Here is a 57,671-nt window from a genome sequence, read left to right on the forward strand (position 1 = left end):
CTCCAACGAGATTCCACCGGTCCTCGGAACGCACCCAGTCGATCTCGATAAACGCAAGTTGCGTGCGATGCCCGTCTACCACTTCTCCTGGGTTCGCCTGATCTCGCTCGCAGTGGCGTCCAAGGAGGTCCACGGCATCGAGGATGAGGAGCAGGCTTGGATCCTCGGCGAACTCATCCGGTACTTGGAACATGAGAACTCCGGTGCTCTGGAGTTCGAAGACATGGGGGGTAGTTGGACCGCTGTCACCGACGCCGTGCGAACCGGCATCGTCCGACGGGGCGATGGTGACGTCGCTGACGTCGCAGCGAAATTCGACGGCCTGGTCCGTTACATGGCGCTCAAGTTGGGGCAGAAGTTGCGCGTCGATGTCGAGCCGATGTTGTCGCAGCGGGAGCGTGCGAATCCCAATGTGAGGACTGAGGCACTGGCGCGCGAGTTGGCGGAGGACCACACGATGTCAGCGAAGATTCGAATCCCGGGTACGGCGGCAGATCTAGAGTTTCGCTGTGACATGCGAGCGAGAAGGGTTCATGTCTTCTCCAACGTGCCTGCGTCGGGACATGCGCGAAACGAGACTCGCGTTAATTGGCTCCTCAGGCCACTAGCCGAAACATCTGGCGACGTGATTATCGAAGCGCACGCTGCTCGTCGGCAGCATGCGGCAACGATTGCGGAGTTCCGAGAAGACCCGAAGGATGCTCTGCCCGAGGCGTTTCCCGAAATCAAGAGCTTCACAGTTTCTCGGGTCTACGACTTGGGCATGAGTCGACGCACCTCCGCCAAGACGTCGTTCATCAACTCCGTGATCGCTGCGGTTGACGACTTCTACATCAATCTCCTACAGCCTCAGAAGGTGTGGACACGGCCTGCGCCCAGGTACAAGCCGATCTCACGCCCCGGCCAGGAGGAGGAGACCTACTCGTCCGAGGAGATCTCGGGTGCCGGTACGAATGAGAGCGACACGATGGAAGTAGAGGTCTGACGATTCGGCGCATTAACGGCACCGGAGCACGCCAGCCGTCAGTTCGTGGGTAGGACGCGAAATCCGCCGTAACCTCAGCGGCACCCGCCTGTTAGCGTCGTCGCCCGTGACTGAGATGACACTGCTGCCCACCACCGCCCGCCGTCTGGACCTGCGCGCCGCCACCCTGCAGACCAAGGGACGCATTCCGTCCCTGGTCACTGGGCTGGTGCGGGACTCCCACCTGGTCTGGTCCGCCGCCCGGGGAACGTTTCCCGAGCACGCCGACCCAGGTGAGTTGCAGTTCCGGATCGGGTCGATCACCAAGACTTTCGTCGCCGTCGTCGTACTGCAGTTGCGCGACGCCGGCGCGCTTCGGTTGACCGACACCGTCGACCAGTACGTGCCCGGCACCCCGTTCGGCGATCGCACCCTCACCGAACTGCTCACCCACACCGGCGGGCTGGCCGCGGAACTTCCCGGCTCGTGGTGGGAACGGTCACCGGGGGTGGACCGGCAGGGCCTGCACGAGGCGCTGGCGCAGGGCACCGTGCTGGACCGGCAGGGACGCCATGTGCACTACTCCAACATCGCCTTCGCGGTGCTGGGGGAGGTGATCGCTGCGGTCACCGGCCGCTCCTGGGATGAGGTGCTCACCGCGCAGGTCCTCGGGCCGTTGCAGATGGACAGCACGACGACGTCGGCTCGCTCTCCCTTCGCCACCGGGTACGCGGTGCATCCCTATGCCGACGTGCTGCTGCCGGAGACGATCCAGGACACCGGGGCGATGGCCCCCGCGGGGCAGTTGTGGTCCACCGTGGGTGACCTCAGCCGCTGGGCGGCCTTCCTGGCCGGGGACACTGCTGACGTGCTCCACACCGACACCCTCGATGAGATGTGTGAGCCGACCGCACTGGCGTCGGGCTCACAGTGGGCCAGCGCCCGCGGGCTTGGGGTGCAGGTGACCCGTAGAGCGGGGCGGCTCCTGGTCGGCCACGGTGGCTCGATGCCCGGTTTCCAAGCCGGCGTGCAGGTGGACCGGGAGGCCGGGCTCGGTGTGGTGACGCTGATGAACTGCACCACGCCCGGCGATGTGGAAGGGCTGGACGACCCCTTCGACATCGTCGAGGACTGTGAGCCCCGCCTGCCACAGGAGTGGGTGGCTCGCGCCGATGTGCCCGCGGATGTGCTGGCGTTGACCGGGTCCTGGTTCTGGGGGACCTCCGAGGGGACGGTGCGGGTGCTTGACGAGGGCTGGATCGAACTGCAGCGCGTCTCGGGGATGACCAGCACCAGCAGGTTCCGGCCCACCGGCACCGACACCTGGGTGGGCCTGGACGGTTACCACCGCGGGGAGGCCCTGCGCGTGCGACGTGCAGCCGACGGCGAACCCCAGACTCTCGACGTCGGCACCTTCGTCTTCACCCGCCGGCCCTACGAGCCCAGCGAGTTCATCCCCGGCGGGCTGGACGGCGGCGGCTGGCCCGTCACCTAGCGCTGCCCAGGCGTCGTGACCGGTGGTCGGTACAGTCGAGGCGATGTCGAGTGACCATGACGCAAACAGGATCTCCCGCCGCAAGTTGTTGGGCTCCGTGGGGGCGGTCGGCGTGGCCGGCGCGGGCGCGCTCGGAGCAGCGGCACTGATGCGCTCGCGATCCGAGCCTCCCGGCTTGGACGACCCCGCCCCCGAGCCCGCGCCCCGGGGGGTGTACATGCAGGCATGGGAAGGCACCGGCGGCTTCGACCAGGGCAGCCACGACGGCACCGCGGTCGATCCCGACGGGCGCCTGGTCCTGACCTCGCCCACCGGCACGGTGGAGTACACCGACCCCCACACCGAGGTGGCCCGCACCTACGACACCGCCACCTGGACCTCCCCGGAGGTCCAACTGCCGTTCGCTGGCACCGAGGTGATCCCCTCTTGGAACGCGCGAACGCCGTCGGGCACGTGGGTGGAGGTAGCCGTCCAGGGGATCACCGACTCCGGTGAGCGCACCGACTGGTACGTGCTGGCCCGCTGGTCCCGGGGCGATGACGCCCCCGACATCCAGCGCGGTACCGTCGAGGGGCAGCGCGACACGCGGGCCGGTGTCAATGTGGATGTGCTGGCGATGCGGCACAACCACACCTTGACCGGACTGCGAGTGCGGGCCACGCTGCACCGGGTCGCCGGCGCCGCGCAGACCCCTGAGGTCGCCCTGCTCACCGCGATGGCCTCGGCGATTCCCGACGAGCGGGCGGTACCGGTCAGTGAGCCGGGGGAGGCCGCCGGGATCGTGCTGGACGTGCCCGCCTACTCACAGCACCTGCACAAGGGTCACTACCCGGAGTGGAACGGGGGAGGGCAGGCCTGGTGCTCACCGACCTGCACTGCGATGGTGCTGGACCATTTCGGCCTGGGCCCCGATGCCGAGGAGACCGGATGGGTGGATATCGAGGGGGAACAGCGCCCCCAGGTTGACCACGTCACGCGGTATGTCTTCGACTACACCTACGGGGGCGCCGGGAACTGGGCGTTCAACGCGGCCTACGCCGGAGAGCGGGGCGCCCGGGCCTACATCACCCGGCTGCGGTCACTGCGCGAGGCCGAGGAGTTCATCAGCGCCGGCATCCCCCTGGTCTGCTCGATGTCGTTCACCGAAGCCGACCTCGACGGCGCCGGATACGGGACGAACGGGCACCTGCTGACGATCGTAGGGTTCGACTCCGACGGAGACGTCGTGGTCAACGACCCGGCCTCCCAGGACGAGGCCGACGACGGCAAGGTGCGCGTCACCTACCGCCGCGACCAGTTCGAGAGCCTCTGGCTGACCACGTCGGGCGGCCTCGTCTACGTCATCGCACCCCCGGGCCACGCCCTGCCCGAGCCCGTGGACGCGGCGGAACCGAACTGGGTCTGAACCGGCTGGCACTCACGGCATCCTTTGGCCCACACTGCAGGCCGCGGCTACGCGCCTCATCTCACGGTGATCTGGGGCCGTCCCGGCTCCAGTTCCAGGTGGGCTGAGACCAGGTCACCATCGTCGATCTGCTCAGCCCGTCGTACCGCCACCTTCACCGGCAGTGCGTACAGGCCTTCCTTGGGGAACATGGAGGTCTGCCAGGTGGTGGCACCGATGCGCGCTCGGACGGGGATCGCCCCCCAGCCGTAACTGACGTCAGCGGCCACGGCGTGGATGTCGGCACTGATCGGCTCGGGTACGGTGATGAAGTAGAACGGGGCGGGGCCGCGCCAGTACCAGATCTCGCCCTCGAAATCCCAGGTCATCACTGCTCCTCGACCGCTCAGTCTAGGCTCGCTGCGGCACGCCCGCGATGGGCATCGGGTGTCAGGTGCGCACGACCATCGCCCGCACGCGGTTACCGCCGTCCTCCCACTCGCTCACGCGTCTCCAGTTCGCTTCACGGAGGCGCTGGTCGATGAGCTCCTCCCAGGTGGCCGGGCTCAGCCGCGCGGGCAGCGACAGTACCTCCACCTCGACGCGAGTGGAGGGGATGGTCACCGAGATCTGGCCGGGGGGTTCGTGATGCTCACCCCCGGGCGACTCGGAGTCCACGGCGATGATGCGCTGGGCATGCTCGGCCGCGACCGACCAGATCTCGCCTTCGGTGGCTACCGATTCATAGCCCCCCGTGCCCTCGATCTCATTGCCCGCGCCGTCGCGCTCGACCGTGTAACTGAAGGTGGCCTCGAAGACGGCGTCAACGTCGACGTCATCGGTGTGCTCGGCCAGTGCCGGAACCAGTGACTGCTCGATCGCTTCGGCCCTGGTCCGGTACCGCTTCGGGTGAGACACGCTCCTGCCTCCGTACGCAGGTGGACCGGTGGTGGCGGGCCAGCCCGGCCGGGCACCCGCCACCACCGCATGGTTCAGCCCGCTTGCTCGATCCTGGACTGATTACTCGAGTGGGCAACCTCGATCTTGCGAGGCTTGGCTTCCTCGGCCACCGGGATCGTCAGCGACAGCACCCCATCGGCGTATGAGGCGTCGATCCGGTCCACCGACACCCCGCTACCGAGCATCAGTTGGCGCGCGAATGTGCCGGTGGGCCGCTCCCGCGCGAGCCACTGGGTCTGTTGGTTCTCCGCCTGTCCGCGCTCAGCACGGATTGTCAGCGTCTGGTCCTCGACGTCGACATCGATCGAGGACGGATCGACCCCGGGAAGGTCCATGTTCAGAACGAACTTGTCCCCATCGCGATACAGGTCGATCGGCATCGCATTGCTGCGTCCGGAGGACATCACTTGTCCCAGCGCATTGCTGAATACACGGTCCATCTCGCGGAACGGGTCGATTCGCGTTGCCATCACCATCACCTCCGAGTGGATACCCGGGCCCGGACCTTCCAGGCCCGATGAAGACGACCGTTGTCACGGCCGATTTTAGCACTCTCATGCCGAGAGTGCTAACGGCTGGTGCTCACGAATTGGGGTGACACGGGTGCGACCATGGGGTGATGACGACATTCGACGAACTGCTCGCCGAGGGTGCGGCGGTACCCACCGAGGGCTGGGACTTCAGTTGGTTCGCCGGCCGGGCCAGCGAGGAGCGCCCGCCCTGGGGCTACGCCGGACTGGTCGCGCAGCGATCGGGCACCGCGCGGGCGATGCTCGACGTCCAGACGGGTGGGGCCGAGGTGCTCGCGCAGATACCGCACGTCCCACCACTGCTGCGCGCCACCGAGTCCTGGCCCCCGAACCTCGACCTGGCCCGCCCACGACTGACGGCGCTCGGGGGCCAGGTGGTGCAGGTGGAGGACACCGAACCGTTGCCGTTCGACGACGGCACCTTCGACCTGGTGGTCTCCCGCCACCCCACCGTGGTGCTCTGGGAGGAGGTCGCCCGGGTGCTTCGTCCAGGCGGAACCTACCTGTCCCAACAGGTGGGGAAGGCCAGTGTGCACGAGTTGTCGGAGGCGATGCTGGGGGACTTCGAACCCTCCGACGGACGCAGTCCGGAGCGAGCGGTGGCCGCCGCCGAAGGGGCCGGGCTCCGGGTGCGGGACCTGCAGACCGCCCGCCTACGGATGGCCTTCAACGACATTGCCGCCGTGGTGCACTTCCTGCGCAAGGTGATCTGGATCGTGCCGGGGTTCACCGTGGAGGCCTACCGTCCGCAGTTGGAGCTCCTGCATGAGCGCATCCAGGCCGAGGGCCCGTTCGTGGCGCACAGCACCCGGTTCCTGATCGAAGCGGGCCGGTAGCCGTGACGGTGGTGCCCAGTGGAGGCGCAGTGCCCTCGTCCGTGGTGGCGCGGGCCGAGTGGCGGTAGCGTGGGGGCCATGAGCATCGCCACCGCCACCCGCGTGGAGCGGGCCGAACTGTTGGACTTCATCCGCCCCCGGCACCGGGTCACGCTGATCACCCACAAGGCCAGCGGAGGGCTGCAGGTCTCGCCGGTGAGCGCGGGAGTCGACGAGGCCGGCCGGGTGGTGATCGCCACCTACCCCGAACGAGCCAAGACCACCAACGCACGGCGCAACCCGCAGGTCTCGATGCTGGTGCACTCCGATGAGTGGAACGGGCCCTACGTGCAGGTGGACGGGACGGCCGAGGTGCTCGACGTACCCGAGGCCGTCGAGCCACTGGTGGAGTACTTCCGCAGCATTTCGGGGGAGCACCCGGACTGGGCCGAGTACCGCGAGGCCATGGTGCGCCAGGGCAAGTCCCTGCTCCGCATTGAGATCACCGGCTGGGGTCCGATCGCCACCGGTGGCTTCCCACCCGGGCGGGAGCCGGCAGGCGGGTAGGCACTCCTCCGGTACCCACCTACGCAACTCCGATAGTGCATGAGCGCAGCCGGCTGGCGCGGTTGCGGTGCGTGACTAGCACGTTCCCCACCGGTGAGCGAGTCCATTTCCCCGGACCCCCGGGCCCCGGGACCGGGACGTCCGGTGGCCCCTGGAACGCGTAAGTACGCAGATCAGGCACAAAGTCACGGTGGCATCACGCCCAGCCGGGGGGAGTGACGGCTAGGTCTCACTTCGGTAACGATGCGGACACGAATGCCGTCACCTCGAACAATCCCAGCCCCTGGCGTGTGTACGCTTCCCCTGTCCATGGCGGATGCAAAGTGCTCGTCGGACCCACGAGGTCCAGCCGGAAGCGGTCCGGGGCGAGTCGCTCCTTGCCATTCATAGGAGGAACATTGAAGACCAGGCGCTTTACGGCGGGAGCTGCGATAACCGCAGCGACCGCCCTCGTGCTGGCCGCATGCAATGGCGGTACCGGTGACGACCCAGACACAGAGCCCGATGACAGCGACGACAACGGTGGCGTGAGCGAGGCTGCTAGCGCGATCACCATTGGCTGGAACCAGACGTTCTACGAGTACAACAGCAACTCGCGGACCGGTAACGCCGCCGCGAACAACAACATCCTGTACCTGATGAACGACGGATTCCGCTACTTCGACGGCGACCTGGCGTTGCAGCGGAATGAGTCCTTCGGCACCTTTGACATGGTCGAGGAGACCGAGGACTCCATGACCATGGAATTCACCCTCTCCGATGAGGCGTACTGGTACGGCGGCGAGGAGCCGGTCGAGATCGACGCCGCTGACCTGATGTTGTACTGGGCGGCCCACTCCGGTCAGTTGAACACCGAGACCGACGCCGACGCGGTCCGGGAGGAAGTCCAGGGAGAACTGCTCGAGGAGTTCGGCGAGGAGAACGACGACGGCGAGCTCGAGGTTCCGGCCGAGTCGATGGAGGAGTACCTCGCGGCCGTCGAGACCGAGGTCTCCGAGCGACTGGCTGACGACAACGAGGTCTACTTCAACTTCCCCCTGACCACGTCCGTCGGGCTGATCGAGGAGACGCCGGAGATCATCGCCGACGGTAAGGGCGTGACCTTCGACTACAACCAGCCCTACGTGGACTGGGAGTACAGCTTCGGTGTGGGCGTCCCCGCGCACGTCGTCGGGATGCGGGCGCTGGACATCGACGACCCGCAGGAAGCCAAGGACCGGGTGATCGCTGCGATCCAGGATGAGATCACCGAGGACCTGGCGCCGATTGCGGCGTTCTACAACACCGGCTTCCAGTTCGGCGACACCCTGCCGGACGACGAGTTGCTGTACCTGTCCTCGGGTGCGTACCTGATGACGGACTTCCAGCGGAACCAGTACGTGACCCTGACGGCCAACCCGGACTACACCGGGGAGTTCCCGGCCGCGATCGAGGAGATCACCGTCACCATCTCCGGTGACCCGATGACCCACATCCAGGCGCTGCAGAACCAGGAAGTGCACCTGGTCCAGCCGCAGGCCACCCCGGACACGCTGGCTGCCCTGGAGAACCTCGGCGATCAGGTCGGGATCTTCAGCGGTGACGGTCCCACGTACGAGCACATCGACGTCATCTTCGACAACGGTGGCCCGTTCGACCCCGAGACCTACGGTGGCGATGAGGACGTTGCACGCGACATCCGCAATGCCTTCTTCAACCTGGTTCCGCGCCAGGAGATCGTGGAGACCCAGGTCCAGCCGATCAACCCCGAGGCCGAGGTGCGTCACTCCTACACCCAGGTCCCCGGTTCTCCGAACTATGACCAGATGGTTGAGACCAACCAGATGGAGCAGACCTGGCCGGTGGAGACCGACCTGGACACCGCGGTCGAACTGATCGAGGGCACCGGTGTGGAAACGCCGATCCCGGTCCGGTTCATGTATGACCCGTCCAACTCACGCCGCGCGAACATCTACGAGCTCGTCCGCGAGTCCGTGGAGCGTGAGGGTCTGTTCGAGCTGGTCGACGCCGGTGACGTCAACTGGGGATCGCTCCTGGCTGACACCACCATCTACGACGCCTCCCTCTTCGGGTGGCAGTCCACCTCCACCGCGGTTGGTGCCGCTGGTCAGAACCACGTCACCGGTGGGGTGAACAACTTCGGTGGATTCTCCAACGAGCGCGTGGACGAGATCTTCGCCGAACTGAGTTCCGAGACCGATGCTCAGGCACAGGCGGATCTGCTCGCCGAGGCCGAGCAGATCCTGGTGGAGGAAGCGTTCGGCACGGTGATCTTCCAGCACGAGCTCATCGCGGGCTACGACGCACGGCTGCAGAACATCGAGCCGATCGCCTTGGCACCGACCATCTTCTGGAACTACTGGGAGTGGGAGCTCACTGAGTGAGTCGAGGGTTCCTTCTGAACTCTGACTCCTAGGTAGACACCGCAAGTACGTGGGGGCATCGGGCGCCCTACCGGCCCCGATGCCCCCACACTTGTGCGTACCCAAACCGACCCATGGCTGGTTCGGCTGGGGTACCGTCATCGCCTAGAATCCACCGCAACTCACCCCGGCCACTGCCGACTGCGAGGTCCAGTTTTGCTGCAGTTCATAGTCAGACGAGTGCTGATGGGATTGCTCATCCTGCTCCTGTCGTCCTTTCTGAGCTACATCATGATCGACCTCGCCGTCGATCCGCTCGAGGACCTGTACACCAGCACCGACCCTGACGCCCCGGCACAGATAGAACAGCGCATCGAGATGCTGAACCTCGATGCCACGGTGTTCGAGCGATACGCGACGTGGTTCGGCGCGTTCGTCACCGGTGACCCGGGTGTGTCCTGGGAGACCGGGCAGCCGGTCGCCGACGAGTTGCGCGGTGCTGTGATCGGCACCCTCCATCTCGTGACCGCCGCGACCTTCCTGTCCATCATCCTGGGCGTGAGCGTCGGGATCGTCTCGGCGCTGCGTCAGTACACCAGCTTCGACTACATCGTCGTCTTCTTCTCCTTCGTGCTGTACTCCCTCCCGGTGTTCTGGGTGGCGGTACTGCTCAAGCAATGGGGCGCGATCGGCTTCAACGACTTCCTGGCCGACCCGCACCTGTCCCCGACCACGATCGGCATCGTCGCCGTCATCGGGGGTGCGTTGATCTCGATGGCCATGGCCGGATCGCGGATCACCCGTCTGATCAGTTTCGTCGTCGGCGCCGCAGCCGTTGCGGGGATGCTGTTCTACCTGCAAGGCAGCGGCTGGTGGAACGACCCACACATCGGTCCCGCGCTGCTCATCCTGAACGGGCTGGGTGTGGCCTTCGCTATCACCCTGCTATCGACAGGTCTGGAGAACCGACGGGCGCTGTTCACCTCGCTGAGCGTCGTCGCGTTGACGCTCGCGCTCTACCTCCCGGTGCAGTGGCTGTTCGATGTCACCGATGCCGCCGAGATCACCGGCGCCCCACTGATCGCCGGTCTCGGCTTGGTCTGTGTGGCCGTGGGTGCGCTGGTCGGGCGGTTCTGGGGCGGACCGGACTGGAAGCAGTCGGCACGTACCGGCGGCATCGTCGCCGCCATCATGGGCGCCATGGTCTTCCTGGACCGGATCATGCAGGCCTGGCCCTCCTACAACGCCAACCCCCGGATCTCCGGACGCCCGATCCGGACCTTCCAGGAACGCACACCGGGATTCCAGGGGGACTTCTGGGAGTCCACCCTGAACCTGTACGGCCACCTCATCCTGCCGACTCTGGCCCTGATGCTCATCTCCTTCGCCTCCTACACGCGTTACTCGCGGGGGTCGATGCTGGAGGTGCTGAACCAGGACTACATGCGCACCGCCCGCGCGAAGGGGCTGGCCGAGCGCACCGTGATCATGCGGCACGGCTTCCGCAACACGCTGATCCCCCTGGCCACCCTGGTCCCGGTGGACGTGATCGGTCTGCTCGGCGGCGCGCTGATCACCGAGCGAATTTTCGCCAGACCCGGGATGGGCACGATGTTCCTGGCGAACCTTGAGGCCAACGTCATCGAACCGGTGATGGCCTACCTGGTGATCGTGGCCGCGCTGGCGATCCTCGCCAACATGGTGGCCGACCTGATGTACGCAGCCCTTGACCCACGAATCCGGGTGAACGCCTGATGACTCGCAACGACGTTGACAACCCCGACGTACCGGAGGACGCCTCCGGTGCCGGTGAGGGCGCGATCGAACTGCGCGAGGCCATCGGCAAGTCCCAGGGGCAGATCGTCCGGGAACGCTTCTTCCGCCACCGCGGCGCGATGGCCGCGTTGATCATCCTGGTCGGGATCGTGATCCTCGGATTCTCCTCGGTCGGATTCTGGTTCGTGCCCGGCTGGTGGGAGTGGGCCCCGGGGCAGCGCCCGGATCCGGACGTGCACGGCTACCGCATCTTCCACGAGGGCGGCCGGCCCACCATCACGATGCCCTGGAGCGAGGAGGGCTTTGGTATCGGCCCGCACCCGTTCGGTCAGGACGACATCGGCCGCGATATGTTCGCCCAGGTGATGCGAGGGATCCAGACCTCCACGATCGTCATGGTGATCATCGGCATTGCCGCCACCTTCGCCGGTGTGGTGATCGGTTCCGTCGCCGGCTTCTTCCGTGGCGCAGCGGACCAGGTCCTGATGCGGATGACCGACCTGGTGATCACGCTGCCGACGATCGCCCTCGGTGCCGTGCTCGGCCGGATCGTCGGCGCGGCCGACCCGGTGCCGCTGGCACTGGCGCTGGGTGCGGTGACCTGGACGGGCCTGTCCCGACTGGTGCGTGCCGAGTTCCTCTCGCTGCGGGAACGGGAGTTCGTCGACGCGGCCCGCGTCGCCGGTGCCTCGAACGTGCGGATCATCTTCAAGCACATGCTGCCCAACGCCATGGGTGTGATCATCGTGGCCGTGACGCTGCTGATGTCCTCGGCGATCTTGCTGGAGACCTCGCTGAGTTATCTGGGCTTCGGTATCACGCTGCCGAACGTCTCCCTCGGGCTGCTCATCAGTGAGTACGAGACGGCCTTCGCCACCCGGCCCTGGCTGTTCTGGTGGCCGGGCCTGTTCATCGTCGCACTGGCCCTGTGTGTCAACTTCATCGGTGACGGGCTCCGGGACGCGTTCGACCCGCGCCAGCGACGCATCCCCTCGGCCCGCAAGCTTGCTGCCGCCGAGCGGAAGCTGGAGCGCCGTGAGACCAAGGACACCAACGTGGCGGCGACGTCATGATGGTTCCCGCCCGGCCACGCAGCGGGCTCGAGCAGGTGGAACATGGCGTGCTCGCCGTCGTCGGCCCGGGACTGACGCGGATCGTGCCCCGCGGTAACCCGGCCAGGACCGGCTCAGCCGGTCAGCACCATGATCGCCACCGTCAGCACGACCACCCCGAGCACCCCCAGCTCGCGGGTGTTCCACCCCGGGGTCGGCCGGACCGGCTCGTGCGTGGGCCGGTCCTCCAGGTAGCCGGCCGCGGTGAGGGAGTCCAGCCGCTGCCCGATCACCAGGGCCACGGCGGCCGCATTGTGACCGGTCTCCAGGGAGCGGCCGGTCTCGGCCTCACCCGTGGCCATCTTCGTGCGGGGGCGGCGCAGGCGTGTTCCCATACCACTCGAGGCGGGGATCGCCCAGGAGGAGTACGTACCCTCGGTTGTCTCCACCGACAGGGCCCACCGGCTCTCCACGCCGCGAAGCGTGGGCCAGGGCACATGCACCCGCCGCACGATGTTGACCACGGTGATGCCGCCGTCGGCCACCTCGACCTTGGGATTACCGAACAGCACCCACACCAGACCGCCACCGATCACGAGGAACGGCAGCGCCTGCCACAGTGCGTCGATACCCCCATCGATGAGGCTGTAGATGAGCACCACCACGATCAACGCTCCGGCCAGGACGGTCAGGACGCGTGCGTAGAGAGTGCGGAACGTGTGCGTGGGACCCATGGCACCATCGTGGCACCGAACCGCCCGGAGCGGAGCATCGCCCACTCGGCGCCGTCGCGCCGTGATGGATGGAAGGAAGTGGCGTGAGTACACAGACCACCAGTGAGGCACCCCTGTCCGCGACGGGTGATGCGATCCTGACCGTGCGCGATCTGAGCGTGGACTTCTTCGTCGAGGGCGAATGGCACACGGCCGCGAAGAACATGACCTACGAGGTCTACCCCGGTGAGGTGCTCGCCATCGTGGGTGAGTCCGGCTCGGGCAAGACCCAGTCGTCGATGTCCCTGTTGGGGCTGCTGCCTCCCAACGGCCGCTCCTCGGGCTCGGCGAAGCTGGGCGACCAGGAGTTGGTCGGGATGCCCAACAGCAAACTGCAGAAGGTACGCGGCATGGAGGCCGCCGTGATCTTCCAGGAGCCGATGACGGCGTTGAACCCCGTCTACACCGTCGGCTTCCAGATCGTGGAGACCCTCCGCACCCACCTGGGCATCGGACCCGCCGCCGCGAAGGCCCGGGCGATCGAACTGCTGGAACTCGTGGAGATGCCCGCAGCGGCCACCCGGTACCACTCCTACCCGCACCAACTCTCCGGTGGTCAGCGTCAGCGTGCCATGATCGCCCAGGCGCTGGCGTGTGACCCCCGGCTGTTGATCGCCGACGAGCCCACCACCGCCCTGGACGTCACGGTGCAGGCCGAGATCCTGAAGTTGATGCGTGACCTGCGGGAGCGGATCGACTCGGGCGTCGTCCTGATCACCCACGACATGGGTGTGGTCGCCGACATGGCCGACCGGATCCTGGTGATGCGCAACGGTGAGATCGTCGAACGCGGCACCGCCGCGGAGATCTTCGACGCGCCCAAGCACCCCTACACCCGCCAGTTGCTGCGCTCGGTGCCTCACCTGGGGTCGAGCGCGCACGAGCACACGGCGGTACGCCCTCCGGCCACCACCACCGAACGCGCCGAGCCGCCCGCTGACGGAACGGCCGCGCAGGGCCCCGCCCCGGCGATGCTGGCCGAGGGGCTGGAGATCACCTACCCCAAGCGCGGTCGCACCCCGGCGTTCAAGGCCGTGGACGGCGTGGACCTGAGCATCGCCACGGGCGAGGTGGTGGGCCTGGTCGGTGAGTCCGGTTCCGGTAAGACCACCATCGGCCGTGCTGCGGTGGGCCTGCTTCCGGCGTCGGCTGGACGGTTGGAGATCGTGGGCACGGACATGGTCGGTGCCAAACCGCGCGACCTCAAGCCGTTGCGCAGCAAGATCGGGATCGTCTTCCAGGACCCGGGCTCCTCCCTCAACCCGCGCCTTCCCATCGGTGAGTCCATCGGGGAGCCGCTGTACCTGCACCGGGGGATCAAGGGCAAGCAACTGGCTTCGTACGTAGAGGATCTGCTCGACCAGGTGCAACTGCCCAGGTTCATGCGCAACCGGTACCCGCACGAACTCTCCGGTGGGCAGCGCCAGCGGGTGGGTATCGCGCGGGCGCTGAGCCTGGAGCCCAAATTGCTGGTCGCCGATGAGCCCACCTCGGCACTGGACGTGTCCGTGCAGGCGACGGTGCTCAGCCTGTTCCAGGACCTGCAACGTGAGCACGGGTTCGCGTGCCTGTTCATCAGCCACGACCTGGCGGTGGTGGAGATGCTCTCCAGCCGGATCGCGGTGATGCACCACGGCAAGCTCGTGGAGGTCGGACCGGCCCCGCAGATCGTGAACAACCCCCAGGACCCCTACACCCAGCGGCTCATCGCGGCCGTACCGGTGCCGGACCCGGACGAACAGCGCAAGCGCCGCGAGACCCGCGACGCCCTCCTCGACGCCGCAGCGGCCGAGTTGGCGGCCGAGGAGGCGGCGGAGGAGGCGCGGAGCCAGGGTACAGGGATCGACGATCTGCGCGGGGGCGCCCGCGATATGGGGCGTGGCGGCATCTGAGGGTGGCGTCGGTCCGGTCCGGACGCTGATGTGATGTGTTCGGCGTCGCCGGCGGCATCCCGGCGCGCGGAACGAGGTTGATCTCCCGGTAGAATTGTGTGTTGGCGCCGCGTCCTACCTCCGGTGCACCAGCAACCCAACACCGGATCGAGGCCTGACCTGATGCCCACCCGCTCGCGCACCGATCTGCGCAATATCGCCATCGTCGCCCACGTCGACCACGGTAAGACGACCCTGGTCGATGCCATGCTGCGCCAGTCCGGCGCCTTCGGCGCACGCGGCTCCGATGAGGTGCGCGTGATGGACTCCGGGGATCTGGAGCGGGAGAAGGGCATCACGATCCTGGCCAAGAACACCGCGGTGGACTACCGCGGTGCGGCTGCCGCAGCCGCCGGTCACCCGGACGGCATCACCATCAACGTGATCGACACCCCCGGTCACGCCGACTTCGGCGGGGAGGTCGAGCGCGGGCTGTCCATGGTCGACGGCGTGGTGCTGCTGGTGGATGCCTCCGAGGGCCCCCTGCCGCAAACCCGGTTCGTGCTCCGCAAGGCCCTGGCCGCCCGGCTGCCGGTGATCATCGTGGTGAACAAGGTGGACCGCCCCGACTCGCGCATCGCCGAGGTGGTCGCCGAGTCCACCGACCTGCTGCTGTCGCTGGCCGCGGACCTTGCCGACGAGGTGCCGGACCTGGACCTGGATGCGGTGCTGGAGGTCCCGGTGGTCTACGCCTCCGCCCGCGCCGGACGTGCCTCCATGACCGAACCGGCCGCCGGGGAACTGCCCGATGAGGCCGACCTGGAACCCCTGTTCGCCACCATTCTGGAAACCATCCCGGCCCCCACCTACGACCCGGAGATGCCGCTGCAGGCGCACGTGACCAACCTGGACGCCTCACCGTTCCTGGGCCGCCTGGCGTTGCTGCGGATCTTCAACGGCACGCTGCGCAAGGGCCAGCAGGTGGCGTGGGCGCGCAGGGACGGGCAGGTCTCCGGGGTGCGGATCTCCGAACTCCTGCGCACCCGCGGGCTGGAACGGATGCCCACCGACGAGGCCGGCCCCGGTGACATCGTCGCCGTCGCCGGCATCGAGGAGATCACCATCGGGGAGACACTGACCGATCCGGACGATCCCCGTCCGCTGCCGTTGATCACCGTGGACGACCCGGCGATCTCGATGACGGTCGGGATCAACACCTCCCCGCTGGCCGGGCGGGTCAAGGGTCACAAGGTCACCGCCCGGCAGGTCAAGGACCGCCTGGACGCCGAACTGGTCGGCAACGTGTCGCTGCGGGTGCTGCCCACCGAACGGCCCGACGCCTGGGAGGTCCAGGGCAGGGGGGAACTGGCCCTGGCGATCCTGGTTGAGCAGATGCGCCGGGAGGGGTTCGAGTTGACCGTCGGCAAGCCCCAGGTGGTCACCCGCGTCATCGACGGCGCGGTGCACGAGCCGATGGAGCGGATGACCATCGATGTTCCCGAGGAGTACCTGGGCTCGGTCACCCAGCTGCTCGCCGCGCGCCGTGGCCGGATGGACACGATGACCAACCACGGCACCGGCTGGGTCCGGATGGAGTTCGTGGTGCCCGCCCGCGGGTTGATCGGGTTCCGCACCCAGTTCCTCACCGAGACCCGCGGCACCGGGATCGCCTTCTCGATCGCCGAGGGGTACGAGCGCTGGGCCGGGCCGATCGAGTTCCGCACCACCGGCTCACTGGTGGCCGACCGGGCCGGGACTGCCACACCGTTCGCGATGCTCAACCTGCAGGACCGGGGCAGTTTCTTCATCGAACCGACCTCGGAGGTCTACGAGGGCATGATCGTGGGGGAGAACGTCCGCAACGAGGACATGGACGTCAACATCACCAAGGAGAAGAAGCAGACGAACATGCGCGCGGCCGCCGCGGACACCTTCGAGAACCTGAACCGGCCGCGTCGGTTGACCCTGGAGGAGTCCCTGGAGTTCGCCCGGGAGGACGAGTGCGTGGAGGTCACCCCGGAGGTCGTGCGGATCCGTAAGGTGATCCTGGACGGACACGACCGGAACAAGGCCGCCGCCCGAGCCCGGCGGTCCTGACCCGCCACCACCAGGGCCGCCGCGCCGGGTTCCTGGCAGTAGGATCCGGGCGCAGCAAGAGTGGGTGGCACCCAGAGGCGCCAGGCACCGTGGGATCGGAAGGAGTGGAGTGAGCCAGCACGCACCCCGCACCCTCGGGGTCTTCGCCCACCCCGACGATGAGACCCTCTCCGGCGGCCCGCTGCTGGCCACGATGGCGCGGCGCGGGCACGTCACCGTGGTCACCACCAACCGCGGTGAGCGCGGTGAGGTGATCGGTGCGGACCTGGCGCACCTGGCTCAGGACCACCAGGCGCTGGGCCGGCACCGCACTCAGGAGGTCGGGGCCGCCACCGCCGCGCTCGGCGTGGCCGAGCACCACTTCCTGGACGAGCTGCCCGGGCTCACCACACGCCGCCCGCCCCGGTACACCGACTCCGGGATGCGCTGGCCGGAGGGGCAGACCGGCGTGCGGGCGATCCCGGCCGAGGACGTCGACGACCACGCCTTCTCCCGTGCCGACACCGACATCAGCGCACGGGTGCTGGCCGCCCTGATCCGCACGACCCGCCCGGACCTGGTGCTGACCGAGGAGCCCGACGGCGGCTACGGCCACCCCGACCACGTCCAGGTCAACCGGGTCACCATGCGTGCGGTGGAACTGGCCGCGGCGGACCTGGAGCCGCTCTTCCCCGATGACCCCACCACCGGTACCCAGCCCTGGCGGGTGCCCGTGGTGGCGTGGGTGGTGTACCCGCAGAGCCGCTTCCGCGGCGGGTTGGACTGGTTGAGGCGGTACAACGGGCGGGCCGGCACCTCCGAGCACACCGGCGGGCTGCTCACGGTTCCCACCGGCGAGCAGACCCCCACGATCGTTCGCCCCGATGATCAGGTGGATCTGGACATCGGGCTGTCGGCCCCCGTGCTGGACGCACTGGCGCAGGCGATGCGGTCCCACCGGACCCAGATCCAGGCCGTGCACGTCGATCAGGCACTGGTGGCTGAGTCCGGTGGGCACGCCGCCGGCTGGTTCGCGCTGAGCAACGACATGCTGCGGCCGGTCCCGGCGCGGGCCACGGCCATGGTGGCGCCCGGGTGGGGTAGTGCCGCCGACCTGGCCGGCCTCGCCCGGGATGAGGACGAAGTAGGGCACGACGACGCAGGTGCGGCCGGAGAGGCGGGTGCACCCGGGCAGGTGCGGGGTGCGGGCGAGCAGGATCCGCGCTGGTACACGGGGTTCATGCTGTCGATGACGGCGTTGCTGGCGATCCTGGTGGGCTCGATCGGGACGGTGTTCTACCGCTGGGAGATGCCGTTCGGTCTGCTGCTCTCGTTGCTGGTGGTGCTCACCGGGTCGGTCCTGGCACGCGCCCTGGCCGATCGGCGCGGGCAACTGCTCTACGCGGGCGTGATCTTCCTGGTGATCTTCGCGATGACCTATCTGGGCAGGGCGGACGTGATCGTGACCGGGGAGGCGATCGGCGTGGCCTGGCTGCTCGGGGCCCCCGCCCTGGCACTGCTGGGCCTGGCGGCACCGAGGAGGTGGTTCCGTGACTGATCCGGTGGAGGACTACCGCCTGGCGATGTCGCGGCTGATCTCCGGGGTGTGCGTGATCTCGGCGCGCGCCGGCAGCCTCGACCTGGCGATGACGGCAACCTCGGTGGTCTCGGTCTCGCTGGAACCACCCACGGTGCTGTTCTGCGTGCACTCCGATGCCCGGCTGGCCGAGGCGGTGCAGCCCGGTGGCACCTGGGCGGTGAGCATCCTGAGCGCAGCGGCCGGCGCGGTGGCGGACTGGCTGGCAAGTCCGGGACGCCCCGCCGTGGGCCAGTTGGACCGGGTGGGGCACCATCGCGGTGAGCACAGCGGCGCAGCCCTGCTGGATGAGGCCACCGCATGGTTGGAGTGCCGCACCGAGTGGACCAAGGAGGCCGGTTCCCACGAGGTGGTGGTCGGGCAGGTGCTCAGCACGGCGCTGGCGCCGGCCGGCAGCGGCGGGATCGTGCACCACCTGGGTCGGATGCGCGCGGCCCCCTGAGACCGGGGCGGTGCTGTGAATCCGGCCACGCTTGCGAGTGGCGCAGGTGCCGCGAACGGCAAGGCGTTACCATGTGCGGGGGCGTACACGAGCCCGAGGACTCTAAAGGGAATACGTGGCGAAGCAGAATGAGGGGCCTGCGGGGCCGACGCACGAGCATGCCGACGGGGACGCAGATCCGCGCCCGTCCGAAGGCGCGCTCGATGACGGCTCAACCCAGGAACTGCCCGGTCCCGATGAAGCGCCGGCAGCCGACGTGCGCCGAACCCCGATCAAGGACCGCCGCACCCCCGAGGACGACGTCACCCCGGACGAGCCCGCCGGCACCGGGGATCATGCCCGCGCGGACGACGTCACCCCGGATGAGCCCGCCGACACCGGCGATCATGCCCCCGAGGACGACCGCACCCCGGACGAGCCCGCCGACGCCGAGGAGCCCGCTCGCGACGACGACGCCACCGGCGTCGTCGACCCGCCGACCACCGACGCCTCCGACGCCACGGATGACCCAGACGCCACCATGGTGGCCGGGCCTCCGGGCGCCGTCTCCGACGACCAGGACAGCCCCTTGACCGCGAAGAAGAAAACCACGCGCAAGAAACGCGGCCTCACCAAGGTCGGGATCTGGGTGGGCGTGATCGTGTTGCTGCTCGCCGCGGCGTACGTGGGCAGCGCCTACTTCCTCGGCGACCGCGTCCCGGCGGACACCACGGTGGCCGGCGTGGACGTCTCGGGACTGCCCACCGGGACGGCCGAGCAGGTCCTGACCGAGGAACTCGGTGGCCTGGAGACCGAGCCGCTGCCGCTGACCTTCGCGGACAGCGGCGCCGAAATCGAACCGGCCTCGGCCGGGTTGTCCTTCGACGCTGCCGCCACGGTGGATCAGTTCACCGGATTCACCCTGAACCCGCGGATACTGCTCGGCCACCTCTTCGGACTCGGCGAGCAGGAGCCGGTCTCGCACGTGGATGAGGCGGCTTTGGAGGCGGCGCTGGAGGGGTTGGCAGAAGACCTGGACATCAGCCCCGTGGAGGGTTCGATCAGCATCGTCGATGCCGAGGCGGAGATCACCGACCCGCAGGAGGGTGCCGCCGTCGACGTGCCCGAAGCCACCGAGTTGCTCGCGGCGGAGTGGATCACCGGGTCACGCCCCTTGGAATTGCCCGAACTGGTGGTGCAACCCGAGATCGGACCCGAGGAGATCCGGGCCGCGATGGATGAGGTGGTCGAGCCGTTCCTGTCCGGTCCGGTGACCGTGGCGGTGAACGACGCCGAAGTGGAGTTGTCCACCGAGGAGTTGGCCGATGCCGCCACCCTGGAGGTCAACGGCACCCGGTTCGACCTGGCCCTGGACGGCCAGGAACTGGCCGAGACCGTCACGGCCAAGGAGGACTCGATCGGGGAAGTCCCCCGCGACGCCAGGATCGAGTTGCAGGGTGGTGAGCCCACCGTGATCCCGGCGGTCACCGGCACCGGGCTGGACCCGGAGGAACTGGCACCGGCAGTGCGCGACGCCTCCCTGCAAACCGAGGCGGACCAGCGGGTGGCCACGGTCGAACTCTCCCGGACCGAGGCCGAGTTCACCACTGCCGACGCCGAAGCGCTCGGCGTCGTGGAGGTGATCGGACGCTACTCCACCCCGATGCCTTACGACCCACCCCGCACCGAGAACCTGGTGATCGGCACCTCGAGAATCAATGGCACCCTGCTCATGCCGGGTGAGGAGTTCTCCCTGCTTGATGCCCTCAGCCCGATCACCGAGGCCGGAGGCTACAACTCCTCCGGGGTGGTGGTGGATGGGTTTGCCACCGAAGCCGCCGGGGGCGGGCTGTCCCAACTCTCCACCACCGTGTTCAACGCCGCGTTCGAAGCGGGCCTGGAAGACATCACGCACCAGCCGCACTCGCGGTGGTTCAGCCGCTACCCCGAGGGCCGTGAAGCCACCCTGTTCTCCCCGGACCTGGACATGAGATTCGGCAATAACACCGACTACGGGGTGCTGATCCACGCCTGGGTCGGGGACGGCCAGACCCATGTGGTGCTGTGGGGCACGGACGTGTGGGACGTCGACATCGTCACCGGCAGTCGCTACAACATCACCTCACCGCAGACGGTGTACAACCAGGACCCGCGATGCGAGCCGGAGTCCGGTGGGCAGTCCGGCTTCACCGTGCAGGTGACCCGAACGGTCTCAGCCGGCGGTGAGGTGCACGAGCAGCGCACCTACACCCACACCTATCGCCCGTGGAACCGGGTGGTCTGCGGTGAACCGCCGTCGGCCTCCGACGATGACGATGACGATGACGAGAACGGGGACGACGACTGACCGCTGGAGACGGCTGATCCCTGGCGTCGGCTCGCACCAGCACCGGTGAGGGCGGGGTCCCGGCGCCGCATCCCAGGCGGTGGCGGCCGACGGTGGCCGTGCCCGGTTGCGGCCCGCGCTACTGCCCGGGCGGGGGCCGGCGCCGGCGCGTGGGCGGGGGAGGGACCCGCTTACCGATCGCGATCGTGGCGGCGGGTACCGACACCAGCCCGCGCTTGGTGATCACGTCCACACCGTCGTCATCGACGCGGGCCAACTCACCGAGTGCGTCGGAGTAGCGGCCCTCCTCGATCCGGTACCGCACCACCACGCGTTCCCCGACCTGCCAACCGCGCCAGAACGGTCTCGCCGCGGATTCACTCACCGTCGCCTCCGCTCCACCTACTGCCTCCTCCTCGTGATCGCCGGCCCACCGGTACGGTGCCATCTCCGCCCGGGGGCCGGAGGGCCTGCCCGAACCGGCCGAATGGGCGATACTAGGACCGGACCTTGGTGATGCCCACGTTGGGCCACTGTATCCACCGCAAGGAAGGACCTCGTCTGTGACGTATGTGATCGCCGAACCGTGTGTGGACCTCAAGGACAAGAGTTGTATCGATGAGTGTCCGGTCGACTGCATCTACGAGGGTGAACGGATGCTGTACATCCAACCCGATGAGTGCGTGGACTGTGGGGCGTGTGAGCCGGTGTGCCCGGTGGAGGCGATCTACTACGAGGACGACGTTCCGCAGCAGTGGGCGAACTACTACGAGGCGAACGTGAACTTCTTCGACGAGATCGGCTCACCCGGTGGGGCCGCGCAGATGGGGCTGATCAACTTCGATCACCCGATCGTGGCCGCCCTGCCACCGCAGCAGCACGACTGAGCGGCGTCCGTCGATGGGTCTGGTGCAGATCACACAGGACTACCCCTGGGATGCGGTGGCGCCCTACGCCGAGCGCGCCGGCGCGCACCCCGGCGGGTTGGTGGACCTGTCCATCGGCACTCCGGTGGACCCCACGCCACCGGTGATCCAGCGGGCCCTCGCTGAGGCCGCCGACGCCCCCGGCTACCCCACTGTGGCCGGGACGGCGGCACTTCGGGAGGCGATCAGCTCCTGGTTCGACCGCGCCCGCGGCGTGCCCGGCCTGGACCCGGGGGCGGTACTGCCCACCGTCGGTTCCAAGGAGATGGTGGCGCTGCTTCCCTCGCTGTTGTCGATCGGTCCCGGGGATGTGGTGGTGGTGCCCTCGATGGCCTATCCCACCTACGCGATCGGCGCCCAACTGGCTGGTGCGGAGGTGCTCATCGCCGACGATGTGGCCCAGTGGACCGGCAACCCCGCCGTCCGGCTGGTCTGGCTGAACTCCCCGTCTAACCCCACCGGCGCGGTGCTGGGCACCGAGTTGATGGCCGAGGTGGTCACCGCCGCCCGTCACCTGGGGGCCGTGGTGGCCTCCGATGAGTGTTACGCCCAGCTGGGCTGGGACGTTCCGTGGAATCTCGAGCCGGTGCCGAGCCTGCTGGACGAGCGGGTCAGCGGCGGGTCCCATGAGGGGTTGCTGGCGGCCTACTCGCTGTCCAAACAGTCCAACCTCGCCGGATACCGAGCCGCGTTCCTGGCCGGTGATGACGCCCTGATCGCTCGCCTGGTGCTGATGCGCCGGCACATGGGCATGATCGTGCCCGCCCCGGTGCAGGCGGCGATGGTCGCAGCCCTCGGTGACGATGAGCACGTGGACCGCCAGCGTGAGCTCTACCGCGCCCGGCGCCAGGCCCTGGTGCCGGCGCTACGGCAGGCGGGATTCGCCGTCGACCACTCCGAGGCCGGACTGTACCTGTGGGTGCGTCCGCAGGAGGACTCCGTGCTCACCGGCCAGGACTGCTGGGCCCTGATGGACTCCCTGGCCGATCTGGGCATCCTGGCCGGCCCGGGAGCCTTCTACGGCGCAGCCGGTACCGGTCACGTGCGGATCTCCCTGACCGCACTCGATGAACGAGTGGCCGACGCCGCGAGGCGTCTCACCGGTTCCTGAGCGCCGGGACGACGTCGCCGGGGCCTGCCGGCGGTGGATCCGGGCTGCCCGGTGGTGGTGCCGCAGGTACCTGCTCGGGTCTCAGGTGGTGCGCAATGCCACCCTTGGAAAACATGGCAACGATTGGGCACGACCTTTGTCCGGCCGGTAGATTGCGTCCAGGGCCCATCGTGGTGTGCGATCCACGCTAGGGATGTGGCCGAGGGATAACGCCAGGAAGGGATAGACATGACTGACGCCACACCGCCCCCCGCAACATTCCAGGTGGACGGCCAGGAATTGGAGTTCGCCAGGGTCAGGGCGAGCGAGGGCAACGACGGTGTGGTGATCTCCTCACTGCTGAAGGAGACCGGGCTGGCTACGCTGGACCCGGGGTTCATGAACACCGCCAACTGCGAGTCCAAGATCACCTACATCGACGGGGACGCCGGGATACTGCGCTACCGCGGGTACCCGATCGACCAACTCGCGAAGGGGGCCACCTTCCTGGAGGTGGCCTACCTGCTCATCCAGGGCGAGTTGCCCACCCCCGCGCAGAAGGACGCGTTCACCGAGCGGGTGGAGCGCCACACCCATCTGCACGACAACTTCAAGAACCTCATCGGCGCTTTCCCTACCGATGCCCACCCGATGGCGGTGCTGTCCTCGGCGGTCTCGGCGCTGCCGGGCTACTACCCCGAGAGCGTGGACCCGTTCGATGAGCACGCGGTGGAGTTGGCCACGGTGCTGTTGCTGGCGAAGTTGCCCACCATCGCCGCCTACGCCTTCCGCCGCTCCCAGGGCAAGGAGATGATCGGTGCGGACAAGTCGCTGAACTACCTGCAGGGGTTCCTGCGGATGAGTTTCGCCGATGACAACGGTGACTACGAGCAGAATGAGTCGCTGGTGAAGGCACTGCGTCTGCTGCTGATCCTGCACGCCGACCATGAGCAGAATTGCTCCACCTCCACGGTGCGCATCGTGGGTTCGGCGCACGCGAACCTCTACGCCTCGGTTTCGGCCGGTGTCGGGGCGCTCTCCGGCCCGTTGCACGGCGGGGCGAACGAGGCGGTGCTGGCGATGCTCGAGGAGATCCGGGACAGCCCCGACGGGGCCGACACCTTCATGCAGAAGGTCAAGAACAAGGAGTCCGGCGTGCGCCTGATGGGCTTCGGGCACCGGGTGTACAAGAACTATGACCCGCGCGCGGCGATCGTCAAGGACGTCGCTGCGGAGGTGCTCCAGGCTCTGGGTGTGCAGGACGAACTGCTCGAGATCGCCCAGCGGCTGGAGGAGATCGCGCTGTCCGATGATTACTTCATCGAGCGCAAGCTCTACCCCAACGTGGACTTCTACACCGGCGTGATCTACAAGGCGATGGGGTTCCCCACGAACATGTTCACCCCGCTGTTCGCGGTCGGCCGGGCCCCCGGCTGGATCGCGCAGTGGCGGGAGATGATGGCGGACCCGGCCACCAAGATCGGCCGGCCCCGGCAGGTCTACACCGGCGCCACCGAGCGCCAGTACGTGCCCCTCAGCCAGCGCTGAGACCGGGCAGTTCCGCGCCCGGGACTCGTACGGGACAGTCCCGGCAGGGTTAGCCTCTGGTGCGGAGGATGCGGCGGTCGCGGAAGGGGAAGGGCGCCGATGAGCGGTCCACAGGTGCTGGCCATCTTCGGGGTGGTGGTGATCGTCCTGCTGGCGATCGACCTATTCGTGGTGCATCGCCGCGACACCACCGTGACGGTGCGCTCGGCCGCGGTCTGGTCAGTGGTCTGGATCGGCGCGGCGGTGGTCTTCGGCTTCGCGGTGTTCCCCTTCTACGGCGACGGCGGGTCGGTAGGGGACTACTTCGGCGTCTTCGTGGTGGAGAAGTCACTGTCGGTGGACAACGTCTTCCTGTGGCTGGTGGTCTTTGCTTCCCTCGGGGTACCCAAGAACGCCCAACGACGGGTGCTGCTCTTCGGGGTGCTGGGGGCTCTGGTCCTGCGCTTCGGGGTGGTCAACGCCGGTGTGGTGATCATGGAGAGTTTCACCTGGGTGCTGTGGGTCGCCGGGGCGTTCCTGCTCTACGCCGGGTACAAGATGTGGCGGGAGCGCCACGAGCCGGTCGGCGGGCACCCCGCGGGCGGTACCGATGCCGCCGGACAGACCGACTCGGCCCTCACCCGGTTGATCCGACGGGTTCTGCCCACCACCGAGGGTTTCCGCGGTGATCGCTTCGTTGTCCGTGAGGACGGCCGGTTGCGTGCCACCCCGTTGCTGCTGGCCCTGATCCTGGTCGAACTCAGTGACATCGTGATGGCGCTGGACGCCCTGCCGGCGACGCTGGCGATCAGTACCGACGTGGTGGTGGTCATGTGCGCCACCGGGTTCGCCCTGCTCGGCCTACGAGCCCTGTTCTTCCTGTTGTCCGGTATCGCCGAGCGGTTGCGCTACCTGAGGATCGCGGTGGCGCTCATCCTGGTCTACATCGGCGCCACGCTCATCATCGAGAACGTCGTGGAGACCTACCACGCCTCCACCGCACAGAGCCTGGCGGTGATCGGGGTGGTGCTGGCCGCCGCCGTGTTCGCGAGCGTGCGCGCGCAACGCGCCGAGGACCGGTCCACCGGTACCGATGACGACGGCCCTCCGGCGGACGACGGTACCGGCCCGGCGGATGACGGCGTCCTGAACGCGCGTCGGAGTTGAGCCAACGGGCCCCAGGTAGATCTACGGGACGTGCAGGGCTGCGTTCAGGGCGGCTCCGGAACCGGTCCGTGGGAGCACCTGGACCTGCCCGGTCGTGGAGTCGCGACGGAACAGCAGGGAGTCCATACCGGAGAGTTCACCGGCCTTGACCACCCTGCCCTGCACGTTGACCTTGGTGCCGGCGGTCACGTACAGGCCTGCCTCCACCACACAGTCATCCCCCAGGGAGATCCCGATCCCGGCATTCGCACCGAGCAGGCAGCGCTCACCGACCGTGATCCGTTCGGTACCACCACCGGAGAGGGTGCCCATGATCGAGGCGCCTCCGCCGATGTCGGTCCCGTCCCCGACCACGACGCCCTGGGAGATACGACCCTCGACCATGCTGGCGCCCAGGGTGCCGGCGTTGAAGTTCACGAATCCCTCGTGCATCACGGTGGTGCCCTCGGCCAGGTAGGCACCGAGCCGGACCCGGTCGGCGTTGGCGATGCGCACCCCGCTGGGGACCACGTAGTCGGTCATCCGGGGAAACTTGTCCACGCCGTACACCTGCAGTTGCAACCCCGGGTGGGCCGCGCGCAGCGACAGCCGCGTCCGTTCGAATTCCTGGGCCGCGAACGGGCCGGCCGAGGTCCAGGCCACGTTCGGGAGCACTCCGAAGATGCCCTCGAGATTGATCGAGTTGGGGGTGACGAGCCGGTGGGAGAGGAGGTGCAGACGCAGGTAGGCGTCCTCGGTGCTGCGCGGTGCCTCGTCCAGGTCGATCATCACGGTGCGGACCTGGTGGTGGGCGGCGCGGTCCGGGTCGGCGCCGGCCAGTGCGGCCAGATCGGCCGGGACCCCGTAGGGGCCGGCATCACCAGGGCTGGGTTCACCGAGGGCCGGGTCGGGGAACCACACGTCCAGCGTGCTCCCACCTGCGGTGACGGTGGCCAGTCCGGTTCCCCATGCGCGGCGCGTTCTCATGGGCCAAGCCTACGCGCGCACCGCCCGCGGGTCCGCACCGGGATGGCACGGTCGCGGGCGGTGGCGCGGGTGTGGTCAGGTCTGCTGACGCAGGGTGAAGCCGGTGCCCTCCTCGGTCTGGCCGGCATCCAGTTCCTGCCCGTCGAGCATCTGGGTGGCCTCCTCGGATGTGAACACACGGGCACCTTCGGCCTCGACCACCTCATCACCGGACTGCGGCTCGGGGGCCAGTTCCAAGTGGAGCTGGCTGCCCTCCTCGGCCACCGCGATGCGCACACCGCCGGTCTCCGGCAGGTCGGCCTCGGCAGTGATCGCCTTGATCGCGGACTGGGCGTTCTCAGTCAGGGTAAGCACGGGGAATCCTTCCTTCGGCAGTGACACTGCACGGAACGCGTGCTCCGCGTCAGCGCCTCGGGCCCTTCCACCGTTACGGTTTCCTGGCCAGGATGCAACCCCGGCGGCGCGGATGCCTTGGAGGAATGCCGCGGTGTGAACGGGCCGAGTGGCAGCCACGCTTCCCTCGCACCGGGGTACTGCGGTCAGGTCTCCAGCGCGTCCAGTAGTCGCCACAACCGGCCCGGCCCGAGCACCTCTGCGCCGGCACCGCTCACTCGCTCACGCAGCGCACGATCGGCGGTGACCACGCTGACGTGCACATCCAACCCGGCGGCGTGGCCGCTGTCACTGCCGTCGCCGGCGTCGTCCTGCCCGCCGGCCGGACCGCTGCCGGCGCGAGCGGTACTGAACTCACCACCGAGGGCACGACGCACCGTGCGCACGATCTCCTCATCACCCTCGCCGGGGGCGCGCACGGTATGCACCGGAGCCACGTCGTCGGCGGCGCGGGCCGCTCCCTCGGTGACCAGCACCATCGCGGGCCACCAGGTGTGCCCGGGCAGACCGAGTGCGTCGGCCGCGACGCCGTGACCGGCCAGGGCCGCGAGCCGGCTCGCCAGGCGGGTCGTGGCACCGGCCCGGTCCTTCCACCAACCGTCGGGCCGGGAACCCACCACGTTGGCCGCATCGACCACGAGCACCGCCCGGGTCCTCAGCATTCTCCGCAGCAGCGGCCACGCCTCGGCGAAGGCACCCAGCAGAGGCAACGCGGTGACCCGGTCCAGCGGGTACCACCGCACCTGCACACTCTCGGCGTCGGTGGCCCGGACCTGCATTCCGCCCGGGACGTGGGCCAGCACGGTGGTGTAGCTCCAGTCCGGGTGAGCCAGTTCATGGCTGGCGTGGGGGAGCACCGGGTCCTGGACCCCTGCCTCCTCCCCGGCCTCGCGCACCGCGGCCTGCACGGCACTCTCGCCCGCGTTGCGGGCACCGCCGGGGATGCCCCAGGTGCCGCCGTGGTGGGACCACGGGGCACGGTGCTGCAGGACCACCTGGCCCCCGCCGTCGGCCAACAGCAGCCCGGCTGCGCCGTAGCGTCCCCAGTGCCGCTGCCCGCACGCGCAGGAGACCCAGCCGTCGCCGTCCTGCGAGTCGCGCACGGGTGGCCGCAGGGGGTCAGGACCCGGCGCCGGAGTCACTCACGTCGATCTGGCAGAGCACGGTGCCGGCACTGACGGTCTGCCCCACCTTGGCGGTGAGGTGCTGCACCGTGCCGGACCGGTGGGCGCTGAGTGGCTGCTCCATCTTCATCGCCTCCAGCACCACGACCAGGTCACCCTCGGCGACCTGCTGGCCCTCCTCCACGGCGATCTTGACGATCGTGCCCTGCATCGGAGAGGCCAGGCCGTTGCCGGAGGCATTTCCTCCGGCGCGTGCAGCACCCCTTCGGGAGGGGCGGCGCGGGCCCTTGGTCCGCGCGGCGCCGCGGCGGCTCAGCCCGGCCGGGAGGACCACCTCCAGGCGTTTGCCGCCGACCTCCACCACGACCCGCTCGGTCTCCTCCTCCCCGGACGGGGAGCCGGCCGGAGCCGGCGCCGGCTCCGAGTCGGGAGCGGGCCGGCTCAGGCGGCCGGCGAAGTCCGTCTCGATCCAGGTGGTGTGGACCGCGAAACGGTGCGCCTCGGTGGCGGTGAAGTCGGGTTCGTCCAGTACGGCGGTGAAGAACGGGAGCACCGTGGGGATGCCGGTGATCTCGGTCTCGGCCAGGGCGCGGCGGGCGCGCTGCAACGCCTGGGTCCGGTCCGCCCCGGTGATGATGACCTTGGCCAGCATCGAGTCGAACGCCCCGGAGATGGTGTCACCGGCCACCACGCCGGAGTCCACCCGGACCCCGGGACCAGCCGGCCACTGCAGGGTGGCGAGGGTTCCGGGCGCGGGCATGAAGGAGCCGTAGGGGTCCTCGCCGTTCATGCGGAACTCGATCGAGTGCCCGCGGGTGGCCACCTCGGTATAGCCCAGAGGCTCACCGGCGGCGATACGCAACTGCTCGCGCACCAGGTCCACGCCGGTGATCTCCTCGGTGACGCAGTGTTCCACCTGCAGGCGGGTGTTGACCTCCAGGAAGGAGATCGTGCCGTCGGTGCCGATCAGGAACTCACAGGTGCCCGCGCCGACATAACCGGCCTCGGTCAGGATCGCCTCGGAGGCGGTGCGCAACTGAGCCTCCTGTTCGGCGGTGAGGAACGGGGCCGGGGCTTCCTCGACCAGTTTCTGGTGGCGGCGCTGCAGTGTGCAGTCCCGGGTGGACAGCACCACCACGGTGCCGTGGGCATCGGCGAGGCACTGGGTCTCCACGTGCCGGGGGCGATCCAGGAACCGCTCCACGAAGCACTCCCCACGCCCGAACGCCGCGGTTGCCTCGCGCACGGCGGAGTCGAACTGCTCATCGATCTCCTCGGTGCTTCGGGCCACCCGCAGGCCGCGGCCACCACCCCCGAAAGCAGCCTTGATCGCCACCGGTAACCCGTGCTCGGCGGCGAAGGCATGCACCTGCCCGGCATCGGCGACCGGATCGGGGGTACCCGCCACCAGGGGCGCCCCGGTCTTCTGCGCGATCTGGCGGGCCGAGACCTTGTCCCCGAGCGCCTCGATCGCCTCCGGGGGCGGTCCGATCCAGGTCAGTCCCGCCTCGATCACGGCGCGGGCGAACTCAGCGTTCTCGGACAGGAACCCGTACCCGGGGTGAACCGCGTCGGCGCCGCTGCGCCGGGCCACGTCCAGCACCTTGCCCATGTCCAGGTAGGTCTCCTGGGCCCGCGAACCCGCCAGCGCGTAGGCCTCATCGACCAGCTTCACGTGCAGCGCGTCCCGGTCGGGATCGGCGTAGATCCCCACCGAGGTCAGTGATGCGTCCCGGCAGGCCCGGGCCACCCGGACTGCGATCTCCCCGCGGTTGGCGATCAACACTTTGCGCAGCGGTGCGGGAGTGACCTGCGGCGGGACGGACGTCGTCATTCAGTCTCCTTGTGTTCACAGGTCATGCGGGCCGGCGAAGGTCCACGGTAGTACTCCCGTGCCCCTGGTTGAGACCTTGGCCGCCGCGCGGCTGGCAACTTCGTAGCGGAGGGCAAGGGCGCACCGTGATGCTTGTGTGAAGTCTACAAACTCTCGTGCTCACCACCCAGCCAACGTCATGTTGGGTAGTTCGATATGTACAACTCCTCGGCTGGTCGGCGTGTGCACCACGGGGCCGGCACCGGTGCACTCAGGCCCCGGGTGCCTCGGCCCAGAGGTCGATCCAGCGGCGCCCCACCTGCGTCAGCAGATCACGCAGGGCGTACAGGCTCAGGCCGACCACGGTCTGGTGGTCGCCGTCGATATGGCGCACGAATGCCCCACCCAGGCCGTCGATGGTGAAGGCCCCGGCCACCCGGAGCGGTTCGCCGCTGCGCAGGTAGGCCTCCAGTTCATCGTCGGTGATGTCGGCGAAGGTCACGGCGGTAGCGGTCACGGTCCCGGCGGCCCGGCTCTCCTCGTCGGAACCGGTGCCGGTCCGGATCAGCCAGTGCCCGGTGTGCAGCACCCCGGTGCGACCGCGCATCTGCCGCCACCGCTCTCGCGCGGTCTCGACGGTGCCGGGCTTTCCGAGCGCACGACCGTCCATCTCCAGCAGGGAGTCACACCCGAGCACCAGGTCGGCATCGGTGATGAGGCCTGCGACCTGTTCGGCCTTGGCCCGAGCCAGCATGGCCACGGACTCGGCGGTCGTGAGTTCCTCGCCGCGTTCGTTCCGGGCCCGGTTCAGCAGGGCGTCCTCGTCCAGGTCGGCGACGTGGATGCGCGGGTCGACGCCGGCGGCCCGGAGCAAGGATGCGCGGGCGGGAGAGGCCGAGGCGAGCAGCAATGTGGTCACCCCAGGAGCGTAATCGCCAGAGCCCGGTGGCCGGGGCGGTGCGATGCGGCCTGGTCCTGTAGGGCCGGGGCCGAGTCGTCGCGTGCGGACAGGCCGCCGCGCCCCAGTGTCCTGGGCATCGCCATCGTGACGGTCCCGGACTGACCCGGGACCGCCTAGGGCTCACGTGGTTGCTCGGACCGTTCCGGCAGCGGCGACCGCCCGCGCCGCTGCCGCGACCGTGAGGGGCGCGATCCGCGCCGCTGCCGCGGCGGGCCCAGATCACGCGGCTGGTGCTCCTGCACCCAGGCGTCGATCGTCTCGAACCAGGTGTACAACCAGTCCTGCCGGGCTTCCTCCCCGGCGGGGATCTGCTCGGCCGGTACGTGCCAGCCCCGTTTGATGATCTCCTTGTCCATCGGCAGTTCCCGATAGACATCACCAATGCTGACCATCCGGTCCAGACCGGTGTGGGCGATGAACACCACGTCAGCATCGGGGGCGGCCTCCATCGCCGCGAGCATCCCGCCCGGGTAGGGGGCCAGCACGTGCCGCATCGCTTCGGCCCGGCGTGCCATCTGCTCCAGACCCATCGACCGCAACCGGGCGATGCGGCGTTCGCGGCGCTGGGGGGAGAAGTTGCCTCCTTCGGGAAAGATCACGAAGGCGTCGTCGTGATCCAGTCCGCGAGCCAGATCCGCGATCTGGGCGCGCAGCACCGATTCGCGTGGACGCCCGTCGGGGGTGAAGGGCGCTGGGGCGATGAACCGGTTCGGCAGCCGATTCAACATCACATCGATCGCCGGGTCCCATTGGAGCGTCTCCTTGAGCACGATCCGGGGTTCCCTGGACACCGTGTTCATCAGGGTGTGGATGAGCACCAGGGAGTCCCCGGGCCCGGCGTGCCGGGACGCCACGATCAACGGCCGGCCCGAGGCCAGCTGCCGGCCGAAGGAGTCCGCGTCCGGGGTATCCCCGTGCAGGGTGATCCGCAGTCGCAGGACCCAGCGGGCCTGCCGGAACAGCGCGCGGAGGAACCGTGCGGCGACCACGTAGTGGGCACGCTGGAACGCTGGGGTACGGATCTTCCAGCCGAATCCCGACCCCAGCCACAGGCCGAGCATCGTGACCAGGGCGGCGGAGTTCCAGGTCAGATAGAACAGGGTCAGCCACAGCACCCGGGGAAGGCGGAAGTACCCGGGTACCAGTGAGGTCAGCGCCAATGCCACCAGCACCAGCACCGGCAACGTGGCCAGCACGAGGATGGTGACCAGCACCACGGCCGGGGCGATCACGAGGCGGCGGACCCACCGAGGTGGCACGGGCATCACAAGGCCCGTAGGTACTGGCGGGTGGCGGCGTAGGCGCGTTCGATCCGGCGCCGGGTCCTGGTCATGTCGCGGTAGGCGCTGAGTTTCTCATCGCCCTCGATCGCCCCGCCGCTGGGCAGCATGTGCAGGGTGACGTGCTCTGGGAGCAGGCGCATGTCCCGGGCGAACCGGTGCCTCCGGGCGATCTCGAAGGCCACCCGGAAGGTGTCCAGAGGGTTCTCGGGGGAACTCAGCTCCTCCTCCACCCGGCCCACCTGCAATACGTAGATGGTGCGCGCACCGGCCTGCACGGCCGCCTCGATCGGGATGGAGTTGACGATCCCACCGTCGATGAAGTGTTCGCCGTCGACATTGGTCGGGGGGAGCAGGCCCGGAACCGAGGCCGAGGCCAGGACCGCGGGGATCACCGGACCGGAGGTGAACCAGTGCTCGGCGGCGCGTTCGACATTGGCGGCCACCACCCGGAACGGCACCGCGAGGTCCTCGAAGGTGACGTCGGTGCCGAGGGCCTCCTCCAGAAGTTCCCGCAGCGGGTCGGGGGAGTTCAGGTGGGTGCCACTACTGGCCAGACGCCGTAACTGCCGCCGCCACCCGTCTCCGTACACGGCGCGGGCCTGGGGGGAGGTCCATGCCTTGATCAGGCGGTCGACGACGGCGAGGCTGGGGTCGGCGGCGACGATCGCCCCGTTGATGGCCCCGATGGAGGACCCGACCACCAGGTCCGGGGTGATGCCGGCCTCCAGCAGTGCCTCGAGCATCCCGACCTCGACGGCCCCACGCACGCCCCCACCACCAAGGACGTAGGCGACCGGACCGTGCCCATCGGCCCGCTGCGGGCGCTTCGCCCGCGGCACCTCCGCGTCCAGGGCCGGGCCGTCGTCCTTCACGCGGTCAGTCTAGGGACACCGTGTTCGCGAATCGATCGAGTCTCGGCGAGGCTGCAACGCCCCGGCCCCAGACGGTGCTGAGCGCCCAGGCCGGCACGCTCAGCCCGCACGCCACCGTCAGCGGAGCCAGCGCCCACACCGGTGCGGTGGCGATCACCATCGGCACCGTCAGCAGGGCACGGAACGGGTGCGCCAGGGCGAGATGGACCATCTCATCGACCACCAGGCCCCGGGGAGCATGCACGGGCACCGTTGCCGCGGCCCGGATGTAGCAACCCAGCAACGCCCCCGCCACCCAGTACACCGGCACCAGCAATCCGGCGAAGAAGACCCGGGTGGGCGCCTCGAACACCCCGACCATCAACGCCACGGTTCCGCTACCGGAGATCACGTAGACCCAGAAGCACGCCGTCGCCGGCAGGTCGCGCCACCAGGTGTGCCTTAGTTGCCGCAGTACCGTGACCCCGCCCTCATCGGCATAGGTATCCAGCGACGAGGTGACTCGCTGGTTGCCGGCGAAGGCCGGCACGGCGCCACCCACGGTCAGCACGCCCAGCAGGCCGGCCCAGTTCGCGGCGATGAAAGCCGAGGGCTTGCGCAGGAACTCGATCAGTCGCATCCGTGCCTCACTTGATCCCGGTGGCGACCATGCCGTTGACGAAACTGCGCTGGAAGATCGCGAACAGGATGATCATGGGTACCGCCGCCATGGTGGTTCCGGCCATCAGCAGGTTGAACTCGGTGCCCGCCTCCTGGCGGAATACGGACAACCCCACCTGGATCACCCGCATCTCGGTGCTGGTGGTCACGATCAGCGGCCACAGGAAGTTGTTCCAGCCCTGCTCGAAGGACAGCAGAGCCACGGTGAGCATGCCCGGCTTGATCAGCGGGGCCATGATGCGGGCGTAGATGCGGAACTCATTGGCTCCGTCGATGCGGGCCGCCTCCATCAACTCGGTGGGGGTGGAGACGAAGAACTGCCGGAACAGGAAGATGTTGAACGGGGACACCAGCGCCGGTACCAGCAGCGCCGGCCAGGAGTCGATCCAGCCGATCCCGCCCTGCCCGAACAAGTCGTTCCCGCCGGCCAGCGGCATGTGCCGCACCATCAGGAACTCCGGGATCACGATTGCGTAGAACGGGATCATCATCGAGGCCAGGATGAACACGAACACCGGTGTGGAACCCCGGAACCGCATCTTCGCCAGCGCGTACCCGCACATCGACCCGAGCAACAGGTTGGAGAAGGTGTGCACCAGGGCGATCGTGAAACTGTTCCTGGCGTAGATCAGGAAGGGGGCACGTTCCAGCGCGATCCGGAAATTCTCCCACTGCCACTCATTCGGCCACAGCGGCATCGGGGTGGAGAACAACTCCTCGGTGCTGCGCACCGCGGTCAGGAACATCCACAGGAACGGAGCGGCCATCACGAACGAGATGCCGAGCAGCAGGATGCCGAGCAGGAACCGCCTGCTCCGTCGGCGTTTCCGTGCTGATCGGGGCGCCTTGGTCACCTCGCGGACCTCGGGGATACCGGGCACCGCAGGGTCCTTGACGACGTCAGTCATCGCGTCCTCCGGTCAGTTTGCGTGAGATCACGGTCAGGACCACCAGGACCGCCAGCAGCACCATGGACTGCGCCGAGGCAAGCCCCATCCGGAACTCCTGGAACGCGGTCTCATAGATCTCCCAGGTGATGACTGTGGTGGCGTTCGCCGGACCGCCCTGGGTGAGCACGAAGATCAGGTCGAAGGTCTGGAAGTTGCCCACGATCGAGGTGACCAGGATGAAGAACGTGGCCGGCTTGACCATCGGCATCGTGATCCGGAAGAACTTCTGGGTCGCGGTGGCGCCATCGATCTCGGCGGCCTCGTAGAGTTGCTGATCGATCCCCTGCAGGTAGGCCAGGTAGATCATCATCTTCAGGCCCAGGCCCTGCCAGATCGTGACCAGGATGATCGACCCGAGCGCTTGGTCCGGGGAGATCAGGAACTGCTGGTTGGGGATGCCGAATAGCGCCCCGGCGCGGTTCAGCAGTCCGTTGTCACCGGGGGAGTAGATCCACAACCAGATCATGGCGATCGCCACTGTGGCGGTCACGTGGGGCAGGAAGACGGCCGTGCGATAGACCGCGCTGCCGCGCAGGCCCTGGTTGAGCATCACCGCCAGCACCAACGCGATCAGCATCGAGATCGGGATACCGACGACGGCGATGACCAGGTTGTGCCACAGGGCGCGCCAGAACATGGCGTCGTTCCACAGCGTCACGTAGTTGGCCACCCCAGCCCACGTCGGCGGGTTGAGGATGTCGTAGTGGGTCAGGCTCAAGGTGGCCGCGACGAGGATCGGTAGCCCTGTCCAGATCGCGATGTGCGCCGTTGCCGGCAGCGCGAACACCCAGGCCCACCGGGCTTGTCGTTGTGCGAGCGTGCGCCGCCGGCGGCCACCTGTGGGGCCGCCGGCGGTCTGCCGCTCCGCACGCGAGGCGGTCAGTAGTGTCATGGGTTCAGATCCTGCTGATGGCGTCCTCGGCGACCGCGGCCAGGGCGTCCACGGCCTCGGCCGCAGTCTTCTGCCCCACGATGGCGGCCTCGATCTCACCGGAGACGGCGCCACGGACCTCCATCCACGCCGGGCTGCCGCCCTCGAACGCGGTGGCGTACTGGAAGTTGTCGGTGGTGTAGGTCAGCACCCGGTTCTCCGCCAGGACCGACTCGTCCAGGTCCTCCCGCGAGGGCACCTTGCCGACCTCCTCCACGGCCGTGAGCAGGTGCTCCGGCTCCATCATGTGGTTGACCAGTTCCTGTACGAGTTCCTCGTTCTGGGTACGGGCGGAGATGGTCAGCAGCGTGCCGCCCTGGAACATCACCGGGTCACCGCCACCGGAGGAGGGGAGCAGCATCATGCCCATGCTCTCCTCGGTCACCAGGCCCGGCGTCTCCTGCACCAAGGTGGGCCAGGAGGAGGAGTTCATCATGTCGATGGCGGCGCGCTCCTGCTGCCAGGGACGGGGCTGTCCCTCGGCGGCCTGAACATCGAAGCTGGCGGTACCGTCCTCGACCAGGTCGAGCATGTACTGCAGGGCTGCGACGCCGGTGCCATCGGTGAACGCCACCTCGGTGCCGTCTGCACTGAACATGTCCCCGCCGTACGCGCCGATCAGGTGAGCCCAGACCTGCCGGAGGTTCTGGGAGAACAGGTCGATCGCCACGCCGCCGTCGGGGACGACCTCCTTGAGCATCTCCCGGAAGTCCTCCAGGGAGGAGGGCAGATTGTCCTCATCGATGCCAGCAGCATCGAACATGTCGCGGTGATAGGTCAGGACCCGCCCATCCACGAAATACGGAATGCCGAAGAGAGTCCCGTCGTGTCGGCCGATGCCAACCAGATTCTCGTCGAGCCCCTTGCCGTCCAGGAGTGACTCGGGCAACTCACCCAGCACACCACGCTCAGCGAAAGGTTCCACCCAGCCCGCACCGACCATGATCAGGTCGGCGACCACGCCACCGGCCACCGCGGCGGAAAGGCTCTCGTTCAACCGGTCCCAGTCCGTGTAGTCCACCGAGAAAGTGTGGTCGCCGAAGGCAGCGAGGATGTCGCCTTCGAACGCGGCTTGGCCGGAGGTCCCGGCGAACTCGGGGGTGAGGATCGAGAGTTGTTCGCTACCTCCGCCTCCATTCCCGTTTCCGCCGTTGGAGCCCCCGGCGCTGCCGCCGTTGCCGTTTCCGCATGCGGCCAGAAGTACCGCCCCGGTCAGGCCGAGCCCGGAGGCGGTGATGAAGTCTCGCCGTCGAAGCGTCATCGCTTCCATCCTTTCGTTGTGCTGACGGGGTCAGCGGTTTTCACGGACCGGGTTCGGACCGTTTTGGGTGGGAGTGGGTGTGTACCGGGCCAGGGCCGCGGAGGCCGCGGCCAGCGCCTGCGCCAGCGGCGGGGCGTCGGGGTACCAGTGCCGTTCCCATTCCAGGGACACCGGCCCGGTGTAGCCACCGTCGGCTAGCAGGTCGAGAAACGGCGCCAGCGGGATTGCTCCCGACCCCTGCAGCACCGGTGTCTTGTCGGCCCGGGAGGGCACATCCTTGATCTGCACGTAGCCTCGGCCGTCGATCAGGTATGGCAACAGCGCCTTCGCGGTGATGGCCAGGTCCTCCCCGACCCGCCACGGGTGCAGCACGTCCCAGACGGCCCCGACCTGGTGCTCCCCGACAGTCTCGGAGAGACGGTGCAGCAGCGCAGCGATGTCCTGGCCGCGGGGGTGGGAGTCGTGGGTCTCCAGCAGGATGCGCACCCCGGCGTCCTCGGCTACGTCCAGGCAGGCCGTCAAACGACGGACGACGGCGGAGGCGGCCTCCGCCCCATCGTGCAGTACCGGCAACTCGTCCGTGGCGGCCGTGGGGGCCGGTGCCCCGGGGAAGACACGCACGAAGTCCGCGCCCAGGTCCGCCGCCAGGTTCAGGTGTGCGGCCAGCGACTCGGTGACCGTCTCGTCATCACCGGCCTGTGCGATCCGCACCCGGCTGGCCACGGCAAGGATCTGCACCCCGGCGTCGGTGAAGACGCGCCGGACCTGGGCACGCTCGGTTCCCGTCAGGCCCACGTGTACCGGGGCGTCGGCGGCGGTCCGTAGTTCCACCAGGGCTGCGCCGTGCGCGGGCAGCATCCGCGCCAACGCGGGCAGGTCTTCGTCAATCGCGCCCAGGGTGGAGGCGGCGAACGGCCAGATCACGCCATCACCTCCAGCTCGTTGGCGGTGACCGCGCTACGCAGGGGCTGCCCGGTGGCGTAGCGCTCGAGTTCATCGAGCACGTTCCGGCTCATCCGCAGGGTTTCGTTCCCTTGGGATCCGGCAATGTGCGGGGTGAGCATCACGTTCGGCAGGTCGTACAAGACCGAGCCCGGCGGCAGGGGTTCGGGGTCGGTGACGTCCAGGATCGCGTTCAGCCTTCCCGAGGCGCACTCGGCCTCCAGGGCTGCGGTGTCCACCAGCGAGCCGCGGGCGGTGTTGATCAGGGTGGCGTAGTCAGCCATCTGGGCCAGTTCGGCCGCCCCGATCATGTGCCGGGTACTGGGTAGGGCGGGAGCATGCACCGAGACGGTGCCGGCCCGGCGCAGTATCTCGCTCAGGGAGGCCGGACGGGCACCGGCGGCCCGGATCTCCTCCGGATCGACCAGGGGGTCATAGACCAGCGTCGAGACCTCCAGAGTGCGCAGCCGTTGCACCACGCGCCGTCCGATCTTGGAGAACCCGATGATCCCGACCGTGGTGTCCAGGTTCGTCATCGGGCCGAACGCCTTGCGGTAATCGGACCAGGTGGCCCGACCGGTGCGGGCAGCGGCGGCGATGAACGGGGCCTTCTTGCCGGCCATGATGATCGCGGCCAGGGTGAATTCGGCCACGGGAATGGCGTTCTCATCGGCACAGTTGCTGACCTGGATGCCCCGGCGCCACACCTCGGAGGAGACCAGGGCACGCACCGTCCCGGCGGCGTGCAGCACCACCGACAGGTTCGGCGCATGGTCGAGGATCTCGGCGTCCAGATGGGGGCAACCCCAAGAGGTGATGAGCACTTCCACCTCGGCCAGGCGGGCGCGGGCCTCGACGGTGTCCAACCGGGTCAGGTGGACCGGTTCGTCCACCTGGGCCAGGGTGTGCAGGCGCTCGTGCTCGGCCGGCCCGAACTGCTCACGGAAGGCGCGCGGCAACATCACCAGCACGGCCTTGGGTCGACGCGCACCTGCCCCGGTACCGGAGGGGTGCGCCGGTGTGAGGGCGCTCATCGGTCCTTCTGCCCGGTCGGGTCGGCGGCGAGCGGAATCGGCGGCGTCAGGGCGGGGGCGGGCAGCACGTTGGTGCGGGTGGATTCGGTGGCGGTCCGGTCGGCGCTACTCCCGGGCTCGGCGAGCACCAGATCCGCCAACCGCTCCCGCACCGCCGCCGGGAGGTGCTCTGCGAGTTCGGGGATCGTGGGGGCCTGCGCCCACCCGGCGGGCACGCCGGGGTGCGTGCTGCCCAGGACGAGCGAGCGCAGGGTGGCGCTGCCCGCCTCGTGGCGGGCGGTCAGCGTGGGGATCACCGTGCGCGGGAAGTGCAGGTTCGTGTTGGGCGTGGCAACGACCACCTCACCGCCCCGGCGCCCGTCCAGGTCCTGCACGCCGCTGAAGCCGGCCGGGTAACGGGCATAGGCCGCGCCGGAGGTTCGCATGTGCTCGCCCTGTGGCGCCGAGCGGACGTCCCCGGTGCGGTCCAGGGCCCAGCCCCCCTCGGCGGTGATCAATTCGCGAGCAGTGCGGATGTGGTGGACGCGCACCTGCCACGGCAGGTGCGCCCACAGCCAGGTCTGCACGGTGACATCGGGCCAGGGTTGCCAGCGGGTCCAGAGCACGTCGCCGATGAACTCCACCTCCTCGGGAACCCGGCGCGTGCGCCAGTGCACCCCGTCCTCACTCAGCGCGAGGGCGGAGTCGGCGGCGAGCTCCTGCAGGCCGGTACCACCGGCGGGCACGGAGAACGAGAAGGCCGTGGAGTAAGCCATCTTGGAGTACTTGGCTCCGCCGTGTCGGAACTGCTCGGCATCCTGGCCGGCGGCCAGGGCGAACACGTGCCCACCGGCACGGTCGTCGCACAGCACCAGGCGGGCCGGCTCCTGGCGGCGCACCGGCTCACGTGAGTACTGCTGGGGGGCGTGGGTCCAGAACGGATGCTCCGCCGGCAGCGCCAGGGGCAGGTAGGCCTTCATCGCCCAGTAGGGCGAGCCGGGCGAGTTGTAGGCCTCGGCCATATTCAGATTCGGGTAGCCGTACCCGATGCTCATCACCCCGGTCCCGTCGGTGATCTGCTGACCGGACCACCAGCGCATATTGGAGGTGAACAGTCCGTTCATCTCACCCCAGGGCAGCGCCTCGACATCGGCGAAGGCCAGCGCGCCCCAGAACCCGGCCTGGGCGAAGCGGTAGGTGAGGCTGCGCCCGTAGGGCAGGGCCGCGCCGTCGTCGTCGAACCAGTGCGCGAAGTCGGTGGCGATCTGCTGGGCCCGGTCGATGAGACGACGGGCGCGGGCAGGGTCGCGTTCGGCGGCCAAGCGGGCGTAGATGAGGCCGTAGTAGTGAAAGGCGAAGGGCACGTAGTAGTCACACCGGCCAGAAGGTCCGTCGGCGTACCACCCCCCGTCCAGGTAGAAGGACTCCAGCCGGTCCAGCGCCGCTGCGCTCGCGGCCGGGTCTGCCTGGGCGGCGCCGACCACGCCCAGACCTTCGTTCACCAGCACCCGGAAGAACAACCAGTTGTTGTCGTTGCACTCCACCTCGTTGATCCGCCCGAGCCAGGTGGCCAGGTCGGTCTTGGCCTTGCTGGTCAGGGGATCCCAGAGCTGTTCCGGTGCGAGAGCCAGGGAGACCCCGATCGCAGCCATCTCCACCAGCCGCTGGTCCCGTCCGGACGCGGGCCCCCAGTACTCCGGATGGCTCGGGTCGGTGCCGTGGGTGAGGCCGGCCAGCAGTGGCTCGGTGTCCACCTGCCCGCCGCCGGCCAGCAGCGGCGCCAGACCCCACAGCGGACGGGTGAAACCCTCCAGCTGGGCGGCGGCGTTGTCGAAGTGCGCGCCGGTGGAGCCCAACTGCGCCCGGGCGCTGCCGGGGCTGAGTCGCTGCGCCACGGGTGCCCACCAACTCTGCACCTGATCGGACAGGTCCTCACGGGTCAGGGGCGCTGGTGTGGTGGTGAGCACGGAACTCCTCGGCGTCGAGGTTCGGACAGGATCATGACTGGATGCGACGCTGCGTCATCAGCAATGGAACATGTTTCACCGAGTATGGGTGGCACTGCGCATTCCGTCAAGCGCTTCGAGGGACCGAATCACCGTCCCCGGTGAGGTCACGCATCGGACGGCCGAGCGGTCAGTTCAACGCGACCCGGCGCACCGAGTCGCGAACCACCACGTGGGTGCCGATCTCCAGGCGCTGCTCGGCCTGGTCGTCGCGGTACATCGCCATCCGTGCCGCGGCGCGGCCCATCTCCAGTTGGGGCACGTGCAGACTGGTCAGCGCGGGATAGAGGTCGCGGGCCAGCAGGGTGTCGTCGAAACCCATCAGGGACAGTTCCTCCGGCATCGAGCGGCCCTCGGCGCGTGCGGCGGCGATGATGCCGGCGGCCTGTTCGTCGTTGGCGGCGAAGATGGCGGTGGCGTCGGTCTCGGTGAGGAACTTGCGCCCGTAGTAGATGCCCGCTTCCCGGTCCATTTTTGCCGTGGCGATCAGCGACTCATCGAACTCGACGCCGAAGTCGGCCAGGGCGCGGCGGTAACCGCGGGCCCGCAGCATGCCGGTGGCGAACCGATTGGGCCCGCCCAGGTGGGCGATGCGCCGGTGCCCGTTGGACAGCAGGTAGGTGGTGGCTGCATAGCCAGCGGCTGCGGCGTCGTAGTTGACGACCGAGACCGGAGCGTCGGGCGGGCCCTGCCAGGGCCGGCCGCACAGCACCAGGCGCGACCCTCCTCGGGCCAGGGCGTGGGCGCGGTCGGCCAGGGCGGCCTGATGATCGGTCCGCTCCTCGATGCCGCCGATCAGGATGACTGCCTCCACCCCGCGCTGGAGCATCATGTCCACCAACTGCAATTCCAACTCGGGGATGCCGGCAGTGGTGCTCAGCAGCACGCCGATACCGGCGGTGCGGGCCTGTTCCTCGATGCCAGAACCGATCGTCATGTAGTACAGGGACCGCATGTGCGGGATTCCCACCGCGATGGTGCCGGTCAAGGTGGTCAGTGCACGGGTGGTGGAGGTGCGGTAGTCCAGGTCCTGAACGGCGCGCATCACCTTCTCATGGGTGGCCTGGGGAGCCTGGTAGGCACCGTTGAGGATGCGGGAGACGGTGGCCACAGAGACGCCCGCGTGGGCAGCGATGTCCCGGACGGTGGGGCGCTTCGTCGCGCTCTTGCCTTCGGACACTGGCCTTCCCCTAGCGCGTTTCTGACTAAACAAGTTTCATGAATGTTACTCGATGTCGCACGCTTTCTGGGCGATTCGGTACTTCTTTCGGTCCCGCACCGGGGTGATGTCGCGATCGATAGGTGTTCGTGGACCGTGCTCCCACGGGAGGGTTCAGTGCCGGGCGTGGGCGCTCCAGCGCCACGCGGCCCGCGCAGCACTCGGTGGGAGCCCGAGCCGATGGCCGTGGTTGGTCCACAGCGACGTGCGGGAGCCGTCGTCGATCTCCTCGTGGCCTCCGGCGCGGGTGGCCACGATGCCGGCCACCAACGCGGCGAGTTCATCCTCATCGGGAGCCCCCCGCAGCACCCGTACCACGTCGTCGGGCACTTCCCCGATCGCGGCGTACTGGCCGTTGACCCCGTTACCGTTCCTCGACTGGTTCATAGTGGGATGTTCCCGTGCTTCTTGGTGGGCAGGGTGGCGCGCTTGGTGCGCAGGGCGCGCAGCCCCCGCACGATCTGCAGGCGTGTCTGGGCCGGTTCGATCACCGCGTCGACGTAGCCGCGCTCGGCCGCGTCCCATGGGTTCACGATCGCCTCGGTGTACTCATCCACCAGCCGGGCCCGCTCGGCCTCGACGTCACCGCCGTCCTCGGCCACCTTCTTCAGCGCCCCGCGCTGCAGGATGTTCACCGCACCGGAGGCGCCCATCACGGCGATCTGCGCGGTGGGCCAGGCCAGGTTGATGTCGGCGCCGAGCTGCTTGGAGCCCATCACGATGTAGGCCCCGCCGTAGGCCTTGCGGGTGATCACGGTGATCAGCGGCACGGTGGCCTCGGCGTAGGCGTAGATGAGTTTGGCCCCGCGGCGGATGATGCCGTTCCACTCCTGGTCGGTGCCGGGCAGGAACCCGGGCACGTCCACGAACGTCAGCACCGGGATGTTGAAGGCGTCGCAGGTGCGCACGAACCGGGCGGCCTTCTCCGCGGCGTCGATGTCCAGGGTGCCGGCCATCGACTGCGGCTGGTTGGCCACGATACCCACCGGGTGGCCCTCCACGTGCCCGAACCCCACGATCACGTTGCGGGCGAACAGCGGCTGGGTCTCCAGGAACTCGGCCTGATCCAGCACCGACTCGATCACCGCGTGCATGTCGTAGGGCTGGTTGTCCGAGTCCGGGACCAGGGTGTTCAGTTCCTCATCGGCCTGGGTGACCTCCAGTTCGGCCTCGACCGGGAAGGTCTCGGGGTCGCTCAGGTTGTTGCTGGGAAGGTAGTGCAGCAGCGCCTTGACGAAGTCGAAGGCGTCCTCCTCATCGGCGGCCAAGTAGTGAGCCACCCCGGAGCGCTCGTTGTGGGTCTGGGCGCCGCCGAGCTCCTCGAAGCCCACGTCCTCCCCGGTCACCGCGCGGATCACATCCGGGCCGGTGATGAACATGTTGGAGGTCTGGTCGGCCATCACGATGAAGTCGGTCAGGGCTGGGGAATAGACAGCGCCGCCGGCACTGGGTCCCAGGATCAGCGAGATCTGCGGGATCACCCCGGAGGCAGCAACGTTGCGGCGGAAGATCTCGGCGAACTGGGTCAGCGCCGCCACACCCTCCTGGATGCGAGCGCCACCACCGTCGGAGATCCCGATCAGCGGCACCCCGGTACGCAACGCCAGGTCCATCACCTTGGTGATCTTCTCCCCGTGCACCTCGCCCAGGGACCCGCCGAACACGGTGAAGTCCTGGGCGTAGATGCACACCTGGCGGTCATCTATGGTGCCGTAGCCGGCCACCACACCGTCGCCGGGGATGCGCCGTTTGTCGAGCCCGAAGTTGTGGGAGCGGTGGGTGGCGAAGGCGTCCAGCTCCACGAAACTGCCCTCATCGAGCAGTTCGGCGATGCGTTCCCGGGCCGACTTCTTCCCGCGCTTGCCCTGCTTCTCCACCGCCGCGGCAGCCAGGGCCTGTGGCCCCTCGGCGTTGCGCTGGCGCAACTGCTCGATCTTGCCGGCCGTGGTGCTGATGTCGATCTCCTCGGAGGTGGTCACAGATCGCAAGCGTACTTGTCAACACCCACCAACTCCCATAAGGACATGGTGATCGGTACCACGTCCTTGTTGTAGAACCTCTACAAAGCCGCCGCCGCTCCCTCCGCGCTCCCTCGGAGTAGGCCGGCGCCGATCATGCCCTGGTCGGCGCGGGCCGGTGCTGCCAGGCTGGGTACATGGCACCCGAGCGAGCCGAACCGGACCCCGACCCGCCCGCGCCGATCACCCGGCTGCGGGTGCTGGAGCGCACCGGGTCCACGAACACCGACCTGGCCCGACTCGCCATCGCCGACCCGCCGGCCTGGCCGCACCTGTCGGTGCTGGTGGCCCGGGAGCAGACCGCCGGCAAGGGCCGCGCGGGGCGCACCTGGGACTCCTCGGGGCTGCGGGCCCTGACCTTCTCGGTGCTGGTGCGCCCGCGCGCCGACCGCGCCCAGTGGGGCTGGATCCCGCTGCTGGCGGGCCTGGCCACGGTTCGCGCGCTCCGCTCCCGCGCCGGGAAGCAGCCCGGTGCCACCGAACGCGTCGCCATGAAATGGCCAAACGACGTCGTCGATGTGCTCGGCGGGCGCAACGCCGAGCCCGGCTGGGGGCGGATGCGCAAACTCGGTGGGGTGCTCACCGAGGTGCTGGCCGACGACGGCGGCGCGGTCGTGGGGATCGGGCTGAACCTGGCCGGCACGCAGCTTCCGGTGCCGTGGGCGGGCACGCTGGCCGGTGCGGGCCTGATGCCGGCTGAGTTGGGGCAGCGCCCGGATGAGTCAGGCGACGGCCCGGGCGGGACGGGCCGCGCCTCCCGTGAGCACGGCGACGGACGCGACGCCGGCGCCGATGAGACCGCCGATGATGTGGTGCACGCGATCGTCGGAGAGTTCGCCGCGCTGCTGACCGCCTTGGAGCAGGGACAGGACGTGCGGGCACCGGTGGAGCAGGCGTGCGTGAGCATCGGGGCCGATGTCCGGGTGGAACTGCCCGACGGCTCGCAGCTGGAGGGCACGGCGGCCCGCCTTGCCTCCGACGGTGCGCTGATCGTGCGCACCGCTCACGGCGAGCACACCATCCGTGCCGGGGACGTTCGGCACCTGCGCTCACCGGCGCAGTGTGCGAGCAGCGCATCCGCCGCGCCGGGCCCGGGTAACCTCGAGGTGTGACCCAGGACTCACCGCACGGCTCCACCGGACCCGGCCGCTCCGGGCCGGGCGAGAGCGTCGTTTCCGGTTCCACCACCGGGCGGCGCATCGAGGCGATGCTCGGCGAGCCCTGCTACACCCTTGCCGAGGTCGCCGAGGCCAGCGGTCTGGACGTCAACATCGTGCGGCGCTACTGGCGCTCCCTGGGCTTTCCCGATCCGGCCCCGGCGGACAAGCACTTCACCGAGACCGATGTGCAGGCGCTGCGGCAACTGGCCGGCCTGGTGGCCGAGCAGGAGATCTCCTTCACCACCGCCCAGAACCTGGTGCGCGCCCAGGGGCACAGCATGGACCGGCTGGTGCTGTGGCAGGTCGAGGCGCTGGTGGAGGACGCCGCCAAACGTCATGAACTGGACGACACCTCCGCCCGGTTGCTGGTGCTGGACAAACTCGGTGGCCTGGCGCCGGTGCTGGCCGAACAGGCCGAGTACGTCTGGCGACGCCAGTTGGCCGCGCTGATGTCGCGGATCGACCGGGACCTGTCCCTATCCGACCACGCCGCCTCCTCGGCCCAGCAGCTGCCGCTGGAGCGAGCGATCGGGTTCATTGACATCGTGTCCTACACCACCCGGGCGGCCACCCTCTCGGCCACCCAACTGGCCTCGCTGGTGGGGGAGTTCGAGTCGGCCGCGCGCGACGTGATCGCCCGGTACGGGGGCCGCGTGGTCAAGACGGTCGGCGACGCGGTGTTGTGGGTCGCCGATGACCTGCCCAGCGGCGCGTGGGTGGGCACCGGCCTGCTCGAGGCGATGGCCGCGCGGAACCTGCCCATCCGCGGTTCGCTGGTGTGGGGCAGGGTGTTGTCCCGCTCCGGTGATGTGTTCGGCCCGATCGTGAACCTGGCGTCGAGGCTCGCTGACGTGGCCACCGAGGGTGAACTGCTCATGGACGCCGTCAGCGCGGCGTTGCTGCGTGAGTCCGGGCACGGGGGTGACTTCGAGATCTCGCAGTTGCCCGAGGTGGATGTGCCCGGGCTGGGCTCGGTCACCCCGGCGCGGCTGGTGCGCCGCCCGGAGGCCTGAGCGTTGCGCAGTCAGCACCTGCTGAGCGGGGTCCAGCCCGCGGGCACCGGGTCGATGGTGGCGCGCTCGCGGTCGGCCGCCGCGGACCAGCCCTGGGCCGTGGTACCCCCTGCCACGCCCACCGCACCCCGCGCCGGGCGGAAGCCGACGTCGTCCAGCCTCGCCGCAGGCATGCTGCCCCGGCGCACCGAGGCCCGCACGCTCCAGGCCTCGTCGGACCACCCGCCCCCGCGCAGGCTCCGGTAGTCGGCGTACCGGGCCGGGTCGATGTAATCCCAGCACCACTCCCAGACGTTGCCGAGCATGTCGAACAGGCCGAAGGCGTTCGGGGCCTTGGTGGCCACCGGCTGTGCGCCCTCGACCCGATCCGCTGCGGTCCAGGCCACCTCGGCCAACGGGCCGTACGCCGGGCTCGTCGATCCGGCCCGCGCGGCCCACTCCCACTCGGCCTCGGTGGGTAGCCGGTAACCATCGGCGCTGACGTCCCAGTGCACGGTGGCGGCGTCGACGTCGTAGGCGGGGGTGAGATTTCGGGCCAGCGAGGCCGCGTTGCACCACCGGATCGCCTCGTGCCAGGACACCTGGGCGACCGGAGCGTCGCCGTTTCCCGGTGACGGGGTGGTGCCGCCGGGCACTCCGAGGTAGTCCGCCCGGGTCACCGGTGTGCGGGCGAGGGTGAATCGAGCCAGATCCACCCGGCGGGTGGTGCCCCTGCGGGCGTCACGGAGCACGATGGAGGCGGCCGGTACCGCGACGAAGGTCTCGGACGCGGCGGGGGTGGGTGGCACACGGATGACTCTAGGGGCCAGTTGCCTCAGCCCAGGGGCCCGTTGCTGCGGGTGGTGGGGCCTCTTCGTCGTAAACCGATTCAGTCGGATACGCCACAGCGAATAGCTGAGCCGTTGCTTGTGAGTGCGGCTAGCATGACATTGTGACCCGAGTGCTGTTAGCAGAAGATGACCCTGCCATTGCCGAGCCATTGGCGCGCGCCCTGACCCGTGAAGGCTACGACGTGTCCGTGCACGGCACCGGGAAGGGCGCTATCGATGAAGCCGGCAGCGCCGACCTGCTCGTGCTGGACCTCGGGCTGCCGGACATGGACGGCCTGGATGTGGCTCGCTGGGTGCGCAGCCAGGGCCTGAGCACCCCGATCCTGGTGCTGACCGCCCGCGCCGACGAGGTGGACCTGGTGGTCGGCCTGGACGCCGGTGCGGACGACTACGTCACCAAGCCGTTCCGGTTGGCCGAGTTGCTCGCCCGTGTCCGGGCGCTGCTGCGTCGGGCCGGTTCCGAGGGCGCTGACGTCGATGAGATCAGCGCCCAGGACGTGCGTGTGGACATCGCCGCTCACCGTGCTTTCCTGGGCGAGCGGGAGTTGTCCCTGACCGCCAAGGAGTTCGAGCTCCTGCGCGTGCTGGTCCGCGAGGCCGGTTCGGTGGTCTCCCGGGAGGCGTTGATGCGCGAGGTCTGGGCATCCGACCCCAACGGTTCCACCAAGACCCTGGACATGCACGTGTCCTGGCTGCGGCGCAAGATCGGTGACGACGCCAACTCCCCGCGGTACATCTCCACCGTGCGCGGGATGGGATTCAGATTCGAGACCGGGGAGGACTGACCCCTGCGCCGCCGCGTCCTGATTGCGACGATTGCGGCCGTGACCGTCGCGGTGCTCCTGCTCGGCGTGCCGATGGGGGTCTTCGGTGCCCTGATGGTCAACGAGGCCAGCATGGCCAACCTGGAGTTGCGCACCCAGTCGGTGAGTAGGAGCGTCGAGGCGCGCCTGGCCACCGGCTCCGATATCGACGAGGCGATGCTGGAGCGTTGGGTCGACGACGGCGACATCCCGGTCTGGATGCGGGTCACCTCACCCACCGGCAGGGTGGTCGAGGTCGGCGAACCCATCGAGGGGCGCACCACCTACCGCAACCAGTACACCGCCTCCGGGGCGCACGTGTCCTTGCACATCGCCTCCTCCCGGCTGTTCTGGCAGGGCGCCCAGGTGGTGATCCTGGTGGTGCTGGCCTCGCTCATCGCGGTGGGAACCGCCGCACTGGTGGCCTCATGGCAGGCCAGGCGCCTGGCAGCGCCGCTGGTGTTCCTGGCCGCCAGCGCCGAACAGGTCGGCGCCGGCCAGGCGCGCCCGCAGTTCGAGCCCTCCGGGGTGGAGGAGATCGATCTGGTGGCCGCGGAGCTGAACCGGACCGGGGACCGGATGGCCAGCCGCCTGGTGGCCGAGCGCCAGTTCGCCGCGAACGCCAGCCACCAGCTCCGTACCCCGCTGACGGCGCTGTCGATGCGGCTGGAGGAGATCCAGCTCCTCAGCGATGATGAGGCGGTGCGCGAAGAGGCGCGGATCTCCCTGGAGCAGCTCGAACGCCTGGTCCGGGTGGTCGACGACCTGCTCGCCGCCTCACGCAGCCGCGACGGCGGCACCACCCAGCCCCTGCCGCTCGATGAGGTCTTCGATCAGCAGGAGGATGAGTGGGAGGGCAGCTTCCGCCGCGCCGGCCGACAGCTGATCTTCGAGAACGATGACGACCTGGCCGTGCTGGTCACCCCCGGTGCCATCGCCCAGGTGCTGTCCACCCTGCTGGAGAACTCCCTGAAGTACGGCGAGGGCACCACCTCGGTGCGGGCCCGGCCCTCCAAGCCGGGAGCGGAGTCCGGTGTGGTGATCGAGGTGGCCGACGAGGGCCCGGGGGTCAGCGACGATCTGGCACCGCGCATCTTCGAACGGCACGTCACCAGTGGCAAGGGCTCGGGGCTGGGACTGAGCCTGGCCCGGGACCTGATCGCCGCCGACGGTGGTCGGTTGGACCTGGCGCAGCGTCGCCCCCCGGTGTTCAACGTCTTCCTCAACGCCGTGCCCAAGCGGTTGGACCCCGAGGAGGTCCTGCCGGCCGGGTCGGTGGTGGTGGTGGGCCGGCGCCGCCGCCGCCGCTGATCTCAACCGCGTGAGGTGCCGACCGCCGAACCGGTGAACACCCAGTGCCGGTAGGCCACGTACCTGAACAAGGTGCCCAGCACCAGGCCCACCCCGTTCGCGGCGATGTTATCGGCCAACGGAGAGGTGAACCCGAGCAGATAATGGGAGACGGCCAGGCACCCCACCGCGATCCCCATCCCGATCAGGTTGGCGACGACGAACCTCACCAGTTCCGTCCCGTGCGCGGCCGCGCCGCCGGTGGAACGCCGGGTGGCGAAGGTCCAGTACCGGTTACCCAGCCACGCCACCAGCACCGCCACCGAGACCGAGACGACCTTCGCCGTCAGGGGCTGATCGACCAGTAACTGCCCGGGTCCGAACCGCAGCAGGTTGAACAACCCGACGTCCACCACGAACGCGAGCAGACCCACGGACCCGAACCGCGCCATCTCGGCCACCCGCGCGACGATCTCGCTGCGCGAGCGCCACGTCGACCCGATCCGGCCGGCCGGCCGCGCTGGTGCCGGAGCGCTCGCACGGGTCATTGCCCGAGCCTACCCGCCATTAGGCTTGCCGCCATGGGACCTGTGGTGGCCGTCGTCGGCGGCGGACAACTCGCACGCATGATGGCCGCACCCGCCGGCGCGCTGGACATCCATGTGCGCGCCCTGGTCGAGGCCGACGACGGCGCAGCCGCCCAGGTGCTGCCCGACGCCCCCGTGGGGGCGGCCGACGACGAGGAAGCCCTCACCCGGGTCACCCGCGGTGCGCAGGTGCTCACCTTCGAACATGAGCACGTGCCGTATGCGCTCCTGGCTGGCTTGGAGGCCGACGGCGTGGCGGTGCGCCCGGGATCGCGCGCACTGCGGGCCGCCCAGGACAAGATCCACATGCGTCGCGTGCTCACCGAACTCGGGGTGCCCTGCCCGCGCTGGGCCGAGGTGAACTCGGTGGCCGATCTCGCGGCCTTCGGCGACGAGATCGGCTGGCCGGTGGTGTTGAAGAGGCCGGTGGGAGGGTATGACGGCAAGGGCGTGCGGATCGTGCACAGCGCCCAGGAGGGTGCGGACTGGGCCGCCGAGGGTGCATTGGCGGAGGAGACGGTGGACTTCCGCTCCGAGTTGGCTGCGCTGCTGGCCCGGCGGCCCTCCGGCCAGGTGCAGACCTGGACCACGGTGCAGACCACCCAGGTGGGTGGCGTGTGCTCGGAGGTGATCTCCCCGGCCCCGGACCTGGAGGACGACGGCGCGGGCGAAGCCGCGCGGATCGCCCGCACCATCGCCGAGGGACTGGATGTGACCGGAGTGCTGGCGGTGGAGATGTTCCACACCCGGGATGGGCGCCTGCTGGTGAACGAGTTGGCGATGCGCCCGCACAACAGCGGGCACGTGACCATTGACGCCACCGTCACCTCCCAGTTCGAGCAGCACCTGCGGGCGGTGCTGGACCTGCCGCTGGGCCGAACCGAGCAGTTGGTGCCCTGGGCGGTCATGGTCAACGTGCTCGGTTCGCAACTGGCCGATCCCACCAAGGCCTACCCCGAACTCATGGAGCGCTACCCCGAGGCGAAGGTGCACCTGTACGGCAAGTCGGTGCGCCCGGGCCGCAAACTGGGGCACGTCACCGTGACCGGGGACGACCTGCCGCACCTGCGCCGGGTAGCCCGTGCCGCTGCCGATCTTCTGGAAGGACGCTGATCATGACCGAACCGACGGCGAACGAGGAGCACCCCCCGGCCGCCGGCACCGCCACCCACGGCGCCGAGGTCCCCGGGACGATGGCCACCGGCACTACAACCGGCTCGGCGCCCGGGGTGTCCGGCGGGACCGGCCAGGATGCCCGGCTGCCGCAGGTGGCGGTGGTGATGGGCTCGGACTCGGACTGGCCGGTGATGGGCCAGGCGGTCGAGGCCCTGGCGGAGTTCGGCCTCCAGGCGCACGTGGATGTGGTCTCCGCGCACCGGATGCCCCACGAGATGGTCGACTTCGGCTCAGGCGCCGCCGCTCGCGGAGTGCGGGTGATCATCGCCGGGGCCGGGGGTGCCGCGCACCTGCCCGGGATGCTCGCCTCCCTCACCCCGCTGCCGGTGATCGGAGTGCCCGTCCCGTTGGCACATCTGGACGGGATGGACTCGCTGCTGTCCATCGTGCAGATGCCTGCGGGGGTGCCGGTGGCCACGGTGTCGGTCGGGGGTGCGCGCAACGCCGGGCTGCTGGCGGTGCGGATGCTGGCCGCTGGGGAGGACGACGCCGCCGCGCAGCTGCGGGAGAAGATGTCCGCCTTCCAGCAGGACCTGCGCGCCGACGCCCGGGCCAAGGGGGAGCGGCTGCGCGCCAAGCGCAACCAGACGCCGGGGTTCAGCGCCTCCTGATCCTCGGTCCGTGCCGGAGGCGGCCGCGACGCTCGGTCGCAGGCGGGGCCAGAGCGCCTCGCTCCACAATTCATAACCCCGCGCGGGGACACCCGGCAGCACGGAGTCCCGGCGCAACCGCGGCCTGCGCCGGGCGCCGTCGTCATCGCCGAAGCCGGCCCGCCCCCTCGGTGGCCTCGGTCACATCGGGTGTCCGACGCAGCGGGAACGGCGCTAGCGTCGCCTCTCGTGACAGCCACCCGACCGGAGCTTCCTGCGTCCGCGACATTGGCCCACCCGGCATCGGATGAGCACGCCGAGAGCGGACCCGCGCGGCCACGCGCCCGGTTGCGCGGACTGGACGGGCTGCGCTTCTTCGCTGCGTTCGCGGTGCTGCTGTACCACTTCGGCGCATTCGACACCTACTCCGATGCGGTCTGGGGGGAGTCGGTGGAGGAGGCCACCGGGCCGGTGGGGGTGTGGTTCGGTTACGGTGCGCTGGCCCCCTCGTTGTTCTTCGTGATCTCCGGGTTCGTGATCCTGATGTCGGCCCAGGGTCGGGGCTGGCGCCGGTTCGTCGCCTCCCGGGCCGCCCGGCTCTACCCGGCCTACTGGGTGGCGGTGCTGGCCACCTCGGTGCTGTTGCTGCTGCTGTGGAACCCCGGCCGGGCTCCCGGCGCGGGGCAGGTAGCGGTGAACCTGACCATGTTCCAGTCCGCCTTCGGGATCAGCCACGTGGACGGGGTGTACTGGACCCTGTGGGTGGAGATGAAGTTCTACCTGCTGATGATCATCTTCCTGCTCATCGGTATCACCACCCGCCGGGTGCTGATCGTGGCGCTGGCATGGCCGCTGGTGTCCTGGGCATTCGCGCTCGCGGAGGTGCCGCACGTGTGGGACTGGCTGATCTACCGCCATGCCCCCTTCTTCGCCGGCGGAATGGTCATCTACCTCATCCACTGCCGCGGGCACAGCCTGGCCCGCTGGGCGGTGCTGGCGGTGAACGTGGCACTCGGGCTGGTGCACGGGGTACCGGGGTTGAGTACCCAGGTGGCCGAGCGCACCCCCTTCGAACTCAACCCGTGGATCCTGGGCGTCCTCACCCTGGGTTGCTTCGCGTCGGTGGCGGCCCTGAGCTGGACCCGGCTGCAGTACCTGAATTGGAAGTGGCTCACCGTGATCGGTGGCCTGACCTATCCGCTGTACCTGATCCACCAGTACTGGGGCTGGTGGGTGATCTCGATGCTGTCCGATCACGTGCCCGCCGCCGTGAGCGTGGCCGCGGCCACGGCCGTGGCGATCGCGCTGGCCTGGGTGCTGCACAAGTGCGTCGAGGTGCCCTTCGGGCCGCGGCTGCGCACCGCCGTAGCGGCGCTGTTGCGGGACCGCCCTCGCTCGCGGGCCTGACCCGGGCGGTGGGCTGAGCGCCCTCGTAGGCCTGCCCCGGCGTCGGCCACGGCCGTGTCCGGGCAACGGATACGCACCGGTCGGTGATCGTTAGCCCACCGTTCGCCGTGCGGGGAAGAACCGTTCAGGTGCCGCTGCCAGACTCGATCCCGGTCGCGCATCAGGGCCGGGGAGCAACACCGCCCGCCCTGGTGACCGCCGCCCGGGGATCATCCCGGTCCCTGCCTCTGCCCGACCAGCCGAGTTCCAACAGCCGGCACCGGGCATGGCGTCAGCATGTCCACGTCCGGCCCGGCCGTACCCAAGGAGAACGATGAGCAGCACTTCACCGGCCCTCGCCGGTGCCGCGCTCGGATCCGCGCCCGCGAACCCACCAGCCCCGAGCGCAACGGCCCGCCCGCCCCAGCGGCGCACGCGATGGAAGGGGCGAAACATCCTGGCGTTCCTGCTGCTGGCCGGCCCCAACATCGCCATCCTGCTGATCTTCACCTACCGGCCCATGCTCCTGAGTTTCTACTACTCGACGCTGCAGTGGAACCTGGGCTCGTCGATGGCACGGTTCGTCGGACTGGGCAACTACGTGGAGTGGTTCACCGACTCCCGCACCCCCACCGTGGTGGCCACCACCGCCGTGTTCGGCCTCGTCACCGTGGGTGGGGGTCTCGTGCTCGGCCTGGGCCTGGCGTTGCTGTTGAACCAGAAACTGCGCGGGCGGGGCATCGCCCGCACCCTGGCGTTCGCGCCCTACGTGCTCTCCGGGATCGCGGTGGGGATGTTGTGGCTGTACATCTTCAACCCCCGCTACGGGCTGCTCAAGGTGCTCCTGGACAACATCGGCGCCTCCTCCCCGCAGTGGTACTCCACCACCCCGTGGGCGCTGGTGATGATCATGATCGTCTACCTGTGGAAGCACGTGGGCTATGTGGCCCTGATCTACCTGGCCGGCCTGCAGGCGGTGCCGCAGGACCTGCGTGATGCGGCCGCGATCGACGGGGCCTCCAAGGCCCGCACCTTCTTCTCGGTGATCTTCCCGCTGCTGGGCCCGGTGACCTTCTTCCTGCTCATCACCACGATGCTCAGTTCGCTGCAGTCCTTCGACCTGATCCGGGCGATGACCGACGGCGGCCCGCTGGGCTCGACCACCACGTTGATGTACCAGATCTACGTCGAGGGCTTCCAGACCGGCCGGGCCGGCTACGCCTCGGCCGCGGCCACGATCCTGTTCGTGATCCTGCTGGTCATCACCGCCATCCAACTGAAGTTCGTCGAGCGGAAGGTGCACTACTCGTGACCAGCGTGCTGACCCCGGCCACGGCCACCACGGATGATTCCCCGGCACCCCAGCCCGGCGCCGCGCAGGGCCTGGACCGCACCGAGATCCGTCGTCGTCGGCGCCGGCAGGCGCGGCTGAGGCGACTGCCGCTGGAGGTGCTGCTCTATGCGGTGATGGTCGCGGTGATCGTGATCATGTCGGTGCCGCTGATCTGGATGCTGCTCGCCAGCATCAAGACCTCGGCCGAGATCTACGCCGTTCCGTTGGCCTGGCTCCCGGAGGTGTTCGACCTGTCCAACTACGGTGAGGTCGCCACCGCCATCCCGATCGCGCGGATGTTCTTCAACTCCGTGCTGATCACCACCGTGGGCGCCGGGTTGAAGGTGCTGCTGGGCCTGGCCTGCGCCTACGCGCTGGTGTTCGTGGACGTGCCGCTGCGGAAGACCGCCTTCGTGCTGGTGCTGTTCGCCCTGCTCATCCCCGGGCAGATCACGATCATTCCCAACTACACCCTGATCGCGAACCTGGGCTGGCTGAACACCTACCAGGGCATCATCGTGCCGGGCCTGGCCAGTGCATTCGGCACGTTCCTGTTCCGCCAGTACTTCCTCGGCCTGCCGGTCTCGGTGCTGGAGGCCGCCCAACTCGACGGCGCCGGGCACTACCGCCGGCTGTGGCGGTTCGTGGTGCCGATGTCGGTGCCGACCATCGCGGCGGTGTCGCTGGTCTCGATCGTGGGGGAGTGGAACGAGTACCTGTGGCCGATGCTCGTGGTGGACAACCCCTCCACGATGCCGCTGCCGGTGGGGCTGACGCTGCTCCAACGGGTGGAGGGGATGCAGAACTGGGGTGTGCTGATGGCGGCCACCACCCTGGTCACGCTGCCGATCCTGGTGATCTTCCTGATCCTGCAACGTCGCCTGGTCGCCGGCCTGACCGCCGGTGCGGTGACCGGGTGAGGTCCGACGGCGATGCGCCCCTTGCGGACTCTTGCCCTCGCTCCCGCCCCGCGGCCTCTCGCCCCCGTTTCCGAACCGTCCCGAACCAACCGATATCACCCCCGATGAGTTCTTCGAAGGAGAACCCCTGATGTCATCTGCCTCTCGTCGTCGTCCGCCCCTGTGGACCCCACGTACCAAGGAGACCTGGACACCCTCTCGCCGCAACGTCCTCACCCTGGGTGGGGCGGCCGCGACCGCCGGCCTGCTCTCCGCCTGTGGCGGCGGCCCCTCCGTGGGCGGGGACACCGCCCGCGCCGACACCACCCAGACCGAGTGGGACGGGGTGGACCCGGCCGAGCGGATCACCTGGTGGTCCAACCATCCCGGCAACACCATGGAGTGGGAGCAGTCGATGATCGACGCCTTCACCGCCGAGACCGGCATCGAGGTGGAACTGGTCACCGCCGGCGCCAATTACGACGAGATCGCCCAGCGCTTCCAGGCCGCCTCGAGCACCTCGGAGATCCCGGACCTGGTCGGGGCCAGCGACGTGTGGTGGTTCCGCTACTTCGTCAACGGCCAGATCATCCCCGTCGATGACCTGTTCGCGCACCTGGGTGTGGACACCGACGACTTCGTGGACACCTTCTACGAGGACTACGCCTACGAAGGCCTGCACTACGCGGTGCCCTACGCCCGCTCCACCCCGCTGTTCTACTACAACCGGGACATGTGGGAGGCCGCGGGGCTGCCCGACCGCGGGCCGGAGACCTGGGAGGAGTTGGCCGGCTGGTCCGAGGCGCTCTGGGGCGTGGTGCCCGGTGAGGGCGCGCCACTGGGGCTCAGCCACGGCCCGTCGTGGTCGGCCTGGTGGTACTCCAACGTCTCCTGGGGCCTGGGTGCGGCGATGAGCGAGGAGTGGGACGTCACCCTGGAGACCGAGGAGTCGATCGCCGCCGGGCGCTTCGTACGCGACTTGTACCACGGTGACGGCGCCTACGCCGGGTTCAGCGCCCAGAACAACGCCGACTTCCAGGCCGGCATGTTCGCCTCCCTGGTCGGTTCCACCGGTGCCCTGACCGGGCACCTGGAGGCCGCGACCTTCGAGTTGGGCGCGGCGTTCCTGCCCGAGGGTCCGGTGCCGGGACCGACTGTGCCCACCGGCGGCACCGGGATCGCCATCGCGGCCGACCGCGAACCCGGCCAGCAACTGGCCGGGGCGATGTTCCTGGCCTTCCTCACCAACGCGGAGAACACCGCGGACTACTCCGCCGGCACCGGGTACATGCCGGTGCGCCACTCCGCGATCGAGGGCGAGACCATGAGTGCGTTGTATGAGGAGGTGCCCCAGTTCCGCACCTCGGTGGACCAGCTCGAGCGCACCCGCACCCAGGACTGGGTCCGAGTGTTCACCCCCGGTGGTGACCAGATCATCACCGACGGGTTGGAGGAGATCATCCTGCAGGGCAGCGACGCCGAGGACGTGTTCCCCAACGTGGCCGCCCAACTCGAGCGGGCCTTCAGCGAGAACGTCGAGCCCTACCTGTGAGTACGGTCCGGCCGGCCGCGACGCCGGGCACGGGCCCGGCGCCGCGGCGCCACCCGCTGGTGATCGCCCACCGCGGCGACTCCATGGTGGCCCCGGAGAACACCCTGCCCGCCTTCGCCGCCGCGGTGCGGGGTGGGGCGGACATGATCGAGATCGACCTGCACTGCAGTGCCGACGGCGAGGGCGTCGTGATCCACGACGCCACCGTGGACCGCACCACCGACGCCAGTGGAGCGGTGGCGGACCTGGATGCGGCCGAGATCGGCCGGTTCGACGCCGGGTCCTGGTTCGACCCTGCCTTCGCCGGAGTCCGGATCCCCCTGTTCGGGGACATCCTGGATCTCTTAGTGCGCTCCCCGGGCACCGAGTTGCTGCTGGAGTTCAAGGACCCCTGGCTGGCCGGGCCGCTGGGGCAGGTCCTGTCCGATCTGAAGGCGGCCGGCCTGGCCGACCGGGTGCTCGTGCAGAGTTTCTTCCCGGACGTTCTCACCACGGTTCGCCGGGCGACCCCGGACGTGCGGCCGGGGTTCCTGAGTTCACGGTTCGACGATGAGGTCGTCACCCTCAGCCGGCACCTGGGTGCGGTGGCGTGCAACCCCGCGTTCACCCGGGTGCTGGCGGATCCCGGCCTGGTGACCCGCGCGCACCGGGCCGGGCTGCAGGTCATGGTGTGGACCGCCAACGAGGTGGCCCAGTGGGAACGGTTGGTGGCTGCGGGCGTGGACGGGATCATCACCGACCGCCCCGACCGGTTGCGCAGGTTCTTGGACTACCGGGACGGGCCCTGAACCCTCGGAGGGCGGACGAACCCCGGACTCTGCCGGGTTGACTTCCCGGCAGGGTCTGGGGAACGCCCCAGTTTCGGGGGGGTCCGTTCAGGTGGTGGTGATCCGCAACTCCCGGGGGTGCCCGACGCCGGCGACCTCCATCAGGGAGTGCGTCACCAGTGCGGCGGCCTCC

Annotated in this window: 53 protein-coding genes (1 of these 53 running past the window's edge); 28 read left to right on the forward strand and 25 right to left on the reverse strand. The window is 69.0% G+C overall.

Going from position 1 to position 57,671, the window contains the following annotated elements; translation table 11 throughout:
- From ACPL7H_RS16795 to ACPL7H_RS16805, 3 genes are all read left to right on the forward strand, one after another.
- Window positions 1-985, forward strand: a 985-nt coding sequence (locus ACPL7H_RS16795; protein WP_424797936.1) for a hypothetical protein, incomplete at its 5' end; no start/stop codon positions are given.
- Between the two features lie 115 nt (window positions 986-1,100).
- Entirely contained in the window at window positions 1,101-2,459 is a 1,359-nt protein-coding gene (locus ACPL7H_RS16800; RefSeq protein WP_424797993.1) for a serine hydrolase domain-containing protein, read from the forward strand.
- Between the two features lie 43 nt (window positions 2,460-2,502).
- Entirely contained in the window at window positions 2,503-3,864 is a 1,362-nt protein-coding gene (locus ACPL7H_RS16805; protein WP_424797937.1) for a C39 family peptidase, read from the forward strand.
- Window positions 3,865-3,920: 56 nt separating this feature from the next.
- Here the strand turns inward: ACPL7H_RS16805 and ACPL7H_RS16810 are convergent, their stop codons facing one another.
- The 3 genes from ACPL7H_RS16810 to ACPL7H_RS16820 all read right to left on the reverse strand — a co-directional run bounded on the left by ACPL7H_RS16810 (window position 3,921) and on the right by ACPL7H_RS16820 (window position 5,273).
- A complete protein-coding gene (locus ACPL7H_RS16810; protein WP_424797938.1) occupies window positions 3,921-4,232 on the reverse strand; it encodes a DUF1905 domain-containing protein in 312 nt (103 codons plus the stop codon).
- A gap of 61 nt (window positions 4,233-4,293) precedes the next feature.
- Complete coding sequence (locus ACPL7H_RS16815; RefSeq protein ID WP_424797939.1) at window positions 4,294-4,761, reverse strand: hypothetical protein; 468 nt, start codon at window positions 4,759-4,761, stop codon at window positions 4,294-4,296.
- A gap of 74 nt (window positions 4,762-4,835) precedes the next feature.
- Window positions 4,836-5,273, reverse strand: coding sequence for an Hsp20/alpha crystallin family protein (locus ACPL7H_RS16820; protein WP_424797940.1), 438 nt, complete (start codon window positions 5,271-5,273; stop codon window positions 4,836-4,838).
- A 149-nt stretch (window positions 5,274-5,422) separates the two neighbouring features.
- Here ACPL7H_RS16820 and ACPL7H_RS16825 point away from each other — a divergent pair, with 149 nt between their 5' ends.
- The 5 genes from ACPL7H_RS16825 (at window position 5,423) to ACPL7H_RS16845 (ending at window position 11,927) form a co-directional block, all read left to right on the forward strand.
- Window positions 5,423-6,169: a class I SAM-dependent methyltransferase gene (locus ACPL7H_RS16825; protein ID WP_424797941.1), complete on the forward strand. Its 747-nt coding sequence runs from the start codon at window positions 5,423-5,425 to the stop codon at window positions 6,167-6,169.
- A 78-nt stretch (window positions 6,170-6,247) separates the two neighbouring features.
- Window positions 6,248-6,715, forward strand: coding sequence for a PPOX class F420-dependent oxidoreductase (locus ACPL7H_RS16830; RefSeq protein WP_424788143.1), 468 nt, complete (start codon window positions 6,248-6,250; stop codon window positions 6,713-6,715).
- Window positions 6,716-7,242: 527 nt separating this feature from the next.
- On the forward strand, window positions 7,243-9,099 hold the full coding sequence (locus tag ACPL7H_RS16835; RefSeq protein ID WP_424797942.1) for an ABC transporter substrate-binding protein: 1,857 nt from the start codon (window positions 7,243-7,245) through the stop codon (window positions 9,097-9,099).
- Between the two features lie 225 nt (window positions 9,100-9,324).
- A complete protein-coding gene (locus tag ACPL7H_RS16840) occupies window positions 9,325-10,833 on the forward strand; it encodes an ABC transporter permease (protein WP_424797943.1) in 1,509 nt (502 codons plus the stop codon).
- Entirely contained in the window at window positions 10,833-11,927 is a 1,095-nt protein-coding gene (locus tag ACPL7H_RS16845; protein ID WP_424788146.1) for an ABC transporter permease, read from the forward strand. The genes ACPL7H_RS16840 and ACPL7H_RS16845 overlap by 1 nt, the downstream gene beginning before the upstream one ends.
- A gap of 113 nt (window positions 11,928-12,040) precedes the next feature.
- On the opposite strand, the gene ACPL7H_RS16850 is transcribed toward ACPL7H_RS16845, so the two are convergent.
- Window positions 12,041-12,640 (reverse strand): PH domain-containing protein, encoded by a 600-nt coding sequence (locus ACPL7H_RS16850; RefSeq protein ID WP_424797944.1) that lies wholly within the window; start codon window positions 12,638-12,640, stop codon window positions 12,041-12,043.
- Between the two features lie 83 nt (window positions 12,641-12,723).
- Here ACPL7H_RS16850 and ACPL7H_RS16855 point away from each other — a divergent pair, with 83 nt between their 5' ends.
- The 5 genes from ACPL7H_RS16855 to ACPL7H_RS16875 all read left to right on the forward strand — a co-directional run bounded on the left by ACPL7H_RS16855 (window position 12,724) and on the right by ACPL7H_RS16875 (window position 20,991).
- Window positions 12,724-14,571 (forward strand): ABC transporter ATP-binding protein, encoded by a 1,848-nt coding sequence (locus tag ACPL7H_RS16855; protein WP_424797945.1) that lies wholly within the window; start codon window positions 12,724-12,726, stop codon window positions 14,569-14,571.
- A gap of 162 nt (window positions 14,572-14,733) precedes the next feature.
- A complete protein-coding gene (gene typA, locus ACPL7H_RS16860) occupies window positions 14,734-16,647 on the forward strand; it encodes a translational GTPase TypA (protein WP_424797946.1) in 1,914 nt (637 codons plus the stop codon).
- Window positions 16,648-16,756: 109 nt separating this feature from the next.
- Window positions 16,757-18,184, forward strand: coding sequence for a PIG-L family deacetylase (locus ACPL7H_RS16865; RefSeq protein ID WP_424797947.1), 1,428 nt, complete (start codon window positions 16,757-16,759; stop codon window positions 18,182-18,184).
- On the forward strand, window positions 18,177-18,665 hold the full coding sequence (locus ACPL7H_RS16870) for a flavin reductase family protein (RefSeq protein WP_424797948.1): 489 nt from the start codon (window positions 18,177-18,179) through the stop codon (window positions 18,663-18,665). The genes ACPL7H_RS16865 and ACPL7H_RS16870 overlap by 8 nt, the downstream gene beginning before the upstream one ends.
- 115 nt (window positions 18,666-18,780) lie before the next feature.
- A complete protein-coding gene (locus ACPL7H_RS16875; RefSeq protein ID WP_424797949.1) occupies window positions 18,781-20,991 on the forward strand; it encodes a VanW family protein in 2,211 nt (736 codons plus the stop codon).
- Between the two features lie 118 nt (window positions 20,992-21,109).
- Here ACPL7H_RS16875 and ACPL7H_RS16880 read toward each other — a convergent pair whose 3' ends face one another.
- Complete coding sequence (locus ACPL7H_RS16880) at window positions 21,110-21,355, reverse strand: hypothetical protein (protein ID WP_424797950.1); 246 nt, start codon at window positions 21,353-21,355, stop codon at window positions 21,110-21,112.
- A 178-nt stretch (window positions 21,356-21,533) separates the two neighbouring features.
- Between ACPL7H_RS16880 and fdxA the strand changes: the two genes are divergently transcribed.
- The 4 genes from fdxA (at window position 21,534) to ACPL7H_RS16900 (ending at window position 25,680) form a co-directional block, all read left to right on the forward strand.
- Window positions 21,534-21,857: a ferredoxin gene (gene fdxA / locus ACPL7H_RS16885; RefSeq protein WP_424788154.1), complete on the forward strand. Its 324-nt coding sequence runs from the start codon at window positions 21,534-21,536 to the stop codon at window positions 21,855-21,857.
- Window positions 21,858-21,870: 13 nt separating this feature from the next.
- Window positions 21,871-23,007, forward strand: a complete 1,137-nt coding sequence (gene dapC / locus ACPL7H_RS16890; RefSeq protein ID WP_424797951.1) for a succinyldiaminopimelate transaminase — start codon at window positions 21,871-21,873, stop codon at window positions 23,005-23,007.
- Window positions 23,008-23,235: 228 nt separating this feature from the next.
- Window positions 23,236-24,534 carry a citrate synthase gene (locus tag ACPL7H_RS16895; protein WP_424788156.1) on the forward strand — a complete coding sequence of 433 codons (1,299 nt, stop codon included), beginning with the start codon at window positions 23,236-23,238 and terminating at the stop codon, window positions 24,532-24,534.
- A gap of 99 nt (window positions 24,535-24,633) precedes the next feature.
- Entirely contained in the window at window positions 24,634-25,680 is a 1,047-nt protein-coding gene (locus tag ACPL7H_RS16900) for a TerC family protein (protein ID WP_424797952.1), read from the forward strand.
- Between the two features lie 21 nt (window positions 25,681-25,701).
- Here the strand turns inward: ACPL7H_RS16900 and dapD are convergent, their stop codons facing one another.
- The 17 genes from dapD to ACPL7H_RS16985 all read right to left on the reverse strand — a co-directional run bounded on the left by dapD (window position 25,702) and on the right by ACPL7H_RS16985 (window position 44,008).
- The gene (gene dapD, locus ACPL7H_RS16905) at window positions 25,702-26,646 is read right to left on the reverse strand and encodes a 2,3,4,5-tetrahydropyridine-2,6-dicarboxylate N-succinyltransferase (protein ID WP_424797953.1); all 945 of its coding nucleotides are present in this window, start codon (window positions 26,644-26,646) and stop codon (window positions 25,702-25,704) included.
- Between the two features lie 75 nt (window positions 26,647-26,721).
- Window positions 26,722-27,000: a HesB/IscA family protein gene (locus ACPL7H_RS16910; protein ID WP_424797954.1), complete on the reverse strand. Its 279-nt coding sequence runs from the start codon at window positions 26,998-27,000 to the stop codon at window positions 26,722-26,724.
- A 185-nt stretch (window positions 27,001-27,185) separates the two neighbouring features.
- Window positions 27,186-28,142: an NUDIX domain-containing protein gene (locus ACPL7H_RS16915; protein ID WP_424797955.1), complete on the reverse strand. Its 957-nt coding sequence runs from the start codon at window positions 28,140-28,142 to the stop codon at window positions 27,186-27,188.
- Between the two features lie 16 nt (window positions 28,143-28,158).
- Window positions 28,159-29,997, reverse strand: a complete 1,839-nt coding sequence (locus ACPL7H_RS16920; protein ID WP_424797956.1) for an acetyl/propionyl/methylcrotonyl-CoA carboxylase subunit alpha — start codon at window positions 29,995-29,997, stop codon at window positions 28,159-28,161.
- A gap of 250 nt (window positions 29,998-30,247) precedes the next feature.
- Complete coding sequence (locus tag ACPL7H_RS16925) at window positions 30,248-30,895, reverse strand: Maf family protein (RefSeq protein WP_424797957.1); 648 nt, start codon at window positions 30,893-30,895, stop codon at window positions 30,248-30,250.
- Window positions 30,896-31,050: 155 nt separating this feature from the next.
- Window positions 31,051-32,202, reverse strand: coding sequence for a 1-acyl-sn-glycerol-3-phosphate acyltransferase (locus tag ACPL7H_RS16930; RefSeq protein WP_424797958.1), 1,152 nt, complete (start codon window positions 32,200-32,202; stop codon window positions 31,051-31,053).
- The gene (locus ACPL7H_RS16935; RefSeq protein ID WP_424797959.1) at window positions 32,202-33,092 is read right to left on the reverse strand and encodes a patatin-like phospholipase family protein; all 891 of its coding nucleotides are present in this window, start codon (window positions 33,090-33,092) and stop codon (window positions 32,202-32,204) included. The genes ACPL7H_RS16930 and ACPL7H_RS16935 overlap by 1 nt, the downstream gene beginning before the upstream one ends.
- Before the next feature lie 4 nt (window positions 33,093-33,096).
- A complete protein-coding gene (locus ACPL7H_RS16940; protein ID WP_424797960.1) occupies window positions 33,097-33,711 on the reverse strand; it encodes a hypothetical protein in 615 nt (204 codons plus the stop codon).
- Between the two features lie 7 nt (window positions 33,712-33,718).
- Window positions 33,719-34,660, reverse strand: a complete 942-nt coding sequence (locus ACPL7H_RS16945; RefSeq protein WP_424797961.1) for a carbohydrate ABC transporter permease — start codon at window positions 34,658-34,660, stop codon at window positions 33,719-33,721.
- The gene (locus tag ACPL7H_RS16950) at window positions 34,653-35,594 is read right to left on the reverse strand and encodes a carbohydrate ABC transporter permease (protein WP_424788166.1); all 942 of its coding nucleotides are present in this window, start codon (window positions 35,592-35,594) and stop codon (window positions 34,653-34,655) included. The genes ACPL7H_RS16945 and ACPL7H_RS16950 overlap by 8 nt, the downstream gene beginning before the upstream one ends.
- A 4-nt stretch (window positions 35,595-35,598) precedes the next feature.
- Window positions 35,599-36,894, reverse strand: coding sequence for an extracellular solute-binding protein (locus tag ACPL7H_RS16955; protein ID WP_424797962.1), 1,296 nt, complete (start codon window positions 36,892-36,894; stop codon window positions 35,599-35,601).
- A 30-nt stretch (window positions 36,895-36,924) separates the two neighbouring features.
- Entirely contained in the window at window positions 36,925-37,818 is an 894-nt protein-coding gene (locus ACPL7H_RS16960; protein WP_424797963.1) for a sugar phosphate isomerase/epimerase family protein, read from the reverse strand.
- Complete coding sequence (locus ACPL7H_RS16965) at window positions 37,815-38,870, reverse strand: hydroxyacid dehydrogenase (RefSeq protein WP_424797964.1); 1,056 nt, start codon at window positions 38,868-38,870, stop codon at window positions 37,815-37,817. Before ACPL7H_RS16965 ends, ACPL7H_RS16960 begins: the two co-directional genes overlap by 4 nt.
- On the reverse strand, window positions 38,867-40,816 hold the full coding sequence (locus ACPL7H_RS16970) for a DUF2264 domain-containing protein (protein WP_424797965.1): 1,950 nt from the start codon (window positions 40,814-40,816) through the stop codon (window positions 38,867-38,869). The genes ACPL7H_RS16965 and ACPL7H_RS16970 overlap by 4 nt, the downstream gene beginning before the upstream one ends.
- Window positions 40,817-40,985: 169 nt before the next feature.
- Complete coding sequence (locus ACPL7H_RS16975; protein ID WP_424797966.1) at window positions 40,986-42,035, reverse strand: LacI family DNA-binding transcriptional regulator; 1,050 nt, start codon at window positions 42,033-42,035, stop codon at window positions 40,986-40,988.
- 153 nt (window positions 42,036-42,188) lie between these two features.
- Window positions 42,189-42,461 carry an acyl-CoA carboxylase subunit epsilon gene (locus ACPL7H_RS16980; RefSeq protein ID WP_424797967.1) on the reverse strand — a complete coding sequence of 91 codons (273 nt, stop codon included), beginning with the start codon at window positions 42,459-42,461 and terminating at the stop codon, window positions 42,189-42,191.
- On the reverse strand, window positions 42,458-44,008 hold the full coding sequence (locus ACPL7H_RS16985) for an acyl-CoA carboxylase subunit beta (RefSeq protein WP_424797994.1): 1,551 nt from the start codon (window positions 44,006-44,008) through the stop codon (window positions 42,458-42,460). Before ACPL7H_RS16985 ends, ACPL7H_RS16980 begins: the two co-directional genes overlap by 4 nt.
- A gap of 221 nt (window positions 44,009-44,229) precedes the next feature.
- On the opposite strand from ACPL7H_RS16985, the gene ACPL7H_RS16990 reads away from it, so the two are divergent.
- Both ACPL7H_RS16990 and ACPL7H_RS16995 read left to right on the forward strand, forming a co-directional pair.
- Window positions 44,230-45,204 carry a biotin--[acetyl-CoA-carboxylase] ligase gene (locus tag ACPL7H_RS16990; protein WP_424797968.1) on the forward strand — a complete coding sequence of 325 codons (975 nt, stop codon included), beginning with the start codon at window positions 44,230-44,232 and terminating at the stop codon, window positions 45,202-45,204.
- Entirely contained in the window at window positions 45,201-46,265 is a 1,065-nt protein-coding gene (locus ACPL7H_RS16995) for a MerR family transcriptional regulator (RefSeq protein ID WP_424797969.1), read from the forward strand. Before ACPL7H_RS16990 ends, ACPL7H_RS16995 begins: the two co-directional genes overlap by 4 nt.
- Window positions 46,266-46,276: 11 nt before the next feature.
- On the opposite strand, the gene ACPL7H_RS17000 is transcribed toward ACPL7H_RS16995, so the two are convergent.
- Window positions 46,277-47,053 (reverse strand): formylglycine-generating enzyme family protein, encoded by a 777-nt coding sequence (locus tag ACPL7H_RS17000; RefSeq protein WP_424797970.1) that lies wholly within the window; start codon window positions 47,051-47,053, stop codon window positions 46,277-46,279.
- Window positions 47,054-47,196: 143 nt separating this feature from the next.
- On the opposite strand from ACPL7H_RS17000, the gene ACPL7H_RS17005 reads away from it, so the two are divergent.
- Both ACPL7H_RS17005 and ACPL7H_RS17010 read left to right on the forward strand, forming a co-directional pair.
- Window positions 47,197-47,880 (forward strand): response regulator transcription factor, encoded by a 684-nt coding sequence (locus ACPL7H_RS17005; RefSeq protein WP_424788175.1) that lies wholly within the window; start codon window positions 47,197-47,199, stop codon window positions 47,878-47,880.
- A gap of 39 nt (window positions 47,881-47,919) precedes the next feature.
- Window positions 47,920-49,209: an ATP-binding protein gene (locus ACPL7H_RS17010; protein ID WP_424797971.1), complete on the forward strand. Its 1,290-nt coding sequence runs from the start codon at window positions 47,920-47,922 to the stop codon at window positions 49,207-49,209.
- Window positions 49,210-49,211: 2 nt separating this feature from the next.
- Here ACPL7H_RS17010 and ACPL7H_RS17015 read toward each other — a convergent pair whose 3' ends face one another.
- Window positions 49,212-49,736 carry a GtrA family protein gene (locus tag ACPL7H_RS17015; RefSeq protein ID WP_424797972.1) on the reverse strand — a complete coding sequence of 175 codons (525 nt, stop codon included), beginning with the start codon at window positions 49,734-49,736 and terminating at the stop codon, window positions 49,212-49,214.
- Between the two features lie 33 nt (window positions 49,737-49,769).
- Here ACPL7H_RS17015 and ACPL7H_RS17020 point away from each other — a divergent pair, with 33 nt between their 5' ends.
- The 7 genes from ACPL7H_RS17020 (at window position 49,770) to ACPL7H_RS17050 (ending at window position 57,499) form a co-directional block, all read left to right on the forward strand.
- Window positions 49,770-50,888, forward strand: a complete 1,119-nt coding sequence (locus ACPL7H_RS17020) for a 5-(carboxyamino)imidazole ribonucleotide synthase (RefSeq protein WP_424797973.1) — start codon at window positions 49,770-49,772, stop codon at window positions 50,886-50,888.
- 2 nt (window positions 50,889-50,890) lie between these two features.
- Window positions 50,891-51,562 (forward strand): 5-(carboxyamino)imidazole ribonucleotide mutase, encoded by a 672-nt coding sequence (gene purE, locus ACPL7H_RS17025; protein ID WP_424797974.1) that lies wholly within the window; start codon window positions 50,891-50,893, stop codon window positions 51,560-51,562.
- Window positions 51,563-51,790: 228 nt separating this feature from the next.
- Complete coding sequence (locus ACPL7H_RS17030; protein ID WP_424797975.1) at window positions 51,791-52,948, forward strand: acyltransferase family protein; 1,158 nt, start codon at window positions 51,791-51,793, stop codon at window positions 52,946-52,948.
- A 313-nt stretch (window positions 52,949-53,261) separates the two neighbouring features.
- Window positions 53,262-54,239 carry a carbohydrate ABC transporter permease gene (locus ACPL7H_RS17035; RefSeq protein ID WP_424797976.1) on the forward strand — a complete coding sequence of 326 codons (978 nt, stop codon included), beginning with the start codon at window positions 53,262-53,264 and terminating at the stop codon, window positions 54,237-54,239.
- Window positions 54,236-55,180 (forward strand): carbohydrate ABC transporter permease, encoded by a 945-nt coding sequence (locus ACPL7H_RS17040; protein WP_424797977.1) that lies wholly within the window; start codon window positions 54,236-54,238, stop codon window positions 55,178-55,180. Before ACPL7H_RS17035 ends, ACPL7H_RS17040 begins: the two co-directional genes overlap by 4 nt.
- Window positions 55,181-55,310: 130 nt before the next feature.
- On the forward strand, window positions 55,311-56,711 hold the full coding sequence (locus ACPL7H_RS17045; RefSeq protein WP_424797978.1) for an extracellular solute-binding protein: 1,401 nt from the start codon (window positions 55,311-55,313) through the stop codon (window positions 56,709-56,711).
- Window positions 56,708-57,499: a glycerophosphodiester phosphodiesterase gene (locus ACPL7H_RS17050; protein ID WP_424797979.1), complete on the forward strand. Its 792-nt coding sequence runs from the start codon at window positions 56,708-56,710 to the stop codon at window positions 57,497-57,499. Before ACPL7H_RS17045 ends, ACPL7H_RS17050 begins: the two co-directional genes overlap by 4 nt.
- An 87-nt stretch (window positions 57,500-57,586) precedes the next feature.
- On the opposite strand, the gene ACPL7H_RS17055 is transcribed toward ACPL7H_RS17050, so the two are convergent.
- A protein-coding gene (locus ACPL7H_RS17055; protein WP_424797980.1) for a TY-Chap domain-containing protein crosses the window boundary here: on the reverse strand, window positions 57,587-57,671 show its final stretch. Its footprint extends 374 nt past the window's final position; 85 of the gene's 459 nt are visible here — the last part of the coding sequence; its start codon lies off the right edge, out of view; the stop codon is at window positions 57,587-57,589.

This window comes from Pseudactinotalea sp. Z1732, assembly GCF_049724975.1.
Classification (GTDB): Bacteria; Actinomycetota; Actinomycetes; order Actinomycetales; family Beutenbergiaceae; genus CALKWS01.

Excerpts from the sequence above, each read along its gene's own strand:
- ACPL7H_RS16845 (WP_424788146.1), top strand. The coding sequence starts at position 10,833 with ATGACTCGCAACGACGTTGACAACCCCGACGTACCGGAGGACGCCTCC.
- ACPL7H_RS16950 (WP_424788166.1), bottom strand. The coding sequence starts at position 35,594 with ATGACACTACTGACCGCCTCGCGTGCGGAGCGGCAGACCGCCGGCGGC.
- dapC (WP_424797951.1), top strand. The coding sequence starts at position 21,871 with ATGGGTCTGGTGCAGATCACACAGGACTACCCCTGGGATGCGGTGGCG.
- ACPL7H_RS16990 (WP_424797968.1), top strand. The coding sequence starts at position 44,230 with ATGGCACCCGAGCGAGCCGAACCGGACCCCGACCCGCCCGCGCCGATC.
- ACPL7H_RS16900 (WP_424797952.1), top strand. The coding sequence starts at position 24,634 with ATGAGCGGTCCACAGGTGCTGGCCATCTTCGGGGTGGTGGTGATCGTC.
- ACPL7H_RS16840 (WP_424797943.1), top strand. The coding sequence starts at position 9,325 with ATGGGATTGCTCATCCTGCTCCTGTCGTCCTTTCTGAGCTACATCATG.
- ACPL7H_RS16930 (WP_424797958.1), bottom strand. The coding sequence starts at position 32,202 with ATGCCCGTGCCACCTCGGTGGGTCCGCCGCCTCGTGATCGCCCCGGCC.
- purE (WP_424797974.1), top strand. The coding sequence starts at position 50,891 with ATGACCGAACCGACGGCGAACGAGGAGCACCCCCCGGCCGCCGGCACC.
- ACPL7H_RS17045 (WP_424797978.1), top strand. The coding sequence starts at position 55,311 with ATGTCATCTGCCTCTCGTCGTCGTCCGCCCCTGTGGACCCCACGTACC.
- ACPL7H_RS16800 (WP_424797993.1), top strand. The coding sequence starts at position 1,101 with ATGACACTGCTGCCCACCACCGCCCGCCGTCTGGACCTGCGCGCCGCC.
- ACPL7H_RS16955 (WP_424797962.1), bottom strand. The coding sequence starts at position 36,894 with ATGACGCTTCGACGGCGAGACTTCATCACCGCCTCCGGGCTCGGCCTG.
- ACPL7H_RS16825 (WP_424797941.1), top strand. The coding sequence starts at position 5,423 with ATGACGACATTCGACGAACTGCTCGCCGAGGGTGCGGCGGTACCCACC.
- ACPL7H_RS16895 (WP_424788156.1), top strand. The coding sequence starts at position 23,236 with ATGACTGACGCCACACCGCCCCCCGCAACATTCCAGGTGGACGGCCAG.
- typA (WP_424797946.1), top strand. The coding sequence starts at position 14,734 with ATGCCCACCCGCTCGCGCACCGATCTGCGCAATATCGCCATCGTCGCC.
- ACPL7H_RS16945 (WP_424797961.1), bottom strand. The coding sequence starts at position 34,660 with ATGACTGACGTCGTCAAGGACCCTGCGGTGCCCGGTATCCCCGAGGTC.
- ACPL7H_RS16805 (WP_424797937.1), top strand. The coding sequence starts at position 2,503 with ATGTCGAGTGACCATGACGCAAACAGGATCTCCCGCCGCAAGTTGTTG.
- ACPL7H_RS17015 (WP_424797972.1), bottom strand. The coding sequence starts at position 49,736 with ATGACCCGTGCGAGCGCTCCGGCACCAGCGCGGCCGGCCGGCCGGATC.
- dapD (WP_424797953.1), bottom strand. The coding sequence starts at position 26,646 with ATGAGAACGCGCCGCGCATGGGGAACCGGACTGGCCACCGTCACCGCA.
- ACPL7H_RS16940 (WP_424797960.1), bottom strand. The coding sequence starts at position 33,711 with ATGCGACTGATCGAGTTCCTGCGCAAGCCCTCGGCTTTCATCGCCGCG.
- ACPL7H_RS16920 (WP_424797956.1), bottom strand. The coding sequence starts at position 29,997 with ATGACGACGTCCGTCCCGCCGCAGGTCACTCCCGCACCGCTGCGCAAA.
- ACPL7H_RS16850 (WP_424797944.1), bottom strand. The coding sequence starts at position 12,640 with ATGGGTCCCACGCACACGTTCCGCACTCTCTACGCACGCGTCCTGACC.
- ACPL7H_RS16965 (WP_424797964.1), bottom strand. The coding sequence starts at position 38,870 with ATGAGCGCCCTCACACCGGCGCACCCCTCCGGTACCGGGGCAGGTGCG.
- ACPL7H_RS16810 (WP_424797938.1), bottom strand. The coding sequence starts at position 4,232 with ATGACCTGGGATTTCGAGGGCGAGATCTGGTACTGGCGCGGCCCCGCC.
- ACPL7H_RS17020 (WP_424797973.1), top strand. The coding sequence starts at position 49,770 with ATGGGACCTGTGGTGGCCGTCGTCGGCGGCGGACAACTCGCACGCATG.
- ACPL7H_RS17035 (WP_424797976.1), top strand. The coding sequence starts at position 53,262 with ATGAGCAGCACTTCACCGGCCCTCGCCGGTGCCGCGCTCGGATCCGCG.
- ACPL7H_RS16820 (WP_424797940.1), bottom strand. The coding sequence starts at position 5,273 with ATGGCAACGCGAATCGACCCGTTCCGCGAGATGGACCGTGTATTCAGC.
- ACPL7H_RS16980 (WP_424797967.1), bottom strand. The coding sequence starts at position 42,461 with ATGAACCAGTCGAGGAACGGTAACGGGGTCAACGGCCAGTACGCCGCG.
- ACPL7H_RS16830 (WP_424788143.1), top strand. The coding sequence starts at position 6,248 with ATGAGCATCGCCACCGCCACCCGCGTGGAGCGGGCCGAACTGTTGGAC.